General features: G+C 67.2%; 51 protein-coding genes, 1 tRNA gene and 1 pseudogene (1 of these 53 running past the window's edge). 22 read left to right on the top strand and 31 right to left on the bottom strand.

Going from position 1 to position 54,289, the window contains the following annotated elements:
• Positions 1-29: 29 nt before the first annotated feature.
• The 8 genes and pseudogenes from K2X73_RS06325 to K2X73_RS06290 all read right to left on the bottom strand — a co-directional run bounded on the left by K2X73_RS06325 (position 30) and on the right by K2X73_RS06290 (position 9,098).
• A pseudogene (locus K2X73_RS06325) lies at positions 30-840 on the bottom strand (nucleotidyl transferase AbiEii/AbiGii toxin family protein).
• Positions 841-976: 136 nt separating this feature from the next.
• The gene (locus K2X73_RS06320) at positions 977-1,585 is read right to left on the bottom strand and encodes a DUF6088 family protein (RefSeq protein ID WP_294109297.1); all 609 of its coding nucleotides are present in this window, start codon (positions 1,583-1,585) and stop codon (positions 977-979) included.
• 173 nt (positions 1,586-1,758) lie between these two features.
• Positions 1,759-2,403 carry a type IV toxin-antitoxin system AbiEi family antitoxin domain-containing protein gene (locus K2X73_RS06315; RefSeq protein ID WP_294109296.1) on the bottom strand — a complete coding sequence of 215 codons (645 nt, stop codon included), beginning with the start codon at positions 2,401-2,403 and terminating at the stop codon, positions 1,759-1,761.
• Between the two features lie 109 nt (positions 2,404-2,512).
• Positions 2,513-2,758 carry a helix-turn-helix domain-containing protein gene (locus K2X73_RS06310; protein WP_294109295.1) on the bottom strand — a complete coding sequence of 82 codons (246 nt, stop codon included), beginning with the start codon at positions 2,756-2,758 and terminating at the stop codon, positions 2,513-2,515.
• Positions 2,759-3,377: 619 nt separating this feature from the next.
• Complete coding sequence (locus K2X73_RS06305) at positions 3,378-4,874, bottom strand: oligosaccharide flippase family protein (RefSeq protein WP_294109294.1); 1,497 nt, start codon at positions 4,872-4,874, stop codon at positions 3,378-3,380.
• Positions 4,871-7,624, bottom strand: coding sequence for a DNA polymerase I (polA, locus tag K2X73_RS06300; protein WP_294109293.1), 2,754 nt, complete (start codon positions 7,622-7,624; stop codon positions 4,871-4,873). The genes K2X73_RS06305 and polA overlap by 4 nt, the downstream gene beginning before the upstream one ends.
• A gap of 200 nt (positions 7,625-7,824) precedes the next feature.
• Positions 7,825-8,535 (bottom strand): anti-sigma factor, encoded by a 711-nt coding sequence (locus K2X73_RS06295; protein ID WP_294109292.1) that lies wholly within the window; start codon positions 8,533-8,535, stop codon positions 7,825-7,827.
• Positions 8,532-9,098: a sigma-70 family RNA polymerase sigma factor gene (locus K2X73_RS06290; RefSeq protein ID WP_294109291.1), complete on the bottom strand. Its 567-nt coding sequence runs from the start codon at positions 9,096-9,098 to the stop codon at positions 8,532-8,534. The genes K2X73_RS06295 and K2X73_RS06290 overlap by 4 nt, the downstream gene beginning before the upstream one ends.
• A gap of 134 nt (positions 9,099-9,232) precedes the next feature.
• Between K2X73_RS06290 and rpiB the strand changes: the two genes are divergently transcribed.
• The 4 genes from rpiB to aguB all read left to right on the top strand — a co-directional run bounded on the left by rpiB (position 9,233) and on the right by aguB (position 12,550).
• Positions 9,233-9,679 carry a ribose 5-phosphate isomerase B gene (gene rpiB, locus K2X73_RS06285; protein WP_294109289.1) on the top strand — a complete coding sequence of 149 codons (447 nt, stop codon included), beginning with the start codon at positions 9,233-9,235 and terminating at the stop codon, positions 9,677-9,679.
• Positions 9,676-10,989, top strand: a complete 1,314-nt coding sequence (gene glyA, locus K2X73_RS06280; protein ID WP_294109288.1) for a serine hydroxymethyltransferase — start codon at positions 9,676-9,678, stop codon at positions 10,987-10,989. Before rpiB ends, glyA begins: the two co-directional genes overlap by 4 nt.
• Positions 10,990-11,466: a transcriptional regulator NrdR gene (gene nrdR / locus K2X73_RS06275; RefSeq protein ID WP_294109287.1), complete on the top strand. Its 477-nt coding sequence runs from the start codon at positions 10,990-10,992 to the stop codon at positions 11,464-11,466.
• Between the two features lie 235 nt (positions 11,467-11,701).
• On the top strand, positions 11,702-12,550 hold the full coding sequence (gene aguB / locus K2X73_RS06270; RefSeq protein ID WP_294109286.1) for an N-carbamoylputrescine amidase: 849 nt from the start codon (positions 11,702-11,704) through the stop codon (positions 12,548-12,550).
• A 76-nt stretch (positions 12,551-12,626) separates the two neighbouring features.
• Here aguB and groL read toward each other — a convergent pair whose 3' ends face one another.
• Positions 12,627-14,261, bottom strand: a complete 1,635-nt coding sequence (gene groL, locus K2X73_RS06265; protein WP_294109285.1) for a chaperonin GroEL — start codon at positions 14,259-14,261, stop codon at positions 12,627-12,629.
• A gap of 51 nt (positions 14,262-14,312) precedes the next feature.
• Positions 14,313-14,600: a co-chaperone GroES gene (groES, locus tag K2X73_RS06260; protein WP_294109284.1), complete on the bottom strand. Its 288-nt coding sequence runs from the start codon at positions 14,598-14,600 to the stop codon at positions 14,313-14,315.
• 205 nt (positions 14,601-14,805) lie between these two features.
• Here groES and K2X73_RS06255 point away from each other — a divergent pair, with 205 nt between their 5' ends.
• The 4 genes from K2X73_RS06255 to K2X73_RS06240 all read left to right on the top strand — a co-directional run bounded on the left by K2X73_RS06255 (position 14,806) and on the right by K2X73_RS06240 (position 18,498).
• Complete coding sequence (locus K2X73_RS06255; protein ID WP_294109283.1) at positions 14,806-15,372, top strand: Uma2 family endonuclease; 567 nt, start codon at positions 14,806-14,808, stop codon at positions 15,370-15,372.
• Positions 15,373-15,456: 84 nt separating this feature from the next.
• Positions 15,457-17,328 carry a signal peptide peptidase SppA gene (sppA, locus tag K2X73_RS06250; protein WP_294109281.1) on the top strand — a complete coding sequence of 624 codons (1,872 nt, stop codon included), beginning with the start codon at positions 15,457-15,459 and terminating at the stop codon, positions 17,326-17,328.
• Positions 17,325-17,888, top strand: coding sequence for a GNAT family N-acetyltransferase (locus K2X73_RS06245; RefSeq protein ID WP_294109280.1), 564 nt, complete (start codon positions 17,325-17,327; stop codon positions 17,886-17,888). Before sppA ends, K2X73_RS06245 begins: the two co-directional genes overlap by 4 nt.
• Positions 17,889-17,907: 19 nt before the next feature.
• Positions 17,908-18,498: an NADPH-dependent FMN reductase gene (locus K2X73_RS06240; protein ID WP_294109279.1), complete on the top strand. Its 591-nt coding sequence runs from the start codon at positions 17,908-17,910 to the stop codon at positions 18,496-18,498.
• Here the strand turns inward: K2X73_RS06240 and K2X73_RS06235 are convergent.
• From K2X73_RS06235 to K2X73_RS06220, 4 genes are all read right to left on the bottom strand, one after another.
• Positions 18,492-19,031, bottom strand: coding sequence for an AAA family ATPase (locus tag K2X73_RS06235; RefSeq protein ID WP_294109278.1), 540 nt, complete (start codon positions 19,029-19,031; stop codon positions 18,492-18,494). The genes K2X73_RS06240 and K2X73_RS06235 overlap by 7 nt on opposite strands.
• Positions 19,031-19,666, bottom strand: a complete 636-nt coding sequence (locus tag K2X73_RS06230) for a TRIC cation channel family protein (RefSeq protein ID WP_294109277.1) — start codon at positions 19,664-19,666, stop codon at positions 19,031-19,033. Before K2X73_RS06230 ends, K2X73_RS06235 begins: the two co-directional genes overlap by 1 nt.
• Positions 19,667-19,712: 46 nt before the next feature.
• Entirely contained in the window at positions 19,713-20,498 is a 786-nt protein-coding gene (locus K2X73_RS06225; protein WP_294109276.1) for a sterol desaturase family protein, read from the bottom strand.
• A gap of 205 nt (positions 20,499-20,703) precedes the next feature.
• Positions 20,704-21,747, bottom strand: coding sequence for a helix-turn-helix domain-containing protein (locus K2X73_RS06220; protein WP_294109275.1), 1,044 nt, complete (start codon positions 21,745-21,747; stop codon positions 20,704-20,706).
• A 92-nt stretch (positions 21,748-21,839) separates the two neighbouring features.
• On the opposite strand from K2X73_RS06220, the gene K2X73_RS06215 reads away from it, so the two are divergent.
• From K2X73_RS06215 to K2X73_RS06200, 4 genes are all read left to right on the top strand, one after another.
• Positions 21,840-22,202 (top strand): cupin domain-containing protein, encoded by a 363-nt coding sequence (locus tag K2X73_RS06215; protein ID WP_294109274.1) that lies wholly within the window; start codon positions 21,840-21,842, stop codon positions 22,200-22,202.
• Positions 22,199-23,341: an acyl-CoA dehydrogenase family protein gene (locus K2X73_RS06210; RefSeq protein ID WP_294109272.1), complete on the top strand. Its 1,143-nt coding sequence runs from the start codon at positions 22,199-22,201 to the stop codon at positions 23,339-23,341. The genes K2X73_RS06215 and K2X73_RS06210 overlap by 4 nt, the downstream gene beginning before the upstream one ends.
• Positions 23,342-23,487: 146 nt before the next feature.
• The gene (locus K2X73_RS06205) at positions 23,488-24,531 is read left to right on the top strand and encodes an enoyl-CoA hydratase/isomerase family protein (RefSeq protein ID WP_294109271.1); all 1,044 of its coding nucleotides are present in this window, start codon (positions 23,488-23,490) and stop codon (positions 24,529-24,531) included.
• Between the two features lie 233 nt (positions 24,532-24,764).
• Positions 24,765-25,538 (top strand): enoyl-CoA hydratase, encoded by a 774-nt coding sequence (locus K2X73_RS06200; protein WP_294109270.1) that lies wholly within the window; start codon positions 24,765-24,767, stop codon positions 25,536-25,538.
• A gap of 10 nt (positions 25,539-25,548) precedes the next feature.
• Here the strand turns inward: K2X73_RS06200 and uvrC are convergent, their stop codons facing one another.
• From uvrC to K2X73_RS06180, 4 genes are all read right to left on the bottom strand, one after another.
• Positions 25,549-27,465: an excinuclease ABC subunit UvrC gene (gene uvrC, locus K2X73_RS06195; protein WP_294109269.1), complete on the bottom strand. Its 1,917-nt coding sequence runs from the start codon at positions 27,463-27,465 to the stop codon at positions 25,549-25,551.
• Between the two features lie 112 nt (positions 27,466-27,577).
• Positions 27,578-27,913: a hypothetical protein gene (locus K2X73_RS06190; RefSeq protein WP_294109268.1), complete on the bottom strand. Its 336-nt coding sequence runs from the start codon at positions 27,911-27,913 to the stop codon at positions 27,578-27,580.
• Positions 27,914-28,047: 134 nt separating this feature from the next.
• Positions 28,048-29,430, bottom strand: a complete 1,383-nt coding sequence (gene fumC, locus K2X73_RS06185; RefSeq protein WP_294109267.1) for a class II fumarate hydratase — start codon at positions 29,428-29,430, stop codon at positions 28,048-28,050.
• 96 nt (positions 29,431-29,526) lie between these two features.
• The gene (locus tag K2X73_RS06180; RefSeq protein WP_294109266.1) at positions 29,527-30,000 is read right to left on the bottom strand and encodes a ClpXP protease specificity-enhancing factor SspB; all 474 of its coding nucleotides are present in this window, start codon (positions 29,998-30,000) and stop codon (positions 29,527-29,529) included.
• 74 nt (positions 30,001-30,074) lie between these two features.
• Between K2X73_RS06180 and hisB the strand changes: the two genes are divergently transcribed.
• The 4 genes from hisB (at position 30,075) to hisF (ending at position 33,072) form a co-directional block, all read left to right on the top strand.
• Entirely contained in the window at positions 30,075-30,662 is a 588-nt protein-coding gene (gene hisB / locus K2X73_RS06175) for an imidazoleglycerol-phosphate dehydratase HisB (RefSeq protein WP_294109265.1), read from the top strand.
• A complete protein-coding gene (hisH, locus tag K2X73_RS06170; RefSeq protein ID WP_294109262.1) occupies positions 30,659-31,270 on the top strand; it encodes an imidazole glycerol phosphate synthase subunit HisH in 612 nt (203 codons plus the stop codon). Before hisB ends, hisH begins: the two co-directional genes overlap by 4 nt.
• Before the next feature lie 145 nt (positions 31,271-31,415).
• Positions 31,416-32,150: a 1-(5-phosphoribosyl)-5-[(5-phosphoribosylamino)methylideneamino]imidazole-4-carboxamide isomerase gene (gene hisA, locus K2X73_RS06165; protein ID WP_294109261.1), complete on the top strand. Its 735-nt coding sequence runs from the start codon at positions 31,416-31,418 to the stop codon at positions 32,148-32,150.
• A 142-nt stretch (positions 32,151-32,292) separates the two neighbouring features.
• A complete protein-coding gene (gene hisF / locus K2X73_RS06160) occupies positions 32,293-33,072 on the top strand; it encodes an imidazole glycerol phosphate synthase subunit HisF (protein ID WP_294109260.1) in 780 nt (259 codons plus the stop codon).
• A gap of 45 nt (positions 33,073-33,117) precedes the next feature.
• Here hisF and K2X73_RS06155 read toward each other — a convergent pair whose 3' ends face one another.
• Positions 33,118-33,963 carry a heparin lyase I family protein gene (locus K2X73_RS06155; RefSeq protein ID WP_294109259.1) on the bottom strand — a complete coding sequence of 282 codons (846 nt, stop codon included), beginning with the start codon at positions 33,961-33,963 and terminating at the stop codon, positions 33,118-33,120.
• A 34-nt stretch (positions 33,964-33,997) separates the two neighbouring features.
• Entirely contained in the window at positions 33,998-36,682 is a 2,685-nt protein-coding gene (locus K2X73_RS06150) for a TonB-dependent receptor (RefSeq protein ID WP_294109257.1), read from the bottom strand.
• A gap of 105 nt (positions 36,683-36,787) precedes the next feature.
• Between K2X73_RS06150 and K2X73_RS06145 the strand changes: the two genes are divergently transcribed.
• Genes K2X73_RS06145 through K2X73_RS06135 form a run of 3 tightly spaced genes read left to right on the top strand, consistent with a single transcriptional unit; the run spans position 36,788 to position 40,235 of the window.
• A complete protein-coding gene (locus K2X73_RS06145) occupies positions 36,788-37,534 on the top strand; it encodes an FCD domain-containing protein (RefSeq protein ID WP_365980395.1) in 747 nt (248 codons plus the stop codon).
• Positions 37,531-39,285, top strand: a complete 1,755-nt coding sequence (locus tag K2X73_RS06140) for a hypothetical protein (protein WP_294109255.1) — start codon at positions 37,531-37,533, stop codon at positions 39,283-39,285. The genes K2X73_RS06145 and K2X73_RS06140 overlap by 4 nt, the downstream gene beginning before the upstream one ends.
• A complete protein-coding gene (locus K2X73_RS06135) occupies positions 39,285-40,235 on the top strand; it encodes an ROK family protein (protein ID WP_294109254.1) in 951 nt (316 codons plus the stop codon). Before K2X73_RS06140 ends, K2X73_RS06135 begins: the two co-directional genes overlap by 1 nt.
• Here the strand turns inward: K2X73_RS06135 and K2X73_RS06130 are convergent.
• The 5 genes from K2X73_RS06130 to K2X73_RS06110 are packed head-to-tail and all read right to left on the bottom strand — an operon-like array spanning position 40,202 to position 45,402.
• Positions 40,202-41,209 (bottom strand): sugar kinase, encoded by a 1,008-nt coding sequence (locus K2X73_RS06130; RefSeq protein ID WP_294109253.1) that lies wholly within the window; start codon positions 41,207-41,209, stop codon positions 40,202-40,204. The two genes, K2X73_RS06135 and K2X73_RS06130, sit on opposite strands and share 34 nt — an antisense overlap.
• Positions 41,206-41,961 carry a 2-dehydro-3-deoxy-D-gluconate 5-dehydrogenase KduD gene (gene kduD / locus K2X73_RS06125; RefSeq protein WP_294109252.1) on the bottom strand — a complete coding sequence of 252 codons (756 nt, stop codon included), beginning with the start codon at positions 41,959-41,961 and terminating at the stop codon, positions 41,206-41,208. The genes K2X73_RS06130 and kduD overlap by 4 nt, the downstream gene beginning before the upstream one ends.
• Positions 41,961-42,800 (bottom strand): 5-dehydro-4-deoxy-D-glucuronate isomerase, encoded by an 840-nt coding sequence (gene kduI, locus K2X73_RS06120; protein ID WP_294109251.1) that lies wholly within the window; start codon positions 42,798-42,800, stop codon positions 41,961-41,963. The genes kduD and kduI overlap by 1 nt, the downstream gene beginning before the upstream one ends.
• Positions 42,800-44,281, bottom strand: a complete 1,482-nt coding sequence (locus K2X73_RS06115; protein ID WP_294109250.1) for an MFS transporter — start codon at positions 44,279-44,281, stop codon at positions 42,800-42,802. Before K2X73_RS06115 ends, kduI begins: the two co-directional genes overlap by 1 nt.
• Entirely contained in the window at positions 44,278-45,402 is a 1,125-nt protein-coding gene (locus K2X73_RS06110) for a glycoside hydrolase family 88 protein (protein WP_294109248.1), read from the bottom strand. The genes K2X73_RS06115 and K2X73_RS06110 overlap by 4 nt, the downstream gene beginning before the upstream one ends.
• A 141-nt stretch (positions 45,403-45,543) precedes the next feature.
• Here K2X73_RS06110 and K2X73_RS06105 point away from each other — a divergent pair, with 141 nt between their 5' ends.
• Entirely contained in the window at positions 45,544-46,272 is a 729-nt protein-coding gene (locus K2X73_RS06105) for a FadR/GntR family transcriptional regulator (RefSeq protein ID WP_294109247.1), read from the top strand.
• Between the two features lie 93 nt (positions 46,273-46,365).
• Here K2X73_RS06105 and K2X73_RS06100 read toward each other — a convergent pair whose 3' ends face one another.
• Together K2X73_RS06100 and pepN are read right to left on the bottom strand one after the other, a co-directional pair.
• A complete protein-coding gene (locus tag K2X73_RS06100) occupies positions 46,366-47,367 on the bottom strand; it encodes a DUF4118 domain-containing protein (RefSeq protein WP_294109246.1) in 1,002 nt (333 codons plus the stop codon).
• 62 nt (positions 47,368-47,429) lie between these two features.
• Positions 47,430-50,012 (bottom strand): aminopeptidase N, encoded by a 2,583-nt coding sequence (pepN, locus tag K2X73_RS06095; protein WP_294109245.1) that lies wholly within the window; start codon positions 50,010-50,012, stop codon positions 47,430-47,432.
• Positions 50,013-50,067: 55 nt separating this feature from the next.
• On the opposite strand from pepN, the gene K2X73_RS06090 reads away from it, so the two are divergent.
• Positions 50,068-50,898, top strand: a complete 831-nt coding sequence (locus K2X73_RS06090) for an NAD(P)-dependent oxidoreductase (protein ID WP_294109244.1) — start codon at positions 50,068-50,070, stop codon at positions 50,896-50,898.
• Here K2X73_RS06090 and K2X73_RS06085 read toward each other — a convergent pair.
• The 4 genes from K2X73_RS06085 to K2X73_RS06070 all read right to left on the bottom strand — a co-directional run bounded on the left by K2X73_RS06085 (position 50,808) and on the right by K2X73_RS06070 (position 53,710).
• Complete coding sequence (locus K2X73_RS06085) at positions 50,808-51,737, bottom strand: EamA family transporter (protein ID WP_294109243.1); 930 nt, start codon at positions 51,735-51,737, stop codon at positions 50,808-50,810. The two genes, K2X73_RS06090 and K2X73_RS06085, sit on opposite strands and share 91 nt — an antisense overlap.
• Complete coding sequence (locus tag K2X73_RS06080) at positions 51,734-52,735, bottom strand: beta-eliminating lyase-related protein (RefSeq protein ID WP_294109241.1); 1,002 nt, start codon at positions 52,733-52,735, stop codon at positions 51,734-51,736. Before K2X73_RS06080 ends, K2X73_RS06085 begins: the two co-directional genes overlap by 4 nt.
• A gap of 78 nt (positions 52,736-52,813) precedes the next feature.
• A tRNA-Leu gene (locus tag K2X73_RS06075) sits at positions 52,814-52,900 on the bottom strand.
• Between the two features lie 81 nt (positions 52,901-52,981).
• Positions 52,982-53,710 (bottom strand): zinc-ribbon domain-containing protein, encoded by a 729-nt coding sequence (locus K2X73_RS06070; protein WP_294109240.1) that lies wholly within the window; start codon positions 53,708-53,710, stop codon positions 52,982-52,984.
• A 297-nt stretch (positions 53,711-54,007) separates the two neighbouring features.
• Here K2X73_RS06070 and ftsE point away from each other — a divergent pair, with 297 nt between their 5' ends.
• Positions 54,008-54,289, top strand: partial view of a cell division ATP-binding protein FtsE gene (gene ftsE / locus K2X73_RS06065; RefSeq protein WP_294109239.1) — the start only. The gene runs 432 nt beyond the window's last position; only the first 282 of its 714 coding nucleotides appear in the window; it begins with the start codon at positions 54,008-54,010; the stop codon falls past the right edge of the window.

Here is a 54,289-nt window from a genome sequence, read left to right as displayed (position 1 = left end):
GCTCACTCCCGATCAATCGGGAGGCTGAATCACATTCCCGCCGCCATAGAAACCCTGTTTATGGGTCCCGGACCTAGTAAGGCCGTTTCGTAGGATGCCTTGTTATCGGCAAACATGAGGCTCTTGTTGAGCACGACTCTCGCGGGCAATTCCGGCGCGACCAAAGCGATTGCATCCACCCCTTTCTTCGCCAGCATGGCGGTATCATAGTAGTGGCGGGACATCTCCGGCAGCAGCTTGGTGCCATGGTATAGCGCGTGCAGGATCGTCACTTTTTCCCAGAAGGTTCTGGCGACGGACAAGGTCGCCACTTCGACCTCGACGCTGGAGAACTCGGTCGGGAATTCCTGCGCGATGTACGGGACGATCGTTTTCGTTTCGGACGGCTCGGTTTCCCCGCGCGCCGAATTCAAGCTTGATGCGCGGCTTTATGTAGCCATACGGCCCGGTATCAAAGACTTCAGGGTTGAAGAGGCTTTCGGCGAAAAATCCGCGGAAGGCTCGCACGACCGGGTATTCGAACAGGATGGTTTGCGCATCTTGATCATCCGGATCGAGCGCAATGTCCCAGCCATCCTGTGTGCCCAGCGCTGTCGCAATCGCGTCGCGTAGCGAGGGCAGGATGACATCTCCCACATAGCTTTGTGACGCCGCCTTGAGCGCTTTCGTGCGCCGCATACGCTCCTTGCCACTGATGCCTTCATCCATCGGGGATAAGGTCTCGGCGAGGGAGGGGGCGGTGCGCGAAATGGTGAGATCGATGTCTTCGGAGAAGCGCTCGATGATGCCGTAAGCTTTCGAAAGTGAGGTCCCGCCCTTGAAGGTCAGAGTATCTGCCATGCCGGGGATCGACAGCAAGCGGCGCAAGGTCCAGCAGACCCAGAAATCCTTCTCGATGATGATCGGCGCTACGTCGCGGCGTGCAGCCGCCTCGCTGATGAATGCGAAACGATCATCGTCAGGCCGTAGGGCAAACTCATCCATGCCGCGCTGCGCTCATCTTGAAAACGGCATCACTCATCCAGCCTGGCATCTGTGCCTGCGCCTTTCTGAGCGCCTGCAAATCGCGGTCATCAATGCCCGCCGCGAGACGCTGAATGAGATCATCATCGACGTTCGCCTTGCCGGCATGGGCCAGCATTTGCAGCACAGCATTGGCGCGGGGAAAGGCGCTGTCGAGGATGGGCGCACGCGATCGCTTAAGCGCAATCGTCCGACCTGCGACCTTCTTGACGCGCGTTGGCCCGCTTGTCGCATAGCTTGCCTTTGCCGGGACCTGGGTGGAGAGCCCGAGGCGATTGGCCGCTTGCGCTCCTGATCGAACGAGCTTGTCGCCACCTTGAGTGGCCACTGCCTGCGCGATTGCATCGGCCTCGGGCGTCAGCGCGCCCAGACGGTCATGAAGTTTAGGATAGTCGTAAAGGCCTCGCCCGATCCGGCGGATATGGCCGGATTGCGTCAGACGCGTCAGCGCCATATCAACGGATGCGCGTGTGCCGAGGTCGAGGAAATCCTTGGGCGTAAAGGCCCAACCTCGCCCCTTCCCTCGTACACGCTTGATGATGCTGTCAGCAACGGCGGCCATTTGCCCAATCCTTTCTGTTAGAAAATAGCATCATTTTTTCTAACAAGCAAGTTAGGCTATATCGACCCCACCTGCCTATATATAAACATGAAAGCTGATCAAAATATTCAATGCTCCCTATCGCTTTCAGTTGATGCAACTCCGAAGCCATGGCGAAATGCGATCAGGTCCACTCACCTGTGAGCCCAAAAATGGCCAAGTCGGCCATTCTGCACCAGCGCCTCGAGATAGGGGCGCATGATCTTCCATGCTCCGCAGTCCTTCGCTGCCTGTGCAATCTCGGCAGGCGACGCCTTGCGCTGCTCGATCGCGCTGCGCAGACTTTCAATTGCCACGGAGCGATCAACAAGCCGTGCGTTTCGAAACGCGTCTGCCAGCGATTTGGCGACAGAGTAGATTGCCACCTCGACCCCGGCGATGGTGTAGTGCTCAATTCCATAGCCGAGATAGGGCTCGCGAAGGCGGACGATGCGCACCTTCGGATAATCGACCCTCGGGGCCCAGTCCTTGGCACCGATGGCCACCCAGACCTGGCGTGGCATCTGATCCGTGAGGTCGTGATAGGTCAGCGCCGACACCAGACAGATAACACCGTCAGGGATACGCTTGCTCACTTCGGCAAGGGCCATGTGTGCGCTGTCGCCGCCATCGGGGAGCTGATAAAGGCCCCGGCCTGCCCTGATGATTTCACCATCGCTTACCGCTCTGGCTAGCGTCGCTGCGGTCACCCCTTCCGCTTTGAGTTCGTATGCGCGCATCATGGTTCGCTGCGTGAGCAGCGCTACGGCCTTGTCCCTTTGGGTCTGCAGTTTGATCATTCTGATACTTTACATCGGACAAGATGAAATATTGTCCGAGGAAAAATATCATATGCACGCGGCCTGACGCAATGGGGCATCGAGGACGCAAAAGCTATATGGATTGGCCTTAGAAGACGTCCTCGATGGAAGGGCCACGCTCTCGCGGCCCGATCTTGATATCGAGATCGAGGCTCGCGATCACGCGGAGCAGCGTGCCGAGCTTTACTCCGACGCTGCCGTTCTCGATGGCTGATATGGTTTTCTGCTGCGTGCCGGAAATGTCGGCCAGCTCTGACTGGGTCATCCCCTGCCGCACACGCGTACTCTGGATGATTGCACCTAGCTGCCTCGGCAGCCTTACAAGCTGATCCATCACTGCCTCCGTTGGCCATTCTATACCCTCTAAGGTATAAACCCGCAGTATACCCTGTGGGGGATCAACCTGCCGCTTTAGACAGCTCTCCGACCGGGGGAGCATGGTCAGCAGTTCATGGCCGTAGGTGCCATGTCATGGCGCGATCAAATTGCGGGGACCCAAAGCCGGTACGTATTGCGACAAACAGTCACAAATAAATCGAACCAAAAAACTTGCATTGGAACGATACACCGTGCTACATGATGAATGTGCCTGAAACAGTGCTTAGAGACCCAAATCTTGTAAGCAATTCAGACTTGGGGGCATGACAAGTGGCATTTCAATCTTTGAAATGTGTAGATAGCAAATATATAAAATACTTGCTTTTTACTTGTTTGTCCTCTTCTGGGGCACCATTTCACCACAGTCCCTCGGCCGTGAAAGGCTGATTAGTCATGGGAATTTGGCGTCATCCGCCACCATGGGCGCCGGCGGCTCGAACATTGGGGGAGTCGCGAGGGTCTGCGGAAGCAGCCGTTCATCCCATATCTCCAGGAACTCTCGTGGTTCTCATACTACAGTGACGGCGACCCAGATTGAATCGGCCGCCGATTTGGAAGTCGCGTAGATCCAGACTCTAACGCGCGCCCGGCATCCGCTTGAACAGCGCCCTGTCCGCCGGACCGAAGGCGAAGCGCCAGATCACCAGCAAATAGCTCGCGGCGATCGCCGGCAGGCCGAAGACCAGTTCGGCCCATTCGAAGCGGTGTGGGAGCGAGGTGAACACAGTACCCACCGCGATCGCGACCAGGGCGGCCCCCGCGAGTTGCCAGCGCCACCCCGACACGCGCGCGCCCAGCAACCGGGCGAGCAGATGCGACTTGATGAGCGAAGTGAGCGCCAGCGACAGCATCAACGCGAGCGCCGGCCCTGCCGCCTGATAATCGGGCGGATAATCAAGCGCCCGCATTGCATAGATTAGCACGAAGCTCAGGCCGATCTGCACGCCCAGCATCGTCGCCGAGATCAGCAGATTGCGGTGCCGCGCGACATAAACCAGCGCGGATTCGCTCACCGAAGCGGTCGCCGCCAGCACTTCTGCGATCAACAGGAACGCCAGCGCGGCGGTGCCCGAGACGAATTGCGGACCCACCGTGCCCATCACCGCCTCGCCCGGGATGCAGCCCATCAGCGCGAGGCACCCCTGCGCCGCCATGATCCAGAACCCCACTTGGCGTACCTGGCTGGCGACGGCGGCCCGGTCGCCCACCGCAAGGCTCTGGGTAATCACCGGGCCAAGGATCGGATCGAAGCTCGTCTTCAGTCGTCCAGGGAGCGAGGCGATCTGCTGTGCGACGTAATAAACGCCCACGATGGAGGGCGCGAACAGCTGCCCCAGGATGAAGCGATCGACGTTGCGCGTCGCCCATTCGATCGCGTCGGCGCCGGCGAGGGGCACGTTGCGCCAGGCGAGCGCGGTGATCGTCGCGAGCCGGGGTGTCCAGCCGCGCGGCAGGCCATAGCTGCGCACGAACGGCACCATCGAGGCGACCACCGCCGCGAGCATCGAGAGCATATAGCTCAGCTCCAGCCCGTCATGCCGGGCGATCGGCCACAGCACCACCGCCGCGATCGAAATGGTCCAGGGCTCGATGATCGCCCGCGCCGTCACCGTCGCGCGCAGGTTGCGGCGATAGGCGAGCGCGGCGAGGCTCACGTCCGACCAGGCGATGGCGAACACGATGCCGGGCAGGAAGCGCGCGACGCCGTGTGGCGGCTCGCTGGGGTACATGATGTGCGGGAAAGCGAAGAGCAAGGCGCTCGCCGCGACCGAGGCGAGCAGCGCCACCACCAGCGCATCCCAGGCGACATGCGCGTGGGGCCGCTCGGCCTCGCTAAGCGCCTGGGCGAGGCCGCGCTTCATGCCGAGCGTCGCGAGCAGCGCGGCGAGTTCCACCACCACCACCGCAAGCGCGAACCGCCCGACGGTCTCCGCGCCATAAAGCCGCCCCGCCACGAACAGGAACGGCACGCGCGCGAGCAAGCGCAGGATGAAGCCGAGCACATTGGTCCGCCCGCCCTTGGCGAGCGTCGCAATGTCGTCCGGTGGTGTCGCCCCCTTCGCGTCGCTCAATGCGCGGCGCCCCAGCTCGGGCCGACCCCGATCTCCACGCCCAGCGGCACGCTCAGCACCACCGCCGGTTCGGCGGCGGTAGCCATCACCCGCTCGATCACCGGCTTGGCGGCGTCGACCAGCGCTTCGGGCACCTCGAACACCAGTTCGTCATGCACTTGGAGCAGCATCTTCACGTCGTGCAGCCCTTCGGCTGCCAAAACCGGCCCCATGCGCACCATCGCGCGCTTGATGATGTCGGCGCTGGTCCCCTGGATCGGTGCGTTGATCGCGGCGCGTTCGGACCCCTGGCGCTCGGCTTGGTTCTTCGATTGCAGCCGGGGGAAATGCGTCTTCCGGCCGAACAGCGTCTCGGTGTAGCCGGTTTCCTTGGCCCGGCTGATCGTCTCGGCGATGTAGCGGTTGATGCCGGGGAAACGCTCGAAATAGCGATCGATCATCGCCTGCGCCTCGTCCGGCGTCACGTCGAGCCGGCCGGCCAGGCCCCAGCGCGAAATACCGTAGAGGATCGCGAAGTTGATCGTCTTCGCGCGGCCGCGCGTGTCGCGATTCACCTCGCCGAACAGTTCCTGCGCGGTCATCGAATGGATGTCCGCCCCGCTCGCGAACGCCTCGCGCAGCGCCGGTACGTCGGCCATGTGCGCCGCCAGGCGCAGCTCGATCTGCGAATAGTCGGCGGCGAGCAGCACATGGCCGGGTTCGGCCACGAACGCATCGCGGATCTGGCGGCCGATCTCGGTGCGGATCGGAATGTTCTGCAGATTCGGGTCGTTCGATGAGAGGCGCCCGGTCTGCGCGCCGGTGAGGCCGTAGCTCGTATGCACGCGCCCGGTCGCGGGGTTGATTTCGGCCTGGAGCGCATCGGTATAGGTGCTTTTGAGCTTGGTCAGCTGGCGCCAGTCGAGCACTTTCGCGGCGAGTTCTGCGCCGGCCGTGCCCTTGGCGGCGGCGATCCGCTCCAGCTCGCTCGCGTCGGTCGAATAGACGCCCGACTTGCCCTTGCGCCCGCCCTTCAGACCCATCCGCTCGAACAGCACATCGCCCAATTGCTTGGGGCTGCCGATGGTGAAGGGGCCGCCCGCGACCGCGTGGATTTCGGTTTCGAGCCGTGCGATCTGGCCCGAAAATTCCGCCGACAGCTCGGCGAGCCGCTTGGCGTCGACCTTGATCCCGTGCCGCTCCATCTGGGCGATCACCGGGGGGAGCGGGCGATCGACCATCTCATACACCCGCGTCGCGCCTTCGGCGGGCAGGCGCGGCTTGAAGCGGCGCCAGAGCCGGAGCGTCACGTCCGCATCCTCGGCTGCGTACCGGGTGGCGCTCTTCAGGTCGATCTCGCCGAAGCCGCGCTGGCTTTTGCCGGTGCCGACCACGTCCTTGTAAGCGATGCACTGGTGCGAGAGGTGCGCCAGCGCCAGCTCGTCCATGCCGTGGCCGTGGAGCCCGGCGTCGAGCGCGAAGCTCATCAGGATCGTGTCGTCATGCGGCGCCACGTCGATGCCGCAGCGGCCGAGCACGACCATGTCATATTTCAGATTATGCCCGATCTTGAGGACGCTTTCGTCCTCGAGCAGTGGCTTCAGCTTGGCGAGCGCCACGTCGCGATCGAGCTGAGGCCATTCCTCGGCGAACATGTCCTTCGCGCCGTGGCCGACGGGGATGTAGCATGCCTTGTTGGGCGCGAGCGCGAGGCTGACCCCCACCAGCTCGGCGCGCGCGGCGTTGAGCCCGGTCGTCTCGGTATCGACCGCGACATAGCCTTGCGCCCGCGCCGCCGCGATCCAGGCGTCGAGCGCTTCCTCGGTGACGACGGTTTCATAACCGTCATGGTCGCAGGGCGGATCGTCCTCGGCCGCGACCGAGGTGGGCGAAGCGACCGGCGGATCGGCGACCGCGCCCAGCTTCGCCAGCAGCGACTTGAAGCCGTGATGCTCCAGGAAGGCGCGCAGCGGCGGCTCGGGAATGCCCTGAAGCTCGAGCGCGTCGAGCGGCTCGGCGAGCGGGGCGTCGCTCTTCAGTGTCACCAGCACGCGGGAGAGGCGCGCCATTTCGGCATGGTCGATCAGATTGTCGCGCAGCTTCCCCGGCTTCATCGCGGGCGCAGCGGCGAGCACGCTTTCCAGGTCGCCATGCTCCAGGATCAGCTTCGCGGCGGTCTTGGGCCCGACCCCGGGGACGCCGGGCACATTGTCGACACTGTCGCCCATCAGCGCGAGCACATCGCCCAGCTTGTCCGGGCCGACACCGAACTTCTCCACCACTTCCGGCGCGTTCAGGCGGCGGTTGTTCATCGTGTCGTACAGGTCGAGCCCGGGCTCGATCAGCTGCATCAGATCCTTGTCGGACGAGACGATCGTCACCGACCAGCCTTGGGCCAGCGCGGCCTTGGCGTAGCTGGCGATGATGTCGTCCGCCTCCAGCCCCTCCTCCTCGATGCAGGGGAGCGAGAAGGCGCGGGTCGCGTCGCGGATCATCGGGAATTGCGGGACGAGATCCTCGGGCGGCGGCGGGCGGTGCGCCTTATAGTCGTCGTAAAGGTCGTTGCGGAACGAATGGCTGCCTTTGTCGAGCACCACCGCCATATGCGTTGGCCCCTCCGCCTTGTGGAGCTCATCGGCGAGCTTCCACAACATCGTCGTATAGCCATAGACCGCACCGACCGGCTCGCCATGCTTGTTCGTCAGCGGTGGCAGGCGGTGATAGGCGCGGAAGATATAGCCGGAACCGTCGACCAGATAGAGATGGGGCATTGCCGGGCGATAGCAGCGGGGGCGCGTGCGACAAAGCGCTTTGGTGTAACGGGGGTTTCGCGGGGGTTCTGAGTTCGGCCGTTGCGCGCCGCCTCGACCCACCCCCAGCCCCTCCCTTTCAGGTAGGGGAGCAGGTTGGGCGGATTTCAGCCCCTCCCTGGAAGGGAGGGGTTGGGGTGGGTCGAAGTGGAGCGCTCGCGCTAGATCTTGGCGAGCGCGCCCGCGCCGATCGCCGGGCCGTGCGGCTTGCCGTCGGGCGAGCCGCCGCGCGCTTCGGCGGTGATAACTAATTGTGATCCCGCGACAAATCGACGCTTGTGCAGCCGCGCGATCGTCACGTCATTGGGTCCGGCGCCGATCACGCCGAGCGACACCGGCAGCTTGTCGGCGGCGATCACCCAGAGCTCGGGGCTGTGGCCGGCATCGGTGGGGACGGTGCCGGCGACGCGGAGCAGGTCGCGCCCGGGCTCGTAAACCGCGGCGACCGCAGGCGCTTCGCCGTCGGTGGAGACGATCGCGGCGGCGAGGATCGGCAGCGGCGCGGGGGCCTGGGCGATGACCACCGGCGCCGGCGCGGGGCGCAGCACCAGGACCCCGGCGAGCGTCGCCGCGACCAGCGTCGCGGCCCCTGCCAGCCACTGCCAGCCCCGCCAAATCCCCGCCGGCGCAGCCCCGCGACCGTCCAGCGCCGCCTCGACGCGCTCCAGGACCGTCTCGGGCGCTGCCCGGCCGGGTAGCGCCGGCAGCAGCAGCGCGAAATGCGCGCGCCAGGCATCGACCTCGGCGGCGAAGCCCGGTTCGGCGAGCAGCCGGCGCAAAGCCGCCGCGCGCTCCGGCCCTTCGAGCAGGCCGAGCGCGAGTTCGGCCGCCTGGGTGGCACCATCGTCGGGAAGCTCGTCGGGCGCGCTCATTGCTCAACGCACTCCTTCAGCCGGATCAGCCCGCGGCGGACCCAGCTTTTCATCGTCCCCAATGGCACCGCGCGCGCCTCGGCGAGTTCGGCATAGGTCAGCCCGTCGAAGAACGCGGTGCGGATCGCGTCGCGCGCGCGCTCCTCGAGCGCGTCGAGGCACAGGTGCAGCCGGCGCTCGGCCTCGTCGGCGAGCAAGCCCGCCTCCGCACCGGGGCGATCATCGGGGATCGGCGCCGCCTCGTCGATCGCCGAGAACACGCGCTTGCCCTGCGCGCGGCGCCAGTCGATCGCGCGGTTGCGGGCGATCGTCGCCAGCCAGGTGATCGGACTCGCCCGGTGCGACTCATAGGCGCCGGCGCGTTTCCAGATCGTCAGATACACATCCTGCAACACATCCTCGGCCCCTTGGCGCTCGCCACAGATACGAAAGACGATACCAAAAAGTTTTGCGCTGGTGAGACGGTACAGTTCCGACAGAGCCGCGCGCTCCTCCTGGCCACAGCGCCAGAGCAATTCGACCAGCCGCGCCCGGGCGGCATTCGCGTCTTGGGGCTCGCTCACGGCCGCTGTCGGTAACCGCTATCGCGCCGCGCGCAAGCGATTTTCTGCGCCCGCCTTCGACCGAGCGCGCGCCGGGGTGGCGCCGCGCCCGGGGCTCGGTTAAAGGGGCGGCTTCCTCGCACAGGTGCTCGTGGATGCAGCTCGCCATCGCCTCCGATCATGCCGGTTATCCGCTGAAGGCGGCGCTCGTCCCGTGGCTGGAGGCCGCCGGGCATGACGTGCTCGACCTGGGGACGAACGGCACGGCGAGCGTCGACTACCCCGATTTCGGCCGCGCCCTGGCCGAAGCGGTCGCGAGCGGGCGCGCCGAACGCGGCATCGCGGTGTGCGGCAGCGGCATCGGCATCTCGATCGCGGTCAACCGCCATCCCGCCTTGCGCTGCGCCCGGGTCGACGATCCCTTGAGCGCCACGCTCGCCCGCCAGCATAACGACGCCAACGCGGTCGCGTTCGGCGCGCGCCTGATCGGCGAGGAGATGGCGCGCGCCATCCTCACCGCTTTCCTCTCGGCCGAGTTCGAAGGCGGCCGCCACCAACACCGCGTCGACAAGCTCGGCGCGCCGCAGGAGACCCTGGCATGACCGCGACCGCCATGAACGACAGCCACGATCCGATGCACGGCTTCTGGCACGACAGCCTCGCCGAGGCCGACCCCGAGATCGCCCAGGCGGTCAGCAACGAACTCGCCCGCCAGCGCGACAAGATCGAGCTGATCGCGAGCGAGAACATCGCCAGCCGCGCGGTGCTGGAGGCCGCCGGTTCGGTGTTCACCAACAAATATGCCGAAGGCTATCCCGGCAAGCGCTATTATGGCGGCTGCGACTATGCCGATGTCGTCGAGACGCTGGCGATCGAGCGCGCCAAGCAATTGTTCGGCTGCAACTTCGCGAATGTGCAGCCCAATTCGGGCAGCCAGATGAACCAGGCGGTGTTCCTGGCGCTGCTCAATCCGGGCGACGCCTTCATGGGGCTCGATCTCAATTCGGGCGGGCACCTCACCCATGGTTCGCCGGTCAACATGAGCGGCAAATGGTTCAAGCCGATTCCCTATGGCGTGCGGCGCGAGGACCATCTGATCGACATGGCCGAGGTGGAGCGGCTGGCGCACGAACACCGCCCCAAGCTGATCATCGCCGGCGGCACCGCCTATTCGCGCCACTGGGATTTCGCCGCCTTCCGCGCGATCGCGGACGCGGTGGGCGCCTATCTGATGGTCGATATGTCGCACTTTTCGGGGCTGGTCGCGGGGGGCGCGCATCCCTCGCCCTTCCCGCACGCGCATGTCGTCACCTCGACCACGCACAAGTCGCTGCGCGGGCCGCGTTCGGGCATCATCCTGACCAATGACGAGGATCTGGCGAAGAAGTTCAATTCGGCGATCTTCCCCGGGCTGCAGGGCGGGCCGCTGATGCACATCGTCGCGGCGAAGGCGGTCGCCTTCCGCGAGGCGCTGCGCCCCGAATTCAAGCTCTACGCCCACCGCATCGTCGAAAACGCCCGCGCGCTGGCGGCGAGCCTGGTCGAAGCCGGGCTCGGCGTGGTTTCGGGCGGCACCGACAATCACCTCGTCCTGGTCGATCTCTCGGCCAAGGACGTGACCGGCAAGGCGGCCGAGAAGGCGCTCGATCGCGCCTGGCTCACCTGCAACAAGAACAGCGTGCCGTTCGACACGCGCTCGCCCTTCGTCACCTCCGGCATCCGCCTCGGCACCCCGGCGGGCACGACGCGCGGCTTCGGCCCCGCTGAGTTCCGCCAGGTCGGCCAGCTGATCGCGCAGGTGGTCGAGGGGCTCGCCCGCAATGGCGAGGCGGGCGATGGGCAGGTCGAGCAGCATGTCCGCGATGCAGTGGCGGCGCTCACCGCGCGCTTCCCCGTTTATCCGGGGATGTGAATGCGCTGCCCGTTCTGCGGCCATGAAGACAGCCAGGTAAAGGACAGCCGCTCGACCGAGGACGGCGCCGCGATCCGCCGGCGCCGCCAGTGCGAGGGGTGCGCGGCGCGCTTCACCACCTTCGAGCGCATCCAGCTGCGCGAGCTGGTGGTGGTGAAGAGCGGCGGCGCGGGGAGTGACGTGCGGCGCGAGCCGTTCGACCGCGACAAGCTGATGCGCTCGGTCTCGATCGCCTGCCGCAAGCGCCCGATCGACGCGGTGCGAATCGAGAAGCTGGTCTCGGGCATCCAGCGGCAGCTGGAGACGCTGGGGGACAGCGAAGTGCCGGCGAAGCGCATCGGCGAGATGGTGATGGAGGGGCTGAAGGGGCTCGATTCGGTCGCGTATATCCGGTTCGCGAGCGTCTATAAGGACTTCCGCGAGGCGCGCGATTTCGAGGAGTTCGCGGGGCATGTGAGTTCGGTGGCGAAGGGGTAGCGGCGCCCGGCTTCCACCCACCCCAACCCCTCCCTAGGAGGGAGGGGGTTTTCGCAGCTGATAGCCCCTCCCAGGAAGAGTTTCGGGTCGGTCATGCCCCCGGCATGACCTAAGCAGTCCGGGGGACTGCTTACCCGAAACTGGGTTGGGGTGGGTGGAAGCCCCGCGCAACACTGGTTTCCATCCACCTCCAACCGCCCTACATCGCGCCCGCCCCTTTTCCGGAGTCCCGGCCATGACCCAGATCACAGTCGCCGCGCTGCAGCTCGCCTTCAGCGCCGACACCGCCGCCAATATCGCCAAGGTCTCCGAAGCCGTGCGCGAAGCCGCGGCCCGCGGGGCGCAGGTGATCCTGCCGCCCGAACTCTTCGAGGGCGAATATTTCTGCCGGGTGGAGGATGAAGGCCTGTTCGCCACCGCGCGCCCCGTGGGCGAGCATCCGAGCGTGCTCGCGATGCAGGCGCTCGCCGCCGAGCTCGGCGTCCATATCCCGACGAGCTTCTTCGAGGCGGACGGGCCGCATCATTACAACTCGCTCGCGATGATCGGCCCCGATGGCGCGGTGCAGGGCGTCTATCGCAAGAGCCACATCCCCGATGGCCCGGGCTATGAGGAGAAATTCTATTTCCGCCCCGGCAATACCGGCTTCAAAGTGTGGCCCGGCCCGGGCGCGACCTTGGGCGTGGGGGTGTGCTGGGATCAATGGTATCCAGAGACCGCGCGCGCGATGATGCTGATGGGCGCGGAAGTGCTGTTCTACCCGACGGCAATCGGCAGCGAGCCGCATGATGACAGTCTCGATACCGCGCGGCTGTGGCGGAGGGCGATGGTCGGCCACGCGGTGTCGAACGTCGTGCCGGTGGTCGCCGCCAACCGCATCGGCGACGAGCATGGCCAGATTTTCTACGGCACCAGCTTCATCGCCGATGAGCGCGGCGACATCCTCGCCGAACTGGGGCGCGAGGAGGAAGGCGTGATCACCGCGACGCTCGATCTGGCGCGGGTGAAGCGCCACCGCGCCGCCTTCGGCTTCTTCCGTGATCGGCGGCCCGAGCTTTACGGGCGGCTCGTCCAGGATATTTGAGCGCCGCTTTCCCCGAACGAAAAAGGCCGGGAGCCAACGCCCCCGGCCTCTTCCTTAATCAGCCGTCGCGAGGGACTTAGAAGTCCATCCCGCCCATGCCGCCCGGCATCGCCGGCGCGGCCGGCTTGTCTTCGGGCAGTTCGGCGATCGTCGCTTCGGTGGTGATCAGCAGGCCGGCGACCGAAGCCGCGTTCTGCAGCGCGGTGCGCACCACCTTGGTCGGATCGATCACGCCGGCGACGACCAGATTCTCATACTGGTCGGTCGCGGCGTTAAAGCCGAACGAGGTGTCGGTCTGGTCGAGCAGCTTGCCCGAGACGACCGCGCCGTCATGGCCGGCGTTCGCCGCGATCTGGCGGACGAGCGCGGTCAGCGCGCGGCGGACGATGTCGATGCCGCGGGTCTGGTCCTCGTTCGCGCCGGTCAGGCCGTCGAGCGCCTTGGTCGCATAGAGCAGCGCGGTGCCGCCGCCGGGGACGATGCCCTCTTCGACCGCGGCGCGGGTCGCGTGCAGCGCGTCATCAACGCGGTCCTTGCGCTCCTTCACCTCGACTTCGGTCGCGCCGCCGACCTTGATCACCGCCACGCCGCCGGCGAGCTTCGCCAGACGCTCCTGGAGCTTCTCGCGGTCATAGTCGCTGGTGGTGATGTCGATCTGCTGGCGGATCTGCTCGGTGCGCGCCTTGATCGCGTCGGCATCGCCGGCACCATCGACGATCGTGGTGTTGTCCTTGTCGATCGTCACGCGCTTGGCCTGGCCGAGCATCCCGAGCGTCACGCTCTCGAGCTTGATGCCCAGGTCTTCGCTGATCATCTCGCCCTTGGTCAGGACGGCGATGTCTTCCAGCATCGCCTTGCGGCGATCGCCGAAGCCCGGCGCCTTGACCGCCGCGACCTTCAGGCCGCCGCGCAGCTTGTTGACGACGAGCGTCGCGAGCGCCTCACCTTCGATGTCCTCGGCGATGATCAGCAGCGGACGGCCCGACTGCACCACCGCTTCGAGGATCGGCAGCATCGACTGCAGGTTCGACAGCTTCTTCTCGTGGATCAGGATGTACGGATCGTTGAGTTCGACCTGCATCTTTTCCGGGTTGGTGATGAAATAGGGCGACAGATAGCCGCGATCGAACTGCATGCCTTCGACGACATCGAGTTCGAATTCGAGGCCCTTGGCCTCCTCGACGGTGATGACGCCTTCCTTGCCGACCTTTTCCATCGCCTCGGCGATCTTCTCGCCGACTTCACGGTCGCCATTGGCCGAGATGATGCCGACCTGGGCGATCTCGTTCGAGCCGGCGACCGCCTTCGAGCGAGCCTTCACGTCGTCGACCACCTTGGCGACGGCGAGATCGATGCCGCGCTTCAGGTCCATCGGGTTCATGCCGGCCGCGACCGACTTCATGCCCTCGCGCACGATCGCCTGGGCGAGCACGGTGGCGGTGGTGGTGCCGTCGCCGGCGGCGTCGTTGGTCTTCGAGGCGACCTCGCGGACCATCTGCGCGCCCATATTCTCGAACTTGTCCTTCAGTTCGATTTCCTTGGCGACGGTGACGCCGTCCTTGGTGATGCGCGGGGCGCCGAACGACTTGTCGATCACCACGTTGCGGCCCTTCGGCCCCAGGGTGACCTTCACCGCATCGGCGAGAATGTCGACGCCGCGCAGGATGCGCTCACGAGCGTCGCGCGAGAATTTTACGTCCTTGGCTGCCATGTGACTGCCCTTTCAGTAGCTGGTTGATACGAAAAAACGGAGGCGTGGCGGTTAGCCGACGATCCCGAGAATGTCCGATTCCTTCATGATCAGCAGGTCTTCCCCGTTGATCTTGACTTCGGTGCCCGACCACTTGCCGAACAGAATGCGGTCGCCCGCCTTCACGTCGAGCGGGGTGATAGTGCCGTCTTCGGCCTTGGCGCCATTGCCGGCGGCGACGACTTCGCCTTCCTGCGGCTTTTCCTTGGCGGTATCGGGAATGATGATACCGCCGGCGGTCTTTTCCTCGGCCTCGACGCGGCGAACGAGCACGCGATCGTGCAACGGACGAAAGTTCATGCGCTCCATCCTCTATGGGTTCAGGGTTGATGAGCTCTTAGCACTCACTTTGGGCGAGTGCTAACGCGGGCGATATGGCGTTACGTTCATCGCGCGTCAAGGTGGTAGGCGGCGATTGGCGGCAGGCCGTGAGACGAACGGAGAGTTTTGCCGCGTCGCCAGGCTGCGGCCTATCGTGGGCCGCCAGTCATGCTATTCTGCGCGGATGGCGACAGCGATTCCCCTGAGCCCGGCGTATCGGCGCATGACTGTCCGCGAGTTCCTTGACGCCGATTTCGGCGACGCAAAGGTCGAGCTGGTCGATGGCGTACCGTTGATGATGGCCGGCGGTTCCGCACAACATGCGCTCATCGCCGCCAATCTGATCTTTGCGCTCACCCCCAGGCTTCGGGGACGCGGATGCCGCGCGGTCGGTTCCGATCTCGCGCTGCAAACCCAAGAGCACTCCGTGCGCTTTCCCGATGTAAGCGTTTATTGCCCGTCCAGCCCCATCGATCCAAAAGCGCGCTTGCTCGGCGATCCCATCGTGCTGTTCGAAGTACTTTCGCCGTCCACCGCGACGCTCGATCAACATGACAAGCTCGCGGAATATCGCGGATGCTCCGGAATCAAGGCCATCATCTTCGTTGATCCCGAACGCCAGCGCTGCCGCCTGGTCGAGCGCACCGGCCCGGAGGCGTGGCGCGATGCCTGGCTGCCCGAAGGTGCCGACGTGTCGATCGCCGCGCTCGAGCTCTCCATTCCGCACGCCGAAATCTTCGCGCTCGATTGAGCTGCGTATTGGTTAACTAATACGGCCGCTTGCCTCGCGGGCGCGGCTGGTCTAGCGCTCGGCCAGTCATACGGGGAGCCTGCCGTGAAGCTGTTGCGTGGCGCGTGGAAGCTGCTGGTCGGCATCAAGGACGCCTTGGTGCTGATCGCGATGCTGTTGTTCTTCGGCGGGCTGTTCACCGCGCTCGCCTTCCGGCCCAATCCGGCGGCGATCAAGGACGGCGCGCTGGTGATCGCGCTCGACGGGCCGATCGTCGAACAGCCGGCGGGGCCGCAATTCGATTTCGGCGGCGGCGGCGAGCCCGCCGAGCTGCGCCTGCGCGACGTGGTGCGCGCGATCCGCGCCGCCAAGGACGACGCCCATGTGAAGGCGCTGGTGCTCGATTTCGATTCGTTCGGCGGCGGCCTGCCGGCGGCGCTGAACGAAGTCGGCGCGGCGGTGGAAAGCGTGCGCAAGAGCGGCAAGCCCGTGCTCGCCTATGCCACCGCCTATAGCGATGCGAGCTACCGGATCGCGTCGCACGCCAGCGAAATCTGGATGCACCCGATGGGCGGCGCGCTGTTCACCGGCCCCGGCGGATCGCAGCTTTACTATAAGGGACTGCTCGACAAGCTGGGGGTGAACGTCCACGTCTACCGCGTCGGCAAGTTCAAGTCGTTCATCGAACCCTTCACCCGCAGCGACCAGTCGCCCGAGGCGCGTGAGAACAGCGTCGCGCTCTACACCGCGATTGGCAATGACTGGCGCCAGCAGGTCGGCCAGGCGCGGCCCAAGGCGCAGGCGGCGGCGTTCCTCGATCAGGCCACCCAGCGCGTGCTCGCGGCGGGCGGCGACATCGCCCAGGCCAACAAGGCGGCGGGGCTGATCGACAAGCTTGGCGACCGGATGGCGTTCAACGCGCGCGTCGCCGAGATCGCCGGGGCGGCGCCCGCCGGCAAGGGCGTGTTCAAGCGCATCCGCTACAAGGATTTTCTCGCCGCCCACCCGCTGCCGACCGGCGGCGACGCGATCGGGGTGCTGACGGTCGCGGGAGACATTATCGACGGCAAGGCCGATGCCGGCACCGCCGGCGGCGACACCATCGCCCGGCTGCTGAACGACGGGATCGAGACCAAGAAGCTGAAAGCGCTGGTGGTGCGGGTCGATTCGCCCGGCGGCTCGGCGCTCGCCTCCGAAGTGATCCGCCAGGCGATCCTACGCGCCAAGGCCAAGGGGCTGCCGGTGGTAGTCTCGATGGGCGGGGTCGCGGCCTCGGGCGGCTATTGGGTGTCGACCGCCGGCGACACCATCTTCGCCGAGCCGAGCACGATCACCGGCTCGATCGGCATTTTCGGCGTGGTGCCGAGCTTCGAGAACAGCCTCGCCAAGCTGGGCATCGCGACCGACGGGGTGAAGACCACCCCGCTCTCCGGCCAGCCCGACATCGCCGGCGGCTTCTCGCCCGAAGTCGACCAGCTGTTCCAGGCGGGCATCGAGCATGGCTATCGCCAGTTCCTCGAGCGTGTCGCCCAGGCGCGCCGCAAGTCGGTGCAGCAGGTCGACGAGATCGCGCAAGGGCGGGTGTGGGACGGCGGCACCGCGCGCCAGATCGGCCTGGTCGATCGCTTCGGCGGGATCGACGACGCGATCGCGGAAGCCGCGCGGCGGGCGAAGCTCGATCCGGCCAACGTCCATGCCGAATATCTGGAGAAGAAGCCCGATTGGTGGGCCGAATTCTTCAATAGTTTCGCGCGCAAGAATGATGAAGATGAGGCGAATGCGAGCGGCGACGCCTATGCCCAGATCGCGGCGCAGCGCCGGGCGGTGTTCGCGCGCGCGGTGGGCGATGCCCGCCGGCTGGCGACGGGGGCGGCGGTGCAGGCGCGCTGCCTGGAATGCGCGGGGCTCGCCCCCGCGCGGCTGGATGCGGAGGACCGGAAGCTGATCACCCTGCTCTTCGCCAAGCTCGCGCGATGATCGTCATCCGCCCGGCGACCGAGGCCGACGCCGCCGCCATCGCCGCGATCTACGCCCCGTTCGTGCTCGGCGGCACGGTGTCGTTCGAAACCGAGGCGCCGACCGCCGACAGCATGTGCCGGCGGATGCACGCCTGGCGCGGCTATTATCCCTGGCTGGTCGCGACCACCGGCGAGGATGAGGGCGGCGGCGTGCTCGGCTATGCCTATGCCGGCCAGTGGCGCGACCGGCCGGCCTATCGCTATGTCGTCGAAACCTCGATCTATACCGCCGGCCCGCTGCAGCGCGGCGGCGCCGGGCGGCTGCTGTACGAGGCGCTGATCGACACCTTGCGCGCGCAAGGCTTCACCCAGGCGATCGCGGTGCTCTCGCTGCCCAATGAGGGCGCGATCCAGCTGCACGAATCGGTCGGCTTCCGCCGCACCGGCATGTACCGCGAAATCGGCTATAAGCAGGGCCAGTGGCTCGACATCGGCTTTTGGCAATGCACGCTGAATGCCTCCGTGGTGCCGCCCGTGGAACCCAAGCCGTTCAGTGAGGTGGGGGTCGTCCGCGCCTGATACGCCAAAGGAGCAAAAGATGCCGCGTTCGATCCTGGTCTTCTACGGCTCCTACCGGCGCGATCGCCAGGGCATCCGCCTCGCCGACTATATCGTCCACGGGCTGCGCGCGCGCGGCGACACCGCCGAACTGATCGACGCCAAGGCGGTCGGGCTGCCGATCCTCGACCGGATGCACAAGGAATATGCCCCCGGCGAGGCGCCCGAGGCGATGGCCGCGCTCGCCGCCAAGATCCGCGCGGCGGACGGCTTCGTGTTCGTGACCGGCGAGTATAATTGGGGCATCCCGCCGGGGCTGAAGAACCTGACCGACCATTATCTGGAGGAATGGTTCTGGCGCCCCGCCGCGATCGCCAGCTATTCCGGCGGGCGCTATGCGGGCGTGCGCGGGATGATCGCGCTGCATCCGGTGCTTTCCGAAATGGGGATGGTGGTGATCTCCAGCACGCTCGCGGTGGGCATGATCGGGCAGGCGCTGAGCGAGGACGGCGTGCCGCAGGGCGATGGCGGCGCCGCGCTGGAGGCGAGCTTCCCGCGCTTCGCCGACGATCTGATGTGGTGGGTGGACGCGGCGAAGGCGCAGCGCGCCAAGGTGGCGCCGCCCTATTGAACCTCTCGTCCGGCCAGCGTCGCCAGCACGAAGGCGACGCGCTCCGCGACCGGCCGCTTGGGCAGCAGGACGATCTCGAACCCCAACCGGGTGTAGCAGGCGCGCAACCGCTCATATTCGGCGGTCGCGGCGGCGAGATCGTGCGGGCGATCCGCGTCGGTGCGGTAGATTTCGGGCCAGGGCGGGGCAAGGAACAGCCGACGGTGGAAGGGGTATGCGTCGGCGAGCGCGGGCGCGGTATCGGCGCCGGTCAGCGCGTCCCAGCCGCACGCCGCGTCGATCAGCCCGCGATCGAAGAACACGCGGCGATCGGTGGGCGCGGCGGCGAGATCGGCTTGCGCCATCACGATCGCGGCTTGCAGGAACTTAGGCAGATCGACCCAAGGCAGCGCGCCTTCGCGCCCTTCACTCGCTCGGTGCGCGGCGATCAGGCGGCGACCCGGCTCGCGCACCACAGTCTCGCCGCGCGCCGCCAGCGCCTCGAGCAGAGTCGATTTGCCGGCGCCCGAACAGCCCGACACGATCACCCACATCAACCGCGCGCCCCATAAGCCGGCAGCGCCAGCCGCCAATGGATCGCCGCCGCGCGCAGGCCAAAGCCCGCGAGCGCCGCCGTCCCCGCCGCCACCGCGATCGGCAGCCCCAGCGCCAGCAGCAGCACGTGCAAGCCAGCGGCGAGCGCGGCGGCGGTGACGTACAGCTCGGGCCGCATCAGGATCGAGGGTTCGCCCGCCAGCACGTCGCGGATGATGCCGCCGACGCTCGCGGTGATCACTCCCATCACCACCGAGGGCACGGCGGGCACCCCGAACGACAGCGCCTTCTGCGCGCCGTAAACCGCGTAAGCCGCAAGCCCCAGCGCATCGAACCAGACCAGCGCCGTCGCCGACCACCAGCGCACCGGCGTCAGATAGATCACGAAGGCGACCGCGAGGCACACCGCGGCGGCGCGCGAATCCTGCACCCAGAAGACCGGCGCGCCGATCAGCAGATCGCGCAGCGTGCCGCCGCCCACCCCGGTGATCAGCGCGAAGAAGCACAAAGTAACGATGGTCTGCCCGCGCTCGGCGGCGCGCAAGGCACCCGAAGCGGCGAACACCCCCAGCCCCAGCAGATCGAGCAGCGGCCCGACGGTCTGGGTGAAGGCGGCGAGCGGCGCGGGGAGCATGGCCGCTCTTGTGCCGCCCGGGCCGGTCGAAGTCGAGCCTGCGCCCCTACGCCGCCACCACCGCCGCGTCGCGCTGGCGGCGGACCACGCCCTCGAACTTTTCATGGTAGCGCGGGTGCTCGGTGCCCATCAGCCGGTCCCACCAGGTGAAATAGAGGCCGAAATTATAGCGGCCCTCGGTGTGGTGGAGGTCGTGATGGGTGGTCGTCGTCAGCCAGCCGGTCCAGCGCGAGCGGGTGAAGCCCGGCCAGGCGAGCTCGAACCCCGAATGGCCGATCGCGTTGCGCGCGATCTGGTGGCCGAGGAAGATGAACACCGACCAGGGCTGGATCGGCGCCACCCAGCTGATCGCGAGAAACATGATCGGGATATAGATGCTCTCCGCCACCGCCTCGCCGGGGGCGAAGCTGTACGCGGCCCAGCTCGTCGGCGTGCGGCTGCGGTGATGCGCGGCATGGGTCGCGCGGAATAGCATCCGGTGGTGCAGCGTGCGGTGCATCCAATAGAACCACGCATCGTGCAGCACCACCATCACCACGATCTGCGCGACGAGGATCGGCAGATCGGGCGCGCCGCGGTTGATCGGGATCAGCCCGGCGCGGATCAGCGCGAAAGTGAGCAGATTGACGACCGCGAACACGCAAATCGTCTCCACCGACTGGCGGAATTCGCGCAGTCGGTCTTCGCGGGTCGCGCGTCGCGCCTGAATGCGGCGATGCTCGATGACGCCCCGCACCAGCCAATAGAGCAGCGCGACCCCGGCGGCGCCCACCAGATAGCGGGTGAATTCGATCTCGACGCTGTGCAGCAGGCGTTGGGGGATCAGGAGCAACCAGTCAGGCAAGCGAATCTCCGTCCTTTACCGCCGTCGCCCCAGCCTCGCGCCGGGGTCCCGCTGCCTTGCGACCGAAGGATAAGCGGAACCCGGGGTCAAGCCCGGGGTGACGACCGTTGGGCCATGTCTGCGATGGCACTACCCATATCGGGCCTGGGTCGTCCGCGCGGCGGCGCAAAAGCGCGCGCATTTTCGAAATCGATCAGCTTTTTTCAGCGAAGGCGGCGCGGCGGAAGTCGCTCGGCGCCTGTCCCGTCGCCTCGCGAAAGGCGCGGTTGAACGGGGCGAGGCTACCATAACCCAGGTCCATCGCGATGGTGAGAACGGGCAGCGCCACCCGCTCGGGATCGGCGAGCCAGCCCTTGGCCTCGGCGATTCGCGCCTCATTCAGGAAAGCGGAGAAGTTGCGATAGCCGAGCCGCTGGTTGATGAGCGCGCGCAGCCGGTGCTCGGGCGCTCCCAGCCGCTCGGCGAGCGCGCCGATGCTGAGGCCCGCCTCGCGATACACCCCCGCCGCCATCGCCGCGTCGAGCTTGGCCTTCAGTACCGATTCGGCGGGGCTGAGCGCGGGCTCGGGGGGCGGCGGCGGGGCGGCGGGATCGAACAGCAATTCTGGGTCGCTTTGCAGCAGCGCGCCGGCCGTCGCGAGCACCGCCACGAAGATCACCAAAGTCTGCGGCAGCGTCGCCAGCACGTCGCGGTGGCGGAAACCGAAGATCATCTCGACCACCAGCACCATCAGCGCGCCGAGCCCGACGACGATCACGAACCCCACGCGCAGCCGGCGGCGCTTCTCGATCAGATCATCGCCGCGTTCGCGCACCGCGATCGTCAGCGCGTGGAGCACCAGCAAGAGCGAGACGCCGCGCTGGACCAGCGCGGTCCAGAAGCGGGCATCCGGCGCATCGACCAGCCCGAAGCTTGCCCAGGTGACGAGCGTCACCACCGCGCCCCCGATCAGCACCCGGGCATCGACCCGCCGCTCGAACAGCAGATGCGCGAACAGCCACAGGATCAGCGGCGTCGCTTGCGCGGCGAGCTGCACCACCGCCCAGAACGGCCCGCGCAGCCGCAGGAAAATCGGCGTCGCGAGCGTCAGATAGCTGCTCACCCCCAACAGCAGCGCGACCGTCGCCGCACGGATCGGGCGGGGGGCGGCGCCGCGCCCGATCACCAGCGCGATCAGCAGCAATTGTCCGATCGCGAACAGACGCAGCGCGGTATCGATCAGGAGCAGGCGATTCATGCGGGTGCATTATGACGACCACACACGCCCGCGTCGAGCGCTGGCAACGGCGTGGCCCGCACGCTAACAGCGTGGCGACAAGGAGAGGCGCCATGGACATGAACGTGATCCTCAAACGGTTCGATGCCCCCGATGAGGTGCGCGTGTTCAGCAAAGGGCGCTTCGAGCTGGTGACCCTGGGCGGGATGACGATTGGCCGCGCTACCTATCAGCCGGGCTGGCGCTGGTCGGTCGATGTCGGCGCGGCGAGCGGCGCGGCCTCGTGCCATGTCGAACATGTCGGCATGGTCGTCTCGGGCTGCGCGACCGCCGCGATGGACGATGGCCGCGTGATCGAGATGCGCGCCGGCGACATCTTCTACGTGCCGCCCGGGCATGACAGTTGGGTGGTCGGCGACGAACCCTATGTCTCGCTTCACTTCCTCGGCGCGACGGACTACGCGGCCAAGCCATGAGCCAGTTCGACCTGACCGACGATCAGCGCGAGATCCAGGAGCTCGCGCGCCGCTTCACCGCCGATCGCATCACCCCGTTCGCGGGCGAGTGGGACGAGAAGCACATTTTCCCCCGCGAGACGATCAAGGCGGCCGCCGAATTGGGCTTCGGCGCGATCTATGTGTCCGAGGAATCGGGCGGGATCGCGCTCGGCCGGCTGGAGGCGGCGCTGATCATGGAGGCGATGGCCTATGGCTGCCCCTCGACCAGCGCGTTCATCAGCATCCACAACATGGCCGCGTGGATGATCGACCGCTTCGGTTCGGAGGCGGTGAAGGCCAAATATCTGCCCCAGCTCGTCGGGATGGACTGGATCGCGAGCTATTGCCTCACCGAACCCGGCTCGGGCTCCGACGCGGCCGCGCTCAAGACGCGCGCGGTGCGGGATGGCGATCATTATGTCGTGACGGGCACCAAGCAGTTCATCTCGGGCGCGGGCGAGAATGAACTGTATCTGGTGATGGTCCGCACCGGCGAAGAAGGCCCGCGCGGCATTTCGTGCCTCGCCATCGAGCGCGACACGCCCGGCGTGTCGTTCGGCGCGAACGAGAAGAAGCTCGGCTGGCATTCACAGCCGACGCGGCAGGTGATTTTGGAAGAGGTGCGCGTGCCGGTCGAGAACCGGATCGGCGGCGAGGGCGAGGGCTTCCGCATCGCGATGATGGGCCTTGATGGCGGGCGGCTGAATATCGGCGCCTGCTCGCTGGGCGGGGCGCAGCGCTGCCTTGACGAGGCGATTGGCTATACCCGCGACCGGAAAGCGTTCGGCCAGGCGGTGAGCGATTTCCAGAACACCCAGTTCATGCTCGCCGACATGGCGACCGAGCTGGAGGCGGCGCGGGCGCTGCTCTATCTGGCGGCGGCCAAGGTGACGGCGAACAGCCCGGACAAGACGCGCTTTGCCGCGATGGCCAAGCGGCTCGCGACCGATACCGGATCGAGCGTGGTCGATCGCGCGCTGCAATTGCATGGCGGCTATGGCTATCTGCAGGATTACCCGATCGAACGCTTCTGGCGCGACCTGCGGGTGCATTCGATCCTGGAGGGGACCAACCAGATCATGCGGATGATCGTGGGCCGCGAGCTCACACGGCAGTAGTTTATCCGCACACAAAGACACGAAGACACAAAGAAAATTAGAAAGCCGCGCAGCGGCTTTATCTGAAATTGAAATAGGTCGCCGTCTACGGCTTCTTCCTTTGTGTCTTCGTGTCTTTGTGCGAGAAAAAATTCAAAGGAGCGCCGATGACCAACGACGTCATCATCACCACCGAAGGCAAGGTCGCCCGCCTCCGCCTCAACCGCCCGCAGGCGCTGCACGCGCTCAACACGGCGATGTGCGCGGCGATGCTCGAAGCGCTGCAGCGCTGGGAAGCCGATCCCGCGATCGAGGCGGTGATGATCGATCACGCTGAAGGACGCGGCTTTTGCGCGGGCGGCGACATTCGGATGCTCGCCGCCTCGGGCGCGCAAGGGGGCGATGAGGCGCGCGGCTTCTTCCGCACCGAGTACCAGCTCAACCACAAGCTTTTCACTTACGCGAAGCCCATCGTCGCGTTCATGGACGGGATCACCATGGGCGGCGGCGTGGGCATCAGCCAGCCGGCGCGCTTCCGCGTCGCGACCGAGAATACCCGCTTCGCCATGCCCGAAAGCGGCATCGGCCTGTTTCCCGATGTCGGCGGCGGCTGGTATCTGGCGCGGCTGCCGGGGCGGACGGGGCAGTATCTGGCGCTGACCGGCGCGCGGCTTAACGGGCATGATTGTCTCAACCTCGGGCTGGCAACACACGCCATCGCGGCCGACGAACTCGATATCGTCAAAGAGCTGTTGATCCGTTACCCTCGCGACATCGAAACGACGCTCAGTGACAAAAACACGCTGCTACCGCGCGGCACGCTTTTCGACCATTTGGAAGCGATCGATCGGCTTTTCGCGTCCGATCACTTGGAAGACGTACTCGCCGCGCTCGATACCGATGGCGGCGACTGGGCGGCGCAACAGCGCGCGACGCTCGCGACCAAATCGCCGCAGGCGATGAAAGTCGCGCTACGGCAGTTGAAAGAGGGAGCGACGATGCCCGATTTCGCCGCCGAGATGCGCCAGGAATTCGCCATTGCTGCGCGCGTCGTGGTGCTCCCCGATTTTCAGGAAGGCGTGCGCGCGGTGATTATCGACAAGGATAACGCGCCCAAATGGAACCCGGCCAGCCCCGGGGGCGTGACCGGGGCGATGCTCGACGCAATCTTCGCGCCGCTGCCCGAGGGGGAGGCGTGGACGCCGGCGTAAAACGATTCCTGCCCCACACCGTCGCCCCGGCCCCCGAGCCGGGGCTTGGCTGCCTTTGCGGCGGCAGAGGAAGAAGCCTAGCCCCGGATCAAGTCCGGGGCGACGATAGGTTGGGATCAAACCCGAAGGGTTTCTTTGCCTGAGCCGTCATGCCGGACTTGTTCCGGCATCCACAGTCGCGCAAAGGCTTGGCGCATCAGGACCGGGCGCCCGCCCGCCACGGAGAGCAGCAAATGTCGTTCGAAACCATCCTCGTCGAACCCAGGGGCGCGGTGACGCTTGTCACGCTCAACCGGCCCAAGGCGCTGAACGCGCTCAACAGCCAGGTGCTCGCCGAGCTGATCGCCGCCTTCGCCGCTTATGATGCCGATCCGGCCCAGCGCTGCCTGGTGCTCACCGGCTCGGAGAAAGCCTTTGCGGCGGGCGCGGACATCAAGGAGATGCAGGCACAGGGCTTTGCCGACATGTATGGCAGCAATTTCTTCGCCGGCTGGGAGAAAGTGACCGCGACGCGCAAGCCCTGGCTTGCCGCCGTCGCCGGCTATGCGCTGGGCGGCGGGTGCGAAGTGGCGATGATGGCCGATTTCATCATCGCCGCCGATACGGCCAAATTCGGCCAGCCCGAGATCAAGCTCGGCGTCTCGCCCGGCATGGGCGGCTCGCAGCGGCTGACGCGCGCGATCGGCAAGGCCAAGGCGATGGAAATGTGCCTGACGGGGCGGATGATGGACGCCGAGGAGGCCGAACGTTCGGGCCTCGTCGCGCGCGTGGTTCCGGCGGGCGATTTGCTGGCGGAAGCGCTGAAAACCGCCGAGACGATCGCCGCCATGCCCCCGCTCGCCGCGATCGCGAACAAGGAAATGGTCAACGCCGCGTTCGAGACGCAACTTGCCCAAGGCATCCTGTTCGAGCGCCGGCTGTTCCACGGCCTGTTCGGCACCGAGGACCAGAAGGAAGGAATGGCCGCCTTCGTCGACAAGCGCCCGGGGAACTGGACCGGACGCTGACCAGCCGCCGCTAGCGGCTGTGGTAGAAGTCGTACACCGTTTGCGCCACCGCCGCGCTCACCCCCGGCGCCTTGCGTAGGTCTTCCAGGCTGGCGCCACGCACCGCGCGGGCGGTGCCGAAGTGCATCAGCAGCGCCTTCTTCCGCGCCGGGCCGATGCCGGGCACCTCGTCGAGCGGGCTCGCGCCCATCGCCTTGGCGCGCTTCTCGCGGTGCGCGCCGATCGCGAAGCGGTGCGCCTCGTCGCGCAGCCGCTGGAGATAGAAAAGCACCGGCGCGTTGACCGGCAGCTGGAACTCGCGCCCGTCCATCAGGTGGAACACCTCGCGCCCCTCGCGGCCATGATGCGGCCCCTTGGCGACGCCGACCAGGCAGACATCCTCGACGCCAATCTCCTCCAGCGCCGCGCGCACCGCGTTGAGCTGGCCGCGCCCGCCATCGATCAGCACCAGATCGGGCCAGTCACCGCGATCGGGGTCTTCATCCTGCGCGCGGGCGAAGCGGCGCTGGAACATCTCGCGCATCATGCCGTAATCATCGCCCGCGATCGTCTCGGCGCGCTTCATGTTGAACTTGCGGTACTGGCCCTTGCGGAACCCCTCCGGCCCGGCGACGACCATCGCGCCGAGCGCGCCCGTGCCCTGGATATGGCTGTTGTCGTAGATTTCGATGCGCTGGGGCGGCTCGGCGAGGTCGAACAGCTCGGCCACTTCGCGCAGCAGCTTGGCCTGGGTGGTCGATTCGGCCAGCCGCCGCTCCAGCGCTTCCTCGGCGTTGCGCTTGGCCTGGTCGAGCAGCCGCCGCCGCGCGCCGCGCTGGGGGACGCTCAGCTCCACCTTGCGCCCCGCCTGGCTGCTCAGCATCTCCTCGAGCAACGCGCCCTCGCCCAGGTCGCGATCGACCATCACCTGGCGCGCGGGCGGCACTTCCTCATAGAATTGGGTGAGGAAGCTCATCAGCACTTCCTCCTCGGGCACTTCGGCGGTGTGGGTGGGGAAGAAGCTGCGATGCCCCCAATTCTGCCCGCCACGGATGAAGAAGGCCTGGATGCCGATCACCCCGTCCTTGCAGGCGAGCGCGAAAATGTCGGCGTCGCCCACCCCGTCGGCGTTGATCGCCTGGCTGCCCTGGATGAAAGTGAGCGCGCGCAGCCGATCGCGCAGGATCGCGGCGAGTTCGAAGTCCATCGCCTCCGCCGCCGCCTGCATCTGCGCGCCGAGCTTGGCCTGCACCTGGGTCGATTTGCCAGCGAGGAAGTCCTTCGCGTCGCTCACCAGCTCGGCATAGGCGGCTTCGTCGATCCGCCCGACGCACGGCGCCGAGCAGCGCTTGATCTGGTAGAGCAGGCAGGGCCGGTCGCGGCGGCTGAAGAACCCGTCCGAGCAGCTGCGCAGCAGGAACAGCTTCTGCAGCGCGTTGAGCGTGGTGTTGACCGCGCCCGCACTCGCGAAGGGGCCGTAATAATTGCCTTTGATCTTGCGCGCGCCGCGATGCTTCTGGATGCGCGGAAAGTCGTGATCGGCGCGCAGCAGGATGAACGGGAAGCTTTTGTCGTCGCGCAGCAGCACGTTGTACGCCGGGCGGTAGCGCTTGATCAGCTGCGCTTCGAGCAGCAGCGCCTCGGCCTCGTTATTGGTGGTGACGATCGTCATCGATCGCGTCAGCGCGACCATCCGCTGGAGCCGCTTCGGCAGACGATCGACCTGGGTGTAGTTGGTCACGCGGTTCTTCAGCGCGCGCGCTTTCCCCACATACAGCACGTCGCCGCGCGCATCGTGCATCCGATAGACACCCGGCCGCGCGGGCAGCGTTTGCAGCACGTTGCGGATCGCCGCCACCCCCGCCTCCAGATCGGGCGCGTCGGCGCCGCGCACGGCATAGGTCGCGCGTTCCTCGTTGAAGCGATCGGGGCCGGCGGGGCTGGTCATCAGCGGCGAGGTAGGCCGGGCGACGGGGGGAGGCAAGGACGCGCCGTCGGGCAAGCGCGGCCCGTCCGGTCGTTCATTCCCCCAGGCGATGCCGGACGAAACGCCGCGCCGCTTATTTGATCGCGGCGAGCGCCTCGCCGATCTTCTTCAGCAGTTCGTCGCTCAGCTGCCCATTGGAGAGCGGCTGGACCTGGTTGAAGCTCATTGCCTTGATCTGGTCGTAGAAAGGGTTGGCGGTGATGTCGGTCTGCAGCACCTGATCGAGCGCCGCCTTGGCCTTGGGGTTGGCGACCAGCGTTTCGATCGGGGTGTCAAGCGTCAGAGCGCCGGCGGTCGCGGGCGCCGCCGCGTCGCCGCTGGCAGGGGCGGGCGCCGGCGCGGGCGCTTGCTGGGCCAGGGCGGGCGCGGCGGAAAGCGAAAACAACGCGGCGCAAACGATCAGCTTCATGCGATACCTCGGGGGCTAGGCGGGACTCGCGCCCTTTTGCGCGATCCGTTTCGATGGCGCAACCGGGGCGACGCGGTCGGCGCGCGGCGGCGGGCACCGCGCAAGGTGCCTTCGGCGCATTTCCGAAATCACGCCTAGACCATCATCTCCGGCCGGACGAGGCGATCGAAGGTCGCGGCGTCGACCAGCCCCAGCGCCAGCCCCGCCTCGCGCAGCGTCAGCCCTTCGGCATGGGCGTGCTTGGCGATCTTCGCGGCATTGTCATAGCCGATCTCGGGCGCAAGCGCGGTGACCAGCATCAGCGAGCGATCGACCAGCTCGGCGATCCGCCGCCGATCGGGCTCGATGCCTTCGACGCAGCGCTCGGCGAAGCTTGCCATCCCGACGCTCAGCAGATCGACCGAGCGTAGCACCGCCGCGCCAATCATCGGCTTGAACACGTTGAGTTCCAGATGCCCCTGCAGGCCGCCGATCATCACCGCCTGATGATTGCCGATCACCTGCGCGGCGACCATCGTCAGCATCTCGCACTGGGTGGGGTTCACCTTGCCGGGCATGATCGAGCTGCCGGGCTCATTTTCCGGCAGATGCAGCTCGCCAATCCCCGAGCGCGGGCCGGAGCCGAGCAGGCGGATGTCGTTGGCGATCTTGGTGAGCGACACGGCGAGCGTGTTGAGCGTGCCCGAGAGGTGAACGAGCGGATCGTTCGACGCGAGCGCCTCGAACTTGTTGCTGGCCGCGGCGAAGCTCAAGCCAGTGATCGCGGCGATCTCCGCTGCGATCGCGCAATCGAAGCCGGGCGGTGCGTTGAGCCCTGTGCCGACGGCCGTGCCACCCTGCGCCAAAGCAAGCATTTCCCCGGCGGCCTCGGCTATGCGGCCATGCGCGTTCGCGACTTGCGTCACGTAGCCGCTGAACTCTTGCCCGAGCGTGAGTGGCGTCGCGTCCTGCAGATGAGTGCGGCCAATCTTGACGATGTCCTTCCACTGGGTGGACTTCTCCGTCAGCTCGTAGATCAGTCGGGCAGAGGCAAGTTTCAGCTTTCGCTCCACGGCCAGCGCGCAGGCGATATGCAGCGCGGTCGGGAAACTGTCGTTCGACGACTGGCTCTTGTTCACATGATCGTTCGGGTGGACCGGGCTCTTGCCGCCGCGCGTGCCGGTGAGCAGTTCGTTGGCGCGCCCCGCGATCACCTCGTTCACGTTCATGTTGGTCTGGGTGCCGCTGCCCGTCTGCCAGATGACGAGCGGGAAATGATCGTCCAGCTTGCCCGCCGCCACCTCCCGTGCCGCCGCCTCGATCGCGTCGGCGAGTTCGCCCGACAGGCCATGCGCCCGGTTCACCCGCGCGGCCGCCTGCTTCACGATCGCGAGCGCGTGGACGATGCCGATCGGCATCCGCTCGGTGGCGCCGAAGGGGAAATTCTCGATCGAGCGCTGCGTCTGCGCGCCCCAATAGGCGGTGGCGGGAACGTCGATGGGGCCGAACGAATCGGTTTCGGTGCGGGTTTCGATCATCGGCTTGGTCTCCTGGCCCCGTCGCGGGCGTAAATCCCGCGCCGGCTGGTGGTTCGCATTGCCGACACAACCGGCGCGCGGCGCGCGCCTTGCTCCCTATTTCTTCCGCTTGAAGTCGACCGACACGACGTTTGATCCCTCGCGCGGGGGCTGGTCGTTTTCGGCGGCGTCGTGGGGTTCGGGTTCGTCGGGGCCTTCCTGGGCCTGGAAGCGCAGCTCGAAATTTACCGCGGGATCGTGGAAGCCGGTGATCGCCGAATAAGGAATGTTGAGCTTCGCCGGCACCTGGTTGAAGCTGAGCCCGACCGAAAAGCGCCCCTCGTCCACCCGCAAATCCCAGAAACGGTTCTGCAGCACGATCGTCATTTCATCCGGGAAACGCTCGATCAGCCGTTGCGGAATGTCGACCCCGGGAGCCTGGGTCTTGAAGGTGATATAGAAATGATGCTCGCCCGGCAGCGTGCCGTTCGCCGCCACGACCGAGCCGAGAACCCGGCCGACCACCGCGCGCAGGGCTTCCTGCACGATCTCGTCATAGGGAATCAGGCTGTCGGGCAGATGCTCGCTCATGCTGGCAGGGTTAGCGCGTGGCGGCGCCGGGTCAAGATTGCGCGTCGCGGCGTACACGTTATGGAGAGCGCGCGATGCGTACCGCCCACCTCACCCGCAACACCGCCGAGACCCGGATCGAGGTCGAGCTCAACCTCGACGGCACTGGCCGTTACCAGATCGCGACCGGGATCGGCTTTCTCGATCACATGATCGAGCAGTTATCGCGCCACGCGCTGATCGACATCACCCTGACGGTGCAGGGCGACCTGCACATCGATCAGCACCATACAACCGAGGATTCGGCGCTCGCGCTCGGCGGCGCGCTCGCCCAGGCGCTCGGCGACAAGGCCGGCATCCGCCGTTATGGCGACGCGCTCTCGCCGATGGACGAGGTGTTGACCCGCGTCGCGCTCGACATTTCGGGGCGCCCCTATCTCGTCTGGAAGACCGAATTCAGCCAGCCGCGCCTGGGCGAGATGGATACCGAGCTGTTCAAGCACTGGTTCCACAGCTTCGCGCAAACCGCCGGCATCACGCTCCATGTCGAGACGCTCTACGGCGAGAACAACCACCACATCATCGAAAGTGCCTATAAGGGCCTCGCCCGCGCGCTGCGCCAGGCGATCGAGATCGATCCGCGCAAGGGCGGCGCCGTGCCCTCGACCAAAGGCGTGCTGTGAGCGGCGCGGTCGCACTGATCGATTATGGCGCGGGCAACCTCCACTCGGTCCACAACGCGCTGAAGGCGGCGGGGGCCGGTGACGTGCGCGTCACGGCCGATGCAGAGGAAGTCGCGCGCGCCGAACGGGTCGTGCTGCCGGGCGTCGGCGCGTTCGGCGCCTGCGCGAGCGCCTTGCGCGCGGTGCCGGGGATGATCGAGGCGCTGAACGGCCGGGTGATCGGCGGCGGCGCCCCGTTCCTCGGGATTTGCGTGGGGATGCAACTGATGGCGACGCGCGGCCTGGAATTCGGCGAGCATCCGGGGCTCGGCTGGATCGCGGGCGATGTCGCGTTGATGGCTCCCGCCGATCCGGCGGCGAAGGTGCCGCATATGGGCTGGAACGATGTTGTTCCCGCTGGCGCCCACCCGCTGATCGAGCCGGGCGAGGCCTATTTCCTCCACAGCTACGCCTTCACGGGCGGCGACGTGCTCGCGACGAGCGCGCATGGCGGGCCGGTGGTCGCCGCGATCGGACGCGACAATCTGCTGGGGGTGCAGTTCCACCCCGAAAAGAGCCAGCGTTACGGGCTGGCGCTGCTCGAAAGGTTCCTCGCATGGCGGCCGTGACGCGATCCTCCCTAGCGCAGCTGGGGAGGGGGACCAGCTGCGAAGCAGATGGTGGAGGGGTCGCGCCCCCTGCCAACCAGGAAAGCCCCTCCCCCACCGGCTTCGCCGGCGGTCCCCCTCCCCAAGCAAGCTTGGGGAGGTTGTGATGTCCCTCATCATCTTCCCCGCGATCGACCTGAAGGGCGGCCAGGTCGTCCGCCTCGCCGAGGGCGACATGGCGCGCGCGACGGTCTATGCCGACGATCCCGCCGCCCAGGCCCAAGCCTTCGCCGAGGCCGGCGCCGGGCATCTCCATGTCGTCGATCTCGACGGCGCCTTCGCCGGCGGCTCGGTGAATGGCGACGCGGTGCGGGCGATCGTCGCCGCCTTTCCCGGCCATGTCCAGCTGGGCGGCGGCATTCGGAACCGCGCCGCGATCGAGCGCTGGTTCGACGCGGGCGTCTCGCGCGTGGTGATCGGCACCGCCGCGCTGGAAGACCCCGAACTGGTGCGCGGCGCCGCGCGCGACTTTCCCGGCGGCATCGTCGTCGCGGTGGACGCGAAGGACGGGATGGTCGCGACGCGCGGCTGGGCCGATGTGTCGAGCGTCGGCGTCGTCGATCTCGCCCGCCGGTTCGAGGATGCGGGGGTGGCGGCGTTGCTGTTCACCGATGTCGGTCGCGACGGACTGCTGAGGGGGGTGAACCTGGAGGCGACGGTCGATCTGGCGCGCGCGGTGCGAATTCCGGTGATCGCGAGCGGCGGGGTGAAAGGCATCGCCGACATTCACATGCTCGCGCTGCACGCCCGCGACGGGATCGAGGGCGTGATTTGCGGGCGCGCGCTGTATGATGGCCGGCTCGATCTGGCGGCGGCGCTGAGCGTGGCGGGGGCGGCGTGAGGGCGCGCGCGACCATAAGCCCTCTCCCGCCCGCGGGAGAGGGTTTGGGTGAGGGCATGGACCGGGCGTTCGGCGCTCGCGCCTCGTCCGCTCACCCGACCCCGCCACGCGCGGCCACCCTCCACCCCAAGGGGGAGAGGATATGAGCGTCCGCGCCCGCGTCATTCCTTGTCTGGACGTGGCGAATGGTCGCGTCGTGAAGGGCGTGAACTTCGTCGATCTGCGCGATGCGGGCGATCCGGTCGAGCAGGCGCGCGCCTATGACGCGGCCGGGGCGGACGAGCTGTGCTTCCTCGACATCACCGCCAGCCACGAGGCGCGCGGCACGATCCTGGAAGTCGTGCGGCGCACCGCTGAAGTCTGCTTCATGCCGCTGACGGTGGGCGGTGGCGTCCGGTCGGCGAGCGATGCACGCGCGCTGCTGCTCGCGGGCGCGGACAAGGTCGCGGTGAACTCGGCCGCCGTCGCCCGGCCCGAGCTGGTGGCCGAAATCGCCGATCGGTTCGGCAGCCAATGCTGCGTCGCCTCGGTCGACGCGCGGCAGGTCGCGCCGAGTCGCTGGGAAGTATTCACCCATGGCGGGCGCAAGGCGACCGGGGTCGACGCGGTCGCCCATGCGCTACGGCTCGCCGAGCTCGGCGCGGGCGAGCTGCTCGTCACCTCGATGGACCGTGACGGGACGCGCGGGGGCTATGACCTCGCCCTCACCCGCACCATCGCCAGCCAGGTGCGCGTGCCGGTGATCGCCTCGGGCGGGGTGGGCGGGCTCGACGATCTGGTCGCGGGGGTGGTCGAAGGCGGGGCCAGCGCGGTGCTCGCCGCCTCGATCTTCCACTTTGGCGAGGCGAGCATCGCCCAGGCCCATGCCGCGCTCGCCGCCGCCGGGGTGCCGGTCCGGCGGCCGCTCGGCCCCACGCGATAGGTCGCTGGTTTCGCGTGGGGCCAGGTCAGGCCCGCGACTCCGCGCCTAGCCCGGGTTTACGTCGGCATAGGTGACGCCAAACCGCACCTGATCGAAGAACGCCTTGGCGCGCTTGTTCTGGCGCGGCCGATAGAGGCCGAAGAACAGATCGAACCTCGGGTTGGATCGGTACGTGCTGCCGGCATAAGGGAAATCGACATTGGGGTTGTAGCCGTAAATCCCGTTCTGATCGACATATTGGGTGCCGTTCAGCCAGAGCTTCACATTGCCCGTCCCGAGCGCCGAAGAATAGCTCATCCGCGTGCACACGACGAAGCGATACCAGGCGCCGACGCTCATCCCACCTTCGGCGAGCGACACCGCGGCGGTCGGACCGCGCCCGGTCTGGTCATTGCGGTAAACCAGCTCCCAGCTCAGCGATCCCGCCTTGACGCGCAGCTCCAGCGGCGGGGAGAAGGGTGAGCCCTGCCACCACTGGAACAGTTGCACCGCCTGGTCGGGTGTTTGGAAATTGGTCTCTAGACGAACGGCGAACCCGGTGCAGCGATCCTGCAGGAAGTCCAGCGCGTTGGTCTCGCTGCCCGAGATCACCCGGTACTGGGCCTTGTCCGTGGTCGATCCGTCGGCGGCGGTGCCGCTCGTCGGCAGCATGTCGAAGCCGACGCTGTGCCCGCCGTTCCAGGCAACGGTCGGGCTGATCCACACCTGGGAATAATCGCCCTTGGTGATGAACTTGAACGTCCGTCCATTCTCACTGAGGTCGTGCGTGGTGGCGTCGATCGACGCCGCCTCCGCCGTTACGGTGCGATAGGTTTGGGCGACGCAGGGCGCCGCGAGGACGTTGGCGGCCACGAGCGCGGCCACCATTGGAATCGATCGAACGACTGCCATCGCACCTTCTCCTCTTCAATGTTTCAAGTTACGATCAAAATCTCCCGCGTACGCCGATCCGGATTTGCCGGTCACTAATCTCGTAGCTATTCACCGCGTTATAGACCTCGTTGTAGTTGCGGCGTCCCGAGTCCTTCCAGAACAGGTTCGTAACCGAGGCGTAGAAGGTCAGCGCGTTGCTCGCCTTCACGCTGATCGATGCATCGACTTGATCGTCAGCCTCGAACCAGTTGGGCCGCAGCGTCCCGGTTCGTGCTGTGACGCCCGCGATCGCGGTGCCGACGGGCGCGCTGGTCGTGGTGAACCCGCTCGCGTTGCGGCTGCGCCAGTTATAGGCGATGCGCGCGGTGAACGGCCCCTTCTCGTAATAAACGATTGCGTTGTACGTGCTCTTCGACAGGCCGAGCACCGGCTGCCCATCCGATGACGAGGTGTCGAGCAACGTCGCGTTGAGCTGCGTCCCCAGCCCCGACAGCAGCCCGGGCAGGAACGTGAAGGCCTGCTGGTAATTGAGTTCGACGCCGGTGACGGTCGCGGCCCCCAGATTGATCGGGATCGACCGCTGCAACGGGCCAAAGCTCTCGAACCCCGGGATCACCTCCAGCACCGTCGTGCGCGCGACCTGATCCTTGATGTCCTTGAAGAAAAATGTCGCCGAGGCGATGCCGCCGCCGGGGATGTAATATTCGATCGCGGCGTCGACCTGGTTGGCGGTGGTCGGGCGCAGCCCCGCGTTGCCGCCCGTCGCGGTGCCCAGCGGCGCGTTGACCGACAGGCGCGGCGCGAGATCCTGAAGCCTGGCGCGCGACATCACCCGCGATGCCGCGAGGCGGATCACGAGATCCCGCGCGACCGAGAACTTGATGTTGGCGCTCGGCAGGAACTCGTCGTAATTGTTGACGTCGGTGCGCGGCACCTCGCGGACGGTCGACGTCCCCGCCACGGTCAGCGCGCTGGTGGTGTCGACGCTGAAGTTGGTCCGCGCCCAGCGCAACCCGACATTGCCCGAGAAGCCGAGCCCCAGGATCTCGCCCTTCAGATTGAGGCGGCCATAAAAAGCGTAGGTCTTCTCGACGATGTAATAGCTGTTGACCGGGCGCGGCCGGGTCGGCCGGAAGTTGGACAGCAGCAGCGAGCTATCGCCAGTGCCGTCCGCATAGACGTTAGGCACGATGAAGACGGTTGGGTAAGTACCGTTCGCGCCCGGATAGCCGGGATTGTTCGACGGGATGAAAAACGCGTCCGGCAAGGTCGCGATATTGGGATTGGTGAAGCCCAGCTTCGCCTGATAATCGGTGAAGCTCGACGTGAGCCGGGAATAGCGGCCACCAAACTGCACCGATTCAAGCCAGCCGCCGACGCGGTAGCTATTGTCCATCCGGACCGCGGTTTCGCGGGTCCGCACGACCGTGTCGTTCGCGGCGCTATTGGTTCGATTGGGAAATGACGATCGCAAGGTGGGATTGAAAGTGGTGGGCAGCGTCAAGGTCGGGACGTCACCTGTCCGATAGTCGTAGTTGACGACCAACCCGTTCGACGCGACTTCGAGAAAATCCTGGCGAAATGTGTAATCGCCGATGGACTCGCCCGCATCGACCTTGAAGGTCCAGCGCCCCGGCTTCCATTCCACCCCGCCGCCAGCGACGATCGATGTCGTCGGCTCGTTGCGCTCGACGCCACCGACGCGGACGCGCTGGTTGGTCAGCGTCCCCGCGACGACATAATTGCCCTCGGTCACGCCGTTGCTGAGCGTGGGCGCGGCGGCGCCGGTATCCGTGGTCTGGATCGCCAGATATTCGATGTGCCGCTGCGTTTCGAGACTGGTGTAGAGCGCGTCGCCGTAGAAGGTCAGGTTGTCGGCGGGGCGGAACTGCACGGTGCCACCAGCCCCGAAGCGCTTGCGACGGATGTTGTAGAATTCGGCGCGCGCCACCTGCGGCACGAAATCATATTGGCCGTCGCCATTGTAATCGCGCAGCAGGCCGGTCGACGTGCCCGTGTTCCAGATGCCACGAATGAACTGCGACGAGCCGATCTCGCGATCGGAATAGGCGATGTTCGCCGCGATGCCGAACATCCGGCCAAGCTTCGCCGCGGCAAAGCCAGCGAGGCTGTAACCATCTGGGTTCCGCGCCAAGGTGGTGTTGGTGTATTCGGCGGCATAGCCGAAGGTGGGTTTCTTGAAATCGAACGGGCGGGGCGTCGTCATGCTGATGAACCCGCCGAGCCCGCCTTCGATCTGGTCGGCGGTCGGGGTCTTGTAGACCGACAGCTTGCTGAACAAAGTCGAGGATTGCTGCTCGAGGCCGGTCGAGCGACCGGACGGGTCCGAACCCGTCGGGCCGACCGAAATGCCCAGGTTCGAGCGCCCGTTGAGTTCGACGCGGACGTTCGACAAGCCGCGAATGCTGACCTGGGCGCCTTCGCCAAAGTTGCGATCAAGCTGCACGCCGGGCACGCGCTGCAGGCTTTCCGCGACATTGGCGTCCGGCAGCTTGTTGACGTCCTCGGCGACGACCGAGTCGACGATCTGGTCGGCATTGCGCTTGTCGTCGATCGCGCTCTTGATGGCCGCGCGCGTGCCGGTGACGATGATGTCCGATTGCGCGCCCGCGCCCTCGGCATTGCCGGCCTGTGGTCGCGCCTGGGCGTTGGCGGCGCTCGTGCCGAGGATCAGCGCGCCGATGGCAGCCGATGTGAGCGCGGCGACTTTAATCATGGGGCTCTCCCTACATCCTGCCTTTTTTCGGCAGTTCGCCACCTGGGTAAAAATTTCGGTGTCCCCTGTCCAGTCATTTCATATGGTCATCATACCAATTTCTGGATGACGAGCGCGTGCGCAGGCGCTAGTTGGCGTTTCGGGAGAGCAGGCCCAATGTCGAATGCGCCGTTATCGCACAGGCTGGAACGGTTATTGATCGAGCAGCTGGATCAAGGCGTCTGGTCGCCTGGCGACCGCTTGCCGACCCTTCACCAGATCGCCGCGACCTTCGGGTGCAGCGCCGGCGTGGTGCGGGAGGCGATCGCGCGCCTGATCGCCGCCGGGCGTATCGAAATCCGGCACGGCCTGGGCACCTTCGTGCGCGCCCAGGGAATCAGCTTTGCCCTGCCGCAAGATCAGCGTGCCGAGGCCGACATCGCGGACATGATGGAACTGCGGCTGGCGGTCGAGGTCGAAATGGCCGGCCTCGCCGCCGAGCGTCGTTCGGCGGCCGACATCGCCCATCTGCGCCACTGGCTCGCGATGATCGATGCAGCGGCGACCGCGCGCGACGGGGTGGCGGCCGCCGCCGCCGATCGCTCGCTGCACGCGGCGATCGCGATCGCCTCGGCCAATCCCTATTTCGAGCGCTTCCTGGCGCTTCTCGGCGAACTTGCCGTTCCGCCCATGGCGGCGCAGGAGGGCGAAGCGTGGTCGCGGGAGGCCAAGGCATTGGCCGCGGAGCACCTCGCGATCGTCGAGGCGATCGCCCGGGGGGATCGTGAAGCTGCGCGATCGGCGACGCGGCGCCATTTGCGTCGCGGGGCACGAGCGAGGCCCGCCGCGCTTTTTACAGGGACGCTGCAATGAGCAAGGAACGGGGTACGCCCACCCGGCGCGACGTGGTCGCTAGTGGCCTGACGGCGGGAGGTCTGGCGCTCGCGATGCCCGTTTGGGCCGCCGATGCCGTGCCCGACGTCGTCGGCAAAGGGCGACGGTGGGACGCCGATGTCGGACTGGTCGGCGAACCTTCGGCGGGGCCGGGCTATTCAACGACGATGGTGCGCGGAACCTGGGTCCACGCCACGCGCGCCAATCTCGATTATGCGCTGCGCCTGCTCGATACGGGCGATGCCGGCGCGCGCGCCCGCGCCGAGAGCGTGATCGCCAAGGTCATCGCGCTGCAGGACGTCGATCCCGCCAGCCTGACCTTCGGCGTCTGGCCCTATTATCTCGAAGAGCCGCTGGCGAAGATGGCGCCGCCCGATCTCAATTGGGCCGATTTCAACGGCGCGCGGCTGACGACGGCGGTGAACCGCCATGCCGACCGCCTGTCCCCAGACATCAAGCGCCAGATCGCGGTCGCCACGGGTCGCGCCGCCCGCGCCATCGTGAAGCGTAATGTCGGCCCCAGCTATACCAACATCGCGGCGATGGGGGGGCGGGTGGCGCTGATCGCGGGCGAATTGCTCGATGCGCCGGACCTGATCGCCTATGGCCGGGAGCGGCTGCAACGCCTGCTCGATCACACGCGCGAGCAGGGTTCTTTCAACGAGTATAACAGCCCAACCTACACGATCGTCGCGCTCGAGGAGTTCGACTCGGTTCTCAGCTACGCGAGGGACGCGGCCGCCCGCGATGCGGCCGAGGCGCTGCGCCAGATCGCCTGGCAGGTGATCGCGAGCCATTGGCACCCCGGCACGGTGCAATGGGCAGGCCCCCATGCGCGGGGCTACCATGACCGCACCCCGAATGAGGCGCTCGACGCGATTTCGGCCCGGATCGGGCGGGCGCTGCGTCCCGGCGCCCCGAACGGCATCGCGCCGCGCGAGGCGATGCTACCCTGCCCCGAAGCGCTGCTACCGCGCTTCGCGGCCTTGGCCGGCGCCGAATCCGAGGTGCGGCAGCGGTTCATCCGGGCGGCGGACGACACGGCGTCGGTCTATGGCACAACCTGGCTCTCCCGCGAGGCTTGCCTGGGAAGCGCGAGCGCCGAAGGGTTCTGGGTGCAGCGCCACCCGCTCATCGGCTATTGGCAGGGGCCGGCCGCACCCGCCGTGCTGAGGGTGCGTTGCTTGAAGGACGGGCGCGACTTTGCGTCGTTCGGCATGGTCGCGACCCAAAAAGGACCGCGCGTGCTGCTGAGCGCGCACCCGATCGCGGGATCGGGCGATTGGCACATTTCGATCGATCGCTCCCCCGACGGCACGTTCAAAGGGCAGGAGTTGCGGCTGCGCGTCGTGCTCTCGGTCGCCGGCGCGCGGGCGCAGGCGCTCGGCCCCTATGCGGTGCGGCTGTCGGCGTTCGGCTGGCAGGCGGTGGTGCATATGGGGCCGGTGTTGTGGGATGGCGCAACCGACAAGGGCGCCTGGCGCGTCTCGAGCGGCAAGGACGAGGTCTATCTCGACTATGTCGTTCCCCTTGGCGGCACGATCGCGCCGACCAGGCTCGGACCCACCTCGATCCCGCTCGCGATCGAGCTGCTGCCGGCGGCGGCCGCGCCGTCGACCGCCGCCGTGCTCGTCGGTCGGCCGGTTGGCGGACGCCGCAAGGTCAGCTGGGGCGGACTCGATCTGGTCGCCCCGGTCGCGGCGCCGCCCGTTCAGGAGCGGATTTCCTGATGCGCCTGGGCGGGATCGACGCCGGCGGCACGACCTTCAAGCTGATGATCGGCACCGGCCCCGATCTGATCGAGGACGAACATCGGGTGCCGACGACCCGTCCGGCGGAAACATTGGCCGCGGTGGCGGCCTGGTTCGCCGCGCGCGGCCCGATCGACACCATCGGGATCGGCAGCTTCGGCCCCGTCGTCAGCGATCGATCGAGCGCCGACCATGGCCGCCTGCTCATCACCCCCAAGCCCGGCTGGTCCCATGTCGATCTGGTGACGCCCCTCCGCGACGCCCTGAACGTGCCGATCACCATCGAGTCCGATGTTGTCGCTGCGGCGATGGCCGAGCAGACGTGGGGCGCCGCGCGCGGTTGCCGCGCCACCGCTTATGTGACGATCGGCACGGGCGTTGGGGTCGGGATGCTGGTGGACGGACAGCCTGCCCACGGGCTGATGCAAGCCGAGGGCGGCCATATCTTCGTGCCGATCGCCCCCGTCGATCGCGCCTTCGCCGGAACGTGCCCGCATCACGGCGCCTGTCTGGAAGGGCTGGTATCGGCGGCGGCGATCCGCGCGCGATGGCAATGTGGGGCGGAACAGCTTGCCGACGATCACGACGCGTGGCGCGTGCTCGGCCACTATGTCGGCCACCTGGCGCATCTGTGCGTGCTGTTGGCCGGGGTGGACCGTGTGGTGCTGGGCGGCGGCATCGGCACGCGCGAGATCCTGGCCCATCGTGCCCGTCAGACGATGGGCGACCTGATCGGAACCTACACCTCGGTCACCGCCGCGCGTGGCGGCCCTACGGGGATCATTACGCCCGCCGCGCTGGGCACCCGTTCCGGCGCGCTCGGCGCCCTGCTGCTCGCCCGCGACGCGCTGGAGCAGCGACGCGGGATGCGCGTCGCGGCCGAAGCCAGCGTCGGCTATCGGCGGACGTCGAGCCCGCCCGCGAGATAGGCGTCGAGATCGGGCTGGCGGAACAACCCCGCGTCGCCGGGCAGCGAATGTTTCAGCACGGCGAGCGCCAGCCCGTCACGCGCGGCCCCGGCGATGTCGCCGCCCGAGCGCAGACGATGGAGCACGCCTGCCGCGAACGCATCGCCGCCGCCGATCCGGTCGACAATGCCCGTGACCACCACGTCTTCGGTCTGGACGGCGCCGTCGCGGGTGTCGATCCGCGCGGAAAGGCGGTGGCGATCGACGCTTTCGACATGCCGCGCGGTCGAGGCGATCAGCTGCAAGCGGGGAAAAGCCGCGAAGGTCGCCTCGGCCGCCGCTCGCCGCCGCGCCGCGCCATCACCCGCAAATGCCTGGTCGAGCAGCAGGGCGATATCGCGGTGGGTGCCGAACAGGATCGTCGCGTGCTCGACCAACCCGCGCAGGATCGTGCGCGGGTTGCCGTCCCACCGCTCCCACAGCTTCGCGCGGTAGTTGCCGTCGAACGAAATGGCGATGCCGCGTGCACGCGCCGCGCGGACCGCCGCCAGCGCGCTCGCGGCCGGAACCGGCCCCAGCGCGGGCGTGATGCCCGAAAGATGCAGGTGGTCGACACCGGCGAGCAGCGTCTCCCAATCCCACGCCGCCGCCGGGGTCTCGGCGAAGGCGCTGTGGGCGCGGTCATAAATCACCTCGGTCGCGCGCATTCCGGCGCCCGAGGTGACGAAGTACAGCCCCATCCGGTCGCCCCGCAGCGCGATGCCGCTGGTGTCGATGCCGTGGCCGCGCAAGGTGGCGATCGCCGCGCGGCCAAGGTCATTGTCGGGCACCGCGCTCGCGAAGCCAACGTCGTGCCCCAACCGCGAGAGCTGGGTCGCGACATTGGCCTCGGCGCCCGCCACCCAGACGTCGAGCTTGGGCGTCTGCAACAGCAGCTCGCGCCCCGGCGGCGACAGGCGGAGCATGATTTCGCCAAAGGCGAGCAGCCGGCTCATCGCGCGAGCCAGCCGCCATCGACCGCGAGGATGTGCCCCTGCACGTAATCGGCGGCCGACGAGGCAAGGAACACCGCCGCGCCGCCGAGATCGCTGGCGGCGCCCCAGCGGCCAGCGGGGATGCGCTCCAGGATTGCCCGATTGCGCGCCTCGTCGGCCTGGAGCGCCGCCGTATTGTTGGTCGCGATATAGCCCGGCGCGATCGCGTTGACGTTGACGCCCTGCCCCGCCCATTCATTGGCGAGCAGCTTGGTGAGCCCGCCAATCCCCGATTTGGACGCCGTATAGCTCGGCACCCGGATGCCGCCCTGGAAGGTGAGCATCGAGGCGATGTTGATGATCTTGCCCGCCCTTTGCGCGATCATATGGCGGCCGGCGGCCTGGCAGAGGAAGAACACGCTTTTCAAATTGGTATCGACCACCGCGTCCCAATCGGCCTCGGTGAAGTCCACCGCATCGGCGCGGCGGATGATGCCGGCATTGTTGACGAGAATGTCGAGCCTGCCCAGCCGCGCGATCGTTTCCTGAACCACCCGGCCGACCGGCTCGATGGTCGACAGGTCAGCGCTGATGATCGCGGCCCGGCCGCCGAGGTCGCGAATCCGCGCCGCCGTCTCCTCGGCGGGCGTGCGGCCGACACAGGCGATATCGGCGCCCGCCTCGGCAAGCGCGACGGCGATCGCCTGGCCGATGCCGGTGTTGGCGCCGGTGACGATCGCGGCCTTGCCGCTCAGATCGAACGGGTTCCGCATCAGGCCAGCTGGCAGATGTCGAGCACCGCCATGTCGGTATAATCCTGGTTCTCGCCCGCCATCGCCCAGATGAAGGCATAAGCGCGGGTGCCCGATCCCATGTGGATCGACCAGGGCGGACTGATCACCGCTTCCTCGTTGGCCATCACGATGTGCCGCATCGCCTCGCCCGCGCCCATGTAATGGAACACGCGGTCGTTGGGATTAGGCAGATCGAAGTAGAAGTAAATCTCGCTGCGGCGCTCATGGATGTGCGGCGGCATCGTGTTCCACACGCTGCCGGGCTTCAGCACCGTCAGCCCCATAACCAGTTGCGCTGAATCGCACACGCCGGGGATGACGAGCTGGTAGATGGTACGCTCGTTCGATTCCTCCCGGCTGCCGCGTTCGAGCGCATTGGCGTCGGCGATCGACAGCTTGCGGGTGGCGAAGGTTTTGTGCGCCGGGCAGGAGGCGAGATAGAAGCGCGCGCCCGCGCCCGAAAACACCACCTCCTTCGCCCCCATCGTGACGTAGAGGCAATCCTTGCTCGCCAGCGTGAAGGCTTCGCCGTCCACCGTCACCGCGCCGTCCCCCGCGCCGACATTGACGATCGCCAGCTCGCGCCGTTCGAGAAACGGATGCCCGGCGGCCGAGGGCGGCTCGGCCTGCGCCGGCAGCGCCACCGGCGCGTCCGCCACCGCGACCCCGCCGATCACGAAGCGATCGGCATGGGTGTAGTACAGCACGCATTCGCCCGGCCGGAACAGATGCTGGATCAGATAGCGGTCGCGCAGCTCGTCGTTCGACACGCATTCCATCATGTCGGGATGGGTGGCGTAATAGCTTCGTTCGAACATCAGCGTCTCTCCGCTTGAAGGGGTCGAAGGTCGAGTTGGCCCGCCCAGAGCCGGTCGTTGCCGACGCCGGTCAGCCCGCTGATCACCGGGGCCACATCGTCGGCGGGCGGGCGGCGATCGCCGCCGCGCAGCCGGGCGATCTCGTCCATCAGCACCGCATGGCTGGCGGGGCCGAGGATGAACCGGCGCGATACCAGCATCCCCAGCAGCATCGACACGACCGGCACGACCACCAGCGCGAGCATGATCGCGGTCCGCGCGCTCGCCGGTTGCGCGGTCGCCTGCGGGACGAAGCCGAACGCATCGAGCAACAGCCCAACCAGCGCGATCGCGGCGGCACCCACCGCCTTGCGTACCATCGTCATCACCCCCGCGAACACGCCTTCGCGGCGGCGCGTGGTGACGATCTCGTCGACATCGGCGATGTAGTTATAGCTGTGCCACGGGACGTAGACGATGCCCCCACGCCCGAACCCTGCGACGACGACCACTGGCAGCAACGCGGCGAGCGGCGCGATCGGCATCGGCACCAAAACCACCACCGTCATCAGCAGCAAGCCCGCGATCGACGCCGATGCCGCCAGCTGAAAGGCGCGGGCCGGCCCGATCCGCGTGGTCAGCCAGGTGAACACGATCACCGAAGCAAACTGCGCCGCTGTCATCACCCCCAGCAGCAGTGATGCCTGCGCGACGCTGCCCCCCACCACGAACACGATGAAGTAGGTGAAGGTCGCCGCCGCCACGTCGTTCGCGGTGAAGCCGCCGAGATAAACCCCCAGATGCTGCCGGAAGGCGCGGATGCGAAAGGTCGATCCGGCATTGCGCAGCAGGTCGCCGAGCCCAAGCCGCGGCGGCGGCGCGGTGCGCTCGCGCTCCCAGGTGAACAGATAGGTCACCAGCACCGAGGCGATGAAGATCGCGGAGAAGATCGCGCCCATCAGGAAGAAAGTGTGCGCGGTCGCCGCCGCCTTGCCGCCGGTGATCCAGGCCGGCAGGATGCTCGACAGGAAGACCGCGGCCTGGCCGGTGAGGATCCGCGCGCCGGCAAGTCGCGCGCGCACGCGATAATCGTCGGTCATTTCCGCCGCCAGCGTCTCATAGGGGATGAGCACGCTTGCGTAGAGCACTTCGAAGAACAGATAGGTGGCGAGATAGTAGAGAAAGCTCTGCCCGCTCACCCACATCAGCGCGAAGCACGGCATCAGCGGCAGCGACAGCAGCAGGAACGCCCGCCGCCGCCCGAACCGCCGCCCGATCCACGTCGCGCCGATCACATCGGACCAATGACCGATGACGGTGCCGCTCACCGCGTCGAGAATGCGCGCGATGCCGAAGATCGCCGTCGCCTGCAGCGCGGTGAGCCCGCAGAAGCTGGTGTAGAAGAACAGCACCCAGCTGTTGATCACCGCCATCGCGCCCGAGCCGAACATGTCGGCGGCGCCATAAGCGACATAGGTCGACGGGCCGATGCGGCGCGTCATGCGGCGCGCAATCCCTCGTCGAGCGCGAGGATCGCCATTGCCTGTCCATAGGGCATGGTGGTGAGCGGAACCCGCGCATATTCCTCGCGAGTCGCGAAAATGGGGGTGCCGAACGAGACATTGCCAAGCGCGCCGGTGACCGGATCGATATTGGCGACCACCGCGTCGAGCGCCCGCGCGCCGCATGGGGCATAGCTTGGATCGAGCAGGCCGAGCCGGACCCCCTTCAGGATGCCATAGGCGAAGCCCGCCGTCGCGGAGGCTTCGCCATAGCTGTCCGGATCATCGAGCAGGGTCGGCCACAGCCCGTCATCGCGCTGGCACGCCGCGAGCGCCGCCACCTGGGCGCGCAGCGTTTCGATCAGGAACGCGCCAACCGCGCCATCGCGGGGCAGATCGATCAGTTCAATCAGATCGGGGATCGCCATCGTCACCCAGCTGTTGCCACGTGCCCATAACGCCGCCGACAGATGATCGCGTGTGACGAATGACCAGCCGTGGAACCACAGGCCGGTGGCACGATCGGCGAGATATTTGGTGTGGACGAGGAATTGCCGCACCGCTTCCTCGACATAATCTGGGCGGTTTAGCAGCAGCCCGGCGCGCGCCAGCGGCAACGCGGTCATCATCAAGCTGTCGTCCCACAGCTGGCCTTCGTTGCGATGATCGACGACAATATGCTGGAACCCACCCTCGGTGGTACGGGGCAGATCGTTCATCACCCACGCCGCCCAGTCGGCGGCGAGCGCCCGCAGGGCGGCATCGCCATCCGCGGCCGCCAGGTGAGCGAGCGCATAGACCGGCGCCACCGTGTTGATCGTGCGCGGCGGCGGCGGCTCGGCGAGCCGCGCGCCGAACCACGACCGGACAAGATCGAGCGTGTTCGCGTCGCCGGTCCGCTCATGGGTCCGCACCAGCCCATAGAGCCCGACCCCCTGAGTCCAGTCCCAAACGTCCCAGCTCTTGATGTCGTATCGCCGACCATCGACGATACCGACCAGGAACGCGCTGTCTTCGTCACGAATGCCGATCAGCGCGCCGATCAGCCGATCGAGCAACGCCTGCAACGCGGCATGATCGTGCCGGGCGGGGTTGGAACCCGTCGCTTGTATGGACGCCACAGTCACTCTCCCAACGCCGCCCATCGTTATCGGGCAAATGCCGCCCTGTCCACTGCTGATAATGTCATCATACCAATCTTAAGTCGTGACGCAGGCTGTTCCGCCGGGTAGTTTCACACGCATTATCATCGAGCGAGGGTCATGGAAGCACTGAAGATGCCGGCACGGCGATCGATGGCCGCCGACCTTGTCGAACTGTTGCGAGAGCGGATCCGCAGCGGCGAACTGGCCCGTGGCGACCGGCTGCCACCAGAACGCGCGCTTGTTGCCGAGCTTGGCATCAGCCGCACCGTGGTCCGCGAAGCGATCGCCCGCCTTTCGGCCGAAGGCTGGGTCGAGGCCCGGCAAGGCTCGGGCGTGTTCGTGCGCAGCGCGCCACAGGCTTTTCAGGTCAGCGCGACGGAACTCGCCGACCTTGAGGACGTGCTTCGTCTGCTCGAACTGCGGATCGCGATCGAAACCGAGATGGCGGGGCTCGCGGCCGAACGCCGGACCGGCGATGACCTTGTCGCCATCGACAATGCCGTGGCCGCGATCGAGGAGGACTTGCGGCTGGGGGGCGATGGCGTCGCGGCCGACATCGCCATGCACAACGCGATCGCCCATGCCACGCACAACCAGTATTTCGTGCGCATCATCGAGTTTCTGGGCGCGAGCCTGGTGCCACGGCGAAACGTCGCCACCGGAGAGGAACAGGCCGCCGCCCGCGCCGCTTATCTGCGCACGATCCAGGGCGAACACCGGCGGCTGGTGGAAGCGATCCGCAAGCAAGACGTTGGCGCCGCCAAGCGCGCGGCGCGGATGCATCTGGAGCGAAGCTTGCGACGCGGGCGCCGTCGGCTGGACCCCGCTCGGTCGGTCGACCCGTAGTTGGCTTTCGCATCGGCTGCGGTAGCGACACAGGCTCGTTCGACCGACGCGCACCGTCCAGATCGCGGATAACCCTTGCGGGGGGCCTGCTGCTCAGGGTTGCGCGAAGCGTAATCGGATCAGGGTTCCGCCGTCCGGCGGGCTGATCGTCTCGATCGTGCCGCGTAGCTGATCGGCGAGCGCCCGGGTAATGCGGGTGCCGAGCCCGCTCGCCGTCGCCGCGTCGTGCCCGGGCGGCAGGCCGCGGCCGTCGTCGCGCACCTCCAGCACCAGCCGGTCTCCGGCCTCGACCAGACGCAGCGCGATGCGCCCTTGAGCGCGATCGGCGAAGGCGTGCTTGAGGCTGTTGGTCACGGTTTCGCTGACGAACAGCGACAGCGCGATCAACCGCGTCAGATCGAGCGGCGGCACGGCCACTTCCACCTGGCAGGCGATGTCGGGACGATCGGAGGCGGCGATCACGTCGTTGCAGAGCGCCTCGAAATGGTCGCTCAACGGACGATCGAGCGCGGCGGGATCATAGAGCCGGCGGTGGACCTGCCCCATCAGCGTCAGTCGCGCCTGCGCTTCGTCGAGCGCCTGGGCGGCCCGCGCGGGCGTGGCGGCGATCTGGCGCTTCTGGAAATGCAGGATCGAGGCGATGAAGGCGAGGTTGTTCGCCACCCGGTGCTGCAGCTCGCGGAACAGCATCCGCTGCTGATCATAAAGCCCCGCCATCTCGTCGCGCGCGCCATTCAACCGATCATAGGCGCGGTGCATCGCCTCGATCAGCGCGATGTCCACCGCGACGACGAACAGGAAAAATCCCTGCGCGGTGAGCACGCCGGCGTTGATCGCAAAGCTGTGCACCGGCGGCACGAAGAAATACCACGCCGCGACGAAGCTGATCAGTCCGGCCAGGATGCCTGGCCCGGCCCCCGCGACAAAGGCGGTGACAACGACCGCGGGAAAGAAAGTGAGATAGGGAAAGCCCGCAGGGAGCATCGCATCGGCGCCAAGTCGCACGATAGCCGCGCCCCCCGCCAACGCCACCGCCAGGCCATAACCCAGGACGGGGCGATGCCGCCACATCGCCATCGAGCCTTCATGCACCATGATTGCTCTCGATCAGCACGGCGCGCTCCGTGAGGTGCGACCAGAACGCCGTCAATTCGCGTTTATCCCTGCAGGCTTTTCGAGGCCTGCTCGAAACTGTCGCGCGATAGGCCGGGTACGGCAAGAATACGCTCGAGCTCAGCGCGCATCAGCGCGGCGCGATCGGGCGTGAAGCGCTTCCACCGGCCAAGCGGCGGCAGCAGCTTGGCGGCGGTCTGCGGGTTTAGGCGATCGAGCGCGATCAGCTGATCGGCAACGAAGCGATAGCCGCGGCCATCGGCGGCATGGAAAGCCCGCTGGTTCACCCCGAACGCGCCGACCAGCGCGCGCGCGCGATTGGGGTTGGCGAGGGTGAAGTCGCGGTGCTGGGCCAGCTCGATCACCGCCGCCACCGTATCGTCGCGCGCCGACAGCGCCTGGGTCGAAAACCATTTGTCCAGCACCAGCGGATTGTCCGAATAGCGGTTGTAGAAAATATCGAGCGCGGCCACACGCAGCGGACTGTCGCCATGGGCGAGCGTGGCGAGCGCGCCCTGGCGATCGGTCATGTTGTCGGCGTGCTGGAACTGATCGAAGGCGAGCTTGGGCGCATCCTCCGCGCCGCTCGCCGCCAGATAGCTGAGCGAGACGGTGCGCAGCCGGCGGCGACCCTTGGCTTCGGGGGTGTAAGCGAAGCGTTCGCCACTCGTCCGTGCGAAAGCGGCGCGCCAGGCGGACTCGAGACTGCGCCCCAGCTCGCGGCGCAGCCCCTCGCGGGCGCGGAACACCGCCTCGGGATCGACCACCGGCAGCTGATCACCAATGAACGCCTCGGACGGCAACAGCACCGCCTCTGCGATGAAGGCCGGATCGAGCGCGGGGTTGGCGAGGGTTTCCGCCACCGCCGCGACCACCGCCTGATGCTCGCCGCGCCCGTGCCGGACGCTCGCGACGAGGGTGTCGAGCATCAGCTGCTGCATCGCCTCATAGCGGGCGAAAGGATCGTCATCATGCGCCGAGAGCTTGGCGAGTTCGGCCGGGCTGCGATCGGTCTCGACGATCACCGGGGCCGAAAAGCCGCGGTTGATCGAGAGCAGGGGCGGCTCGGCGAGATGGTCGAACACCAGGCGCTGGCTGGGCTCGGTGAGCAGCACGAGCTGCTCGTCGGTAAGCGGTGCGCCGCTGCGCGCCCCGAACAGCCGCACGCGCAGCGGCAGTACCATCGGCGCCTTGTCGGGCTGGCCCGGAGTCGGCGGCAAGCTCTGCGCCAAATGCAACACCGCGCCCGCACCGGCCTGCTCGATCCGCGCGGTCACGCGCGGCGTGCCGGCCTGGCTATACCACAAGCGGAACTGGGCGAGGTCGACGCCCGAGGCTTCCTCCAGGCTCGCGACGAAATCCTCGCAGGTGGCGGCGGTGCCGTCGAAGCGCGCGAAATAAAGATCGGTGCCGGCGCGGAACGCATCGGGGCCGAGGATCGTCGCGAGCATCCGGATCACCTCGGCGCCCTTGTTATAGACGGTCGCGGTGTAGAAGTTCGAGATTTCGATATAGCTTTCCGGCCGGATCGGGTGCGCGAGCGGGCCGGCATCCTCCGGGAACTGCGCCGCGCGCAGCGTCCGCACATCCTCGATCCGCTTGACCGCCGCCGAGCCGAGATCGGCAGAGAAGCTCTGGTCGCGAAAGACGGTGAAGCCCTCCTTCAGCGACAGCTGGAACCAATCGCGGCAGGTGACGCGGTTGCCCGACCAATTGTGGAAATATTCATGCGCCACCACCGCCGCGATCGCGTCATAATCATAATCGGTCGCGGTGTCGGGATCGGCGAGAATGTAGCGCGAATTGAAGATGTTGAGGCCCTTGTTCTCCATCGCCCCGAAGTTGAAATCGTCGACCGCGACGATGTTGAACACATCGAGATCATATTCGCGGCCATAGACGCGCTCGTCCCACGCCATCGACATCTTCAGCGCGTCGAGCGCGTGCTGGGTCTTGGCCAGATCGGCCGCGCGCACCCAGATACCGAGCGCCACTTCCCGGCCCGAGGCGGTGACGAAGGTGTCGCGATTGGCGACCAGATCGCCCGCCACCAGCGCGAACAGATAGCAGGGCTTGGGGTAGGGATCATGCCATTCGGCCCAGTGGCGGCCACCCGGCAGATCGCCGCTCGCCACCGGATCGCCATTCGCCAGCAGCACCGGGAAGCGCGCCTTGTCGGCGCTCATCCGCACCCGATAGACGCTCAGAATGTCGGGGCGATCGGGGAAGAAGGTGATGCGGCGAAAGCCTTCCGCCTCGCACTGGGTGCAGAGCAGCCCGTTCGAGGCATAGAGCCCCATCAGCTGGGTGTTGCGATCGGGCGCGATCTCGCACTCGGTTTCCACCTCATGCGCGTCGCCGGCGAGGTCGAGCACGAGCGCGCCGTCCTCCAGCCGCCAGTCGTTGACGGCGACGCCATCCACCTTCACCGACACCGGCACCTGCCCGCCGCCATCGAGCCGCAGCGGCCCGCCCGCGCCACGTTCGACCGTCAGCGTCGCGCGCACCCGGGTCGCGGCGGGGTCGAGCGCGAAATCGAGCGCGATCTCGGGCACGCGCCAGGCCGGCGGGCGGTAATCCTCGCGGCGGGTGACGGCGGGCTGGGCTTGCGCTTGAACGTCGAGCATGGTCGCGGAATAGGCGCGACGCCAAGGGCACGCCAACATAATTCGGGAGAAGCGGGTGAAACTGCTGATTTTCGGGCTGGGCTATAGCGCGGGCTATATCGCCGCCGCTGCCCGCGCGCGCGGCTGGACGGTAACCGGCACGACCCGCGACGGGCGCGAAGGCACGCTGCGCTTCGATGATGAAGTCGCCGTGCGCGCCGCGTTGGCCGAGGCCGACGCGGTGCTGAGCAGCGTCCCGCCCGAGGGAAAGGATGATCCGGTGCTTGCCCGCTATGGCACGGCGCTCGGCGGGCGGCTCGGTTATCTCTCCTCGACCGGGGTTTATGGCGACGCCGGCGGGGCCTGGGTCGATGAGAGCGCTGCCATCACCGGGCGGCGACCGGGGCGCAACGCCGCCGATGCCGCGTGGCTGGCGCGAGGGGCGCGGGTGTTCCGCCTGCCCGGAATCTATGGCCCCGGCCGCTCCGCGCTCGATCGGGTGATCGAGGGCGCGGCGCACCGGATCGACCTGCCCGATCAGGTGTTCAGCCGCATCCATGTGCGCGATCTCGCCGCCGGGGTGCTCGCGGGGTTCGCGGGGCCGCCGGGTGCCTATAACCTCGCCGACGATCTGCCCTGCGCGCAGAACGACGTGATCGACTTTGCCTGCCGCCTGCTCGGTCGCCCGGTGCTGCCGCTCCAGACGATGGACGCGGCGGGGCTCTCGCCAATGGCGCGCGCCTTTTATGCGGAGAATCGCCGGGTCGCGAACGGCAAGGCCAAGCGTATGCTTGGCTGGCGCCCGGTCTATGCCGATTACCGGTTGGGCCTGCGTGCCCTGAGCGCGATCACCAACCCGGCCAGCGCCAGCACCGCCCCCGCCGCCGCTAGTCCCGACCAGCGATAGCCCTCGAACAGCGTCGAGAGGAGCATCGCGATCACCGGCACGATCACGCTCGAATAGGCGGCCTTGGCGGGGCCGATCACGCGCAAGATGCCGAAATAAAGAGTGAAGGCGACGGCCGAGGCGACCAGCCCCAGATACAGGATGCCGAGCACATAGCTCGCGCGCCATTCGAACGCCGGTGCGCCGGTAAGGCTCCAGGCGATCGTGCCGTCGAGCGCCGCGCCGAACAGCATCGCCACCCCTAGCATCGCGGCCATCGGATAGGCGCGCGCGGCCTGGGTCGCCTGCATGATATTAGCGAGCGACGCGGCGAGCACTCCGGCGAGCGTCAGCCCGACGCCCATCGCCGCCTCGCCCATGCCGTGCGGATCGCGCCGCGCCTCGTGCACGAACAACAGGGTCACCCCCGCCATCGCCACGCCGCAGCCGATGAGCAATTGCCGGCCGAGCTGCTGCCCCAGGAATAGCCGCCCGAACAGCGCGTTGGGCACGAGCAACAGCGCGAACACCACCGCGACCACGCCCGAGGTGATGTGCGCCTCCGCCCGGTAGACGAAATTGAAGTTGAGGCAGAATTGCAGCAACCCGAGCAGCCCCGCGAAGCCCCAGCCGCGCGCATCGAACCAGGGCCGCTCCCCGCGCGCGATCGCATAGCCGAGCATCGCCACCCCAGCGACGAGGAAGCGGTACGTCACCGACCAGCTGGGCGGCACCGTGCCGATCTGGTCGCGGATCACGATCCAGGTCGATCCCCAGATCAGCGTCACCAGCGCGAAGGGGATGAGGATGGCGAGGCGAGTCGATTGCGGGCGATCGGCGGGGGCGCCGCCCTCGCTCACAGCGCGGCGATCGCGGCGGCGAGCGGGGCGATGTCCTCGCGCCGCTGGTGCCAGGAGACGACCAGCCGTGCCTCGCCCGGACCCCAATCATAGAAATCGAAGCCGGCGGCGCGCAGCCGGGCGGCTTCCTCTGGCGTCATCCGCAGGAAAACCTCGTTCGCCTCGACCGGATGCACCAGTCGCTCACCCGCCGCCGCGGCGAGCAGCGCCGCGCCCGCGTTCGCCGCGCGCGCGTTACGGCGCCACGCATCGCCCTCGATCATCGCCAGGATTTGCGCGGCGAGATAACGCCCCTTTGACGCCAGCAACCCCGCGCGCTTGCGGCGATAGAGCGTCGCGTCCGCCAGCTCGGGGCGGAACAACACCAGCAGCTCGGCCATCATCCCGCCATTCTTGATGAAGCCGAACGACAGCGCATCGACCCCCGCGCGCCAGGTGATGTCCGCCGGCGCGCAGCCGAGGTGCGCGACCGCGTTGGCAAAGCGCGCGCCGTCCATATGCAGCCCCAGGCCATGCGCGCGGGCGAGATCACCCAGCGCCGCGACCTCGTCGGGGGTATAGACCCGGCCATATTCGGTCGCCTGGGTGATCGACAGCGCGTGCGGCTGCACCTGGTGAACGTCCTTGCGGGTCGCCGCGAGCACCGCCTTTACACTGTCAGGCGTCAGCTTCGCCCCCGCGCCATCAGCCAGCAGCAGCTTGGCGCCATGCGTATAGAATTCAGGCGCGCCGCATTCGTCATTCTGGATATGCGCGTCGCGGTGGCAGATCACCGCCCCGTGCGGCGGGCAGAGCGCGGCGAGCGCGAGGCAGTTCGCCGCCGTGCCGGAGGCGACCCAGAGCGCGCGCACCGGTGTCTCGAACAACGCCGACACCACCCCATCCAACCGCTGGCTCCACTGGTCACCGTCATAGGCCGTGTCGAGCACGTTCGCGGTGTTCAACGCGGCGAGCACCTCGGGGCAGGCGGGGGCGGCGTTATCGGAGAAGAAGCGCATGGCGGCGCTCTTGGATCGCGTGTCCGGAGGCGTCAACCGGGTCGGTTTACGATAATTGCTGCCACGATCGGCGAAAGCTGGTGCGGTCGAGAAGACTCGAACTTCCACGTCCTTTCGGACACAACGACCTCAACGTTGCGCGTCTACCAGTTCCGCCACGACCGCACGTGCCTTGCTCGGGCGGCGCAAGGCCCCCGAGCCGGTAGAGGCGCGCGCCCTAGCAAAGCGCCGGGCACGGCACAAGCGCTAACTCATCCGGGCGCGCGCGAAGCTGAAGCGCAGATCGCGCGAATTGCTCGGCACGTCGAGCTGGGCGCTGTTGAAGCGCAGGCTGGCGCCCGGACGCAACAGCCGCTGCTCGGGCTCGATCGTCCAGCTGAAAACGACGCGGCGGTGCGAATCGCGCAGCTCGGCGAGAATGTCGGGCACGCGCTGGGGGCGGCTGGAGGGGTTCACGATCCGCCCGCTCACCGCGAACAGCTCCGAGCCATTGCGCTGCGCCTCGCGCCGGATCGGATCTGCCTGCACCAGCAGCGGGGTCGCGGCCGGGGTCACGAGGCCAAGCTGCGCGGCGAGCCCTTGGCTACCGGTCGCGCTCAGTGCCGCGATTCCGCCGACGAGCACCAGCGAGGTCGCCACCGCGGCGATGGTGTAGCGCCGCGCCGGGTTACGGCGCGGGCGGAACGGCGGCTGGTAGCCGAACGCGTCATACTCGGCGGTATCGGGTGTCGTGGGGGCATCCGCGACGGGCGCGGGCTCCGCCTCGACGCGCGCGGCGGGGGTGGGCGACGGGGCGGGAACGGACGGCGGCGGCGCGGCAATCGCGCCAATGCCCGCGGTCAACGCCTCGATGCTCGCGCCTTCCTGGAACCAGCTATGCTTGCAATTGGCACACCGCACCGTCCGCCCCTCCGGCCCGATCGCACTATCGGGGACGAGGTAACGCGTTTGGCACTCGCTGCATTCCAGGATCATAAACCGCGCTTCACTGCCGGGTAGAGCCGCCATTGTTACCCAATATTTAACTTTCGCACGCGAGTCGCGCGCTGGCAAGACGGGAGCGCCACGGGGCGAACCCCCGCATCGGGCAGCGTGGCGGATTGCGGGCACGGTGTGTCGCGTCGGGCGGCGTTGCGCGCGATCACACCCCCTTGCCCTGTTGACCGTCGCGCAGGGTGCGCCCGCCGGCGATCGGTCCGCCCGGCTTGAGCCCGGCGCGCGCGCGTGCGATGGCACCGTCAGGCAAGCGCATCAGGGGCTATCGACGCCGGCATGGCGAATATCGTGCAGTTCGAAAATGTGGGGCTGCGCTATGGCACCGGCGAGGAGACGCTGAGCGACATCAGCTTCACCTTGTCGCGCGGCGCCTTTTACTTCCTCACCGGCGCCTCGGGCGCGGGCAAGACCTCGCTGTTGAAGCTGCTCTACCTCGCCCAGCGCCCCACGCGCGGCGCGATCCGGCTGTTCGACGAGGATTTGGCGCGGCTGCCACGCGCGCGCCTGCCGGGCTTCCGCCGGCGGATCGGCGTGGTGTTCCAGGATTTCCGCCTGCTG

Origin of the sequence: Sphingomonas sp. (genome assembly GCF_019746665.1) — a bacterium.
Taxonomy (GTDB): Bacteria; Pseudomonadota; Alphaproteobacteria; order Sphingomonadales; family Sphingomonadaceae; genus Sphingomonas.
This window is presented reverse-complemented; position numbering and strand designations above follow the sequence as displayed.

Bases quoted from the DNA above. Each gene is read 5' to 3' on its own strand.
- K2X73_RS06320 (WP_294109297.1), bottom strand. From the start codon at position 1,585: ATGGCCGCCGTTGCTGACAGCATCATCAAGCGTGTACGAGGGAAGGGG.
- K2X73_RS06315 (WP_294109296.1), bottom strand. From the start codon at position 2,403: ATGATCAAACTGCAGACCCAAAGGGACAAGGCCGTAGCGCTGCTCACG.
- K2X73_RS06310 (WP_294109295.1), bottom strand. From the start codon at position 2,758: ATGGATCAGCTTGTAAGGCTGCCGAGGCAGCTAGGTGCAATCATCCAG.
- polA (WP_294109293.1), bottom strand. From the start codon at position 7,624: ATGCCCCATCTCTATCTGGTCGACGGTTCCGGCTATATCTTCCGCGCC.
- K2X73_RS06295 (WP_294109292.1), bottom strand. From the start codon at position 8,535: ATGAGCGCGCCCGACGAGCTTCCCGACGATGGTGCCACCCAGGCGGCC.
- rpiB (WP_294109289.1), top strand. From the start codon at position 9,233: ATGCAGCTCGCCATCGCCTCCGATCATGCCGGTTATCCGCTGAAGGCG.
- glyA (WP_294109288.1), top strand. From the start codon at position 9,676: ATGACCGCGACCGCCATGAACGACAGCCACGATCCGATGCACGGCTTC.
- nrdR (WP_294109287.1), top strand. From the start codon at position 10,990: ATGCGCTGCCCGTTCTGCGGCCATGAAGACAGCCAGGTAAAGGACAGC.
- aguB (WP_294109286.1), top strand. From the start codon at position 11,702: ATGACCCAGATCACAGTCGCCGCGCTGCAGCTCGCCTTCAGCGCCGAC.
- groL (WP_294109285.1), bottom strand. From the start codon at position 14,261: ATGGCAGCCAAGGACGTAAAATTCTCGCGCGACGCTCGTGAGCGCATC.
- groES (WP_294109284.1), bottom strand. From the start codon at position 14,600: ATGAACTTTCGTCCGTTGCACGATCGCGTGCTCGTTCGCCGCGTCGAG.
- K2X73_RS06255 (WP_294109283.1), top strand. From the start codon at position 14,806: ATGGCGACAGCGATTCCCCTGAGCCCGGCGTATCGGCGCATGACTGTC.
- K2X73_RS06245 (WP_294109280.1), top strand. From the start codon at position 17,325: ATGATCGTCATCCGCCCGGCGACCGAGGCCGACGCCGCCGCCATCGCC.
- K2X73_RS06240 (WP_294109279.1), top strand. From the start codon at position 17,908: ATGCCGCGTTCGATCCTGGTCTTCTACGGCTCCTACCGGCGCGATCGC.
- K2X73_RS06235 (WP_294109278.1), bottom strand. From the start codon at position 19,031: ATGTGGGTGATCGTGTCGGGCTGTTCGGGCGCCGGCAAATCGACTCTG.
- K2X73_RS06230 (WP_294109277.1), bottom strand. From the start codon at position 19,666: ATGCTCCCCGCGCCGCTCGCCGCCTTCACCCAGACCGTCGGGCCGCTG.
- K2X73_RS06220 (WP_294109275.1), bottom strand. From the start codon at position 21,747: ATGAATCGCCTGCTCCTGATCGATACCGCGCTGCGTCTGTTCGCGATC.
- K2X73_RS06215 (WP_294109274.1), top strand. From the start codon at position 21,840: ATGGACATGAACGTGATCCTCAAACGGTTCGATGCCCCCGATGAGGTG.
- K2X73_RS06210 (WP_294109272.1), top strand. From the start codon at position 22,199: ATGAGCCAGTTCGACCTGACCGACGATCAGCGCGAGATCCAGGAGCTC.
- K2X73_RS06205 (WP_294109271.1), top strand. From the start codon at position 23,488: ATGACCAACGACGTCATCATCACCACCGAAGGCAAGGTCGCCCGCCTC.
- K2X73_RS06200 (WP_294109270.1), top strand. From the start codon at position 24,765: ATGTCGTTCGAAACCATCCTCGTCGAACCCAGGGGCGCGGTGACGCTT.
- uvrC (WP_294109269.1), bottom strand. From the start codon at position 27,465: ATGACCAGCCCCGCCGGCCCCGATCGCTTCAACGAGGAACGCGCGACC.
- K2X73_RS06190 (WP_294109268.1), bottom strand. From the start codon at position 27,913: ATGAAGCTGATCGTTTGCGCCGCGTTGTTTTCGCTTTCCGCCGCGCCC.
- fumC (WP_294109267.1), bottom strand. From the start codon at position 29,430: ATGATCGAAACCCGCACCGAAACCGATTCGTTCGGCCCCATCGACGTT.
- K2X73_RS06180 (WP_294109266.1), bottom strand. From the start codon at position 30,000: ATGAGCGAGCATCTGCCCGACAGCCTGATTCCCTATGACGAGATCGTG.
- hisB (WP_294109265.1), top strand. From the start codon at position 30,075: ATGCGTACCGCCCACCTCACCCGCAACACCGCCGAGACCCGGATCGAG.
- hisA (WP_294109261.1), top strand. From the start codon at position 31,416: ATGTCCCTCATCATCTTCCCCGCGATCGACCTGAAGGGCGGCCAGGTC.
- hisF (WP_294109260.1), top strand. From the start codon at position 32,293: ATGAGCGTCCGCGCCCGCGTCATTCCTTGTCTGGACGTGGCGAATGGT.
- K2X73_RS06155 (WP_294109259.1), bottom strand. From the start codon at position 33,963: ATGGCAGTCGTTCGATCGATTCCAATGGTGGCCGCGCTCGTGGCCGCC.
- K2X73_RS06150 (WP_294109257.1), bottom strand. From the start codon at position 36,682: ATGATTAAAGTCGCCGCGCTCACATCGGCTGCCATCGGCGCGCTGATC.
- K2X73_RS06145 (WP_365980395.1), top strand. From the start codon at position 36,788: ATGACGAGCGCGTGCGCAGGCGCTAGTTGGCGTTTCGGGAGAGCAGGC.
- K2X73_RS06140 (WP_294109255.1), top strand. From the start codon at position 37,531: ATGAGCAAGGAACGGGGTACGCCCACCCGGCGCGACGTGGTCGCTAGT.
- K2X73_RS06135 (WP_294109254.1), top strand. From the start codon at position 39,285: ATGCGCCTGGGCGGGATCGACGCCGGCGGCACGACCTTCAAGCTGATG.
- K2X73_RS06130 (WP_294109253.1), bottom strand. From the start codon at position 41,209: ATGAGCCGGCTGCTCGCCTTTGGCGAAATCATGCTCCGCCTGTCGCCG.
- kduD (WP_294109252.1), bottom strand. From the start codon at position 41,961: ATGCGGAACCCGTTCGATCTGAGCGGCAAGGCCGCGATCGTCACCGGC.
- kduI (WP_294109251.1), bottom strand. From the start codon at position 42,800: ATGTTCGAACGAAGCTATTACGCCACCCATCCCGACATGATGGAATGC.
- K2X73_RS06115 (WP_294109250.1), bottom strand. From the start codon at position 44,281: ATGACGCGCCGCATCGGCCCGTCGACCTATGTCGCTTATGGCGCCGCC.
- K2X73_RS06105 (WP_294109247.1), top strand. From the start codon at position 45,544: ATGGAAGCACTGAAGATGCCGGCACGGCGATCGATGGCCGCCGACCTT.
- K2X73_RS06100 (WP_294109246.1), bottom strand. From the start codon at position 47,367: ATGGTGCATGAAGGCTCGATGGCGATGTGGCGGCATCGCCCCGTCCTG.
- pepN (WP_294109245.1), bottom strand. From the start codon at position 50,012: ATGCTCGACGTTCAAGCGCAAGCCCAGCCCGCCGTCACCCGCCGCGAG.
- K2X73_RS06080 (WP_294109241.1), bottom strand. From the start codon at position 52,735: ATGCGCTTCTTCTCCGATAACGCCGCCCCCGCCTGCCCCGAGGTGCTC.
- K2X73_RS06070 (WP_294109240.1), bottom strand. From the start codon at position 53,710: ATGATCCTGGAATGCAGCGAGTGCCAAACGCGTTACCTCGTCCCCGAT.